This window comes from Paraburkholderia diazotrophica (assembly GCF_900108945.1).
Taxonomy (GTDB): Bacteria; Pseudomonadota; Gammaproteobacteria; order Burkholderiales; family Burkholderiaceae; genus Paraburkholderia; species Paraburkholderia diazotrophica.
Window position 1 is genome coordinate 1 of the sequence record NZ_FNYE01000044.1, and the last position, 57,671, is coordinate 57,671.

Sequence of the window (57,671 nt, forward strand, 5' to 3'; positions counted from 1 at the left end):
CCGTGGCCCGCTCGCCCAGACACGCGAGCACGTCATCGGGAAGATAATCGAGCGTGCACAGTTCCTTCGCGCGCATGCCGACCTTGCGATCTGTTTCAACGAAATGAACCGCATAGATGTAAAACCGCTGCAGGAACATGTCGATCCGGGTGACATAGCCTGCGTCGCCCTTGTTCACGAGAAGCTCGCCCATATTCTTGCCGGTGTAGGTGCCATCGTTGCGAATTACCGAGCGCGCGATCACACGCTCGCCAATGCTGAACGATGGCGCACACGCGACCTCGATGGCGTCCTCGTTTTGGAAGTCACCCATCATTTGCTCCTGCGAAAGGCCAAGGTGTGCACTTCACGATGCTGGTGGCGGCAACAAGGGGCGCCCGTGTCCGATCGCACCCACTTCAATGCGCCTGACACCGGGTTCGCCTTCGCTGGCGGCAACACCAGGTCCCTGATTGTCCTTCATGAACGCGAAACCCGACCGATCAGGTGTGTCGACGAAGTCGATCGTCACACCGTCCAGCAGCAGGCGGCTTTCTGCGGGCAGGAAAAGACGCAGACCATTGATCTCCATCGCCTCGTCGCCTGGCTGCGCCCCGGTTACGGCACTGAATCCGGCATCGTATCCAGAGCAGCCGCCAGAGTTCACAAGCAGACGAAAACCCGCACCAGATGGCAAGCCGGAAAAGCGCACAATACGGCGCATGAACTTTTCGGCAGCGGGTGTCACGGTAAGGTTGGGCAGCATGGTGTCGGTCCTGTCAAAGTGAGCAGTCGTTAGACGCAAGTGGCGCGATGCGCGGGGAAACGGGGCTAGGCCGGAACGATGCATCCGTCCACGGGGCACACCGCCACGCATTGCGGAGTATCGAACTGGCCGTCGCACTCCATGCATTTCTTCGGATCGATTGCAAAGACACCGTTTTTCTCACTGATGGCGATATTGGCGCACTGCGGCTCGCAGGCCGAGCAGCCGGTACACGTTGACGCAATGATCTTCAGGGCCATGCGACACTCCTTGCAATGATGATCGGTGTAAGCCCGGTGAGACAGGCATGACTATCCTGCCTGCCGCTCAAGCAGCTGCATCCGCGGTCGCAGCCATCAACGCCCCCGGCGGGATTGTGGCCTCGCCACGTTGCGCATGCACGATCACGCCACCGGCTACACGGCTGCAATAGTCGGCGAACCACGCAAGCGCCGCCTTTTCGATAAATTCGCCCGCGTACTGGTCCACCGGCTCGACGCCCGCGCGCGATAGTTCCTTGCGCGGACACGCGCCGATCTTTGCAACCAAGACAGCATGACAATCGCTGATCGCGCGCGTGAGCTGCAGCAGGCCCTCGTCGTCGCCATAGCCGCCTTGGCAATAAAGGTCCACACGGCGGTGGCCGACGAAGAACGCTCCGGCAGCGCCAACCTCGAAAATCTGGAATTCGGAGACATGCCCGAAATGCGCGTTCACCCGGCCGCGCCCCTTCGTCGCGACGGCAATCAAAACCTTCATGTCGCCCTCCACCGCGCTCGCCTGCGCGAAGGCGAGCGCCTCTTGTTTCGCACCACGCTGCATATCGACTTCGGCTTCCAGGCGTCGCTGAAATTCGCGGCGACCGTCGAGGTCATAGTCGACTTCCATGTGGTCGATCCTGTCGAGCGTGAACTCCTCGCGGCGATCCTCGCCGAGAAGCCCCACCGCGTCGGCACGACACTGCCGGCAATGGCGCATCAGGTTCGTGCCGCCCATGCACGCCTCCTGCACGGCCTTAAGCTCACTCGCAGTCGGACCACGCTGTCCGCGCAGGCCGAAATACGTGCCATGCTCTGGCTGGGAGATCAGCGGCATGATGTTGTGCAGAAAGGCACCGCGCCTCTTTACCTCGCGATTTACCTCGATCAGGTGTTCGTCGTTGATGCCTGGAATCAACACCGAGTTGATCTTCGTAAGTACGCCACGCGCAGTCAGCATCTCGAGTCCTCGCATTTGCCGCTCGTGCAAGATGCGCGCGGCCTCTTTTCCCGTGAGTCGTCGGTGGCCCCAGAAAATCCACGGATATATCTTTTCGCCGATGACAGGATCGACCATGTTAATGGTGATGGTTACGTGGTCAATGTTGTGCTCGCAAATCTCGTCGACAAGGTCCGGCAACGCGAGTCCATTCGTCGACAAGCATAGCCTGATGTCCGGAGTCCGCTCGCGAAGCATACGGAAGGTGTCGAAAGTCTTTTTCGCATCAGCCAGCGAATCGCCGGGACCCGCAATGCCAAGCACGGTCAGCTGCGGGATCCGGCCGGCGACGGCCACTACCTTTTTTACCGCCTGCTCCGGCGTCAGCTTCTCCGACACGACACCAGGCCGGGACTCGTTCGAACAGTCATATTTGCGATTGCAGTAGTTGCACTGAATGTTGCACGCCGGGGCCACCGCCACATGCATCCGCGCATAATGACGATGCGCCTCTTCTGAATAACAGGGGTGATTCTTAATCTTTTCCCACACCTCTGTCGGCAGGTCATCGGGTATGCCTGACGAACCACGGCCAGACTGACCGTCGCCACCACTGCGTGGACAACAACCGCCGCCCGGGGGAGCGAGCGCTTCGACGGTGGACCCCAGGCGCGTTATCTGCCCGATGCCGATACAGGCAGTTGAGGGCAGCATGCTGTGGTTCGCGCTATCTTCCATGGATATCTCCTCGCAACCGACGGCGGTCGCGCGCTAATCCAGAGCGAAATCCGTGCCACTCGAACGCGATTCGCTTCGGGTCTCGTTCAATCTTGGAGTTGGTCGGACACCGGTGATAGGGCCGATCAGGTTTCTCGGGTTTGCGCCGGCATTCAAATTCGACAAACCCGACTAATCTGTCGCTTTTGCGACAGATATCACAATTGCGGTGTTTTGTTCGCAAACATTACTTCGCATACCAAATTATTATAATAACCGATGCGGCGCTCAATCCGCTCGTAGTCGCCTGATGAACGTCAGCACTGTCAGGAAAAGGACATAGGCGACACGAATAGCCGGTTGAAATGCCCCGCAAAGCACTCTGTCACCGGTGATGCTTGTCTGGCACGAGCCTTGCGAATCCATCGGCGACTATTCAATAGGCCGTAGACATGCTCAAACCGATAATCAACGACACGACACTCCGCGACGGGGAGCAGGCCGCCGGTGTCGCGTTTCGCCTCGAGGAAAAATGCGCGATCGCCGCATCACTTTCGCGCGCTGGTGTGGCCGAACTCGAAATCGGAATTCCGGCCATCGGCGAAGACGAAATCGCGTGCATCGAGGCCATTGTCGACCTTAAGCTCGACGCCAGTCTGATGGTTTGGGGCCGCCTCACCGATGGGGATCTCGCTGCGGCATTGCGCTGCCGTGCTGATATCGTTCATCTCTCGATTCCGGTTTCGGACATTCATTTGCAGTATAAGCTGCGTCAGTCGCGCGGCTGGGTACTAGCGCAGATAGCACGCGTCGTCGAGGAGGCAGCGAAAAATCACTCTAAGATTTCTCTTGGCATGGAGGACGCTTCGCGCGCGGACCCCTCGTTCCTCATAGAAGTCGCTCGCTGCGCGCAGCGATATGGAGCGCAGCGTGTGCGGTTTGCGGATACCGTGGGTGTGCTGGATCCCTTTAAGACCTTCCACGCCATTGCAGCGCTGCGCAGTGCTGTTGATCTTGAGATCGAAATTCATGCACACAACGACCTCGGGCTTGCCACAGCCAACACACTCGCCGCTCTTGGGGCCGGCGCCACGCACGCGAACACCACCGTCAACGGCTTGGGTGAGCGGGCCGGCAATGCGGCGCTGGAAGAAATCGTGATGGGCGTGCGGCACCTGCTGGGACGTGACACAGGCGTCGACACGCGAGCGCTGCTCGACATTTCCTCGTTGGTAGAACGGGCGTCAGGCCGTACCGTTTCGTTCAACAAGAGCATCGTCGGTCGAGGTGTCTTTACTCACGAATCGGGCATACACACCGACGGCATCGCCAAGCATCCCACCACCTACGAGGGATTCGACCCAGCTGAGCTCGGCCGGCAACGGTCGATGATTCTCGGGAAACATTCTGGATCTCAAAGTGTGCGCGACGCCTACGACGCTTTAGGCGTGAGGGTCGCTGAGCGACTCATCCCGCCGCTGCTTGCGCGCATTCGTTCTTTCGCCATGCAGCACAAACAGGCGCCCAGCGCAAGGGATCTGCATCGCATCCTGGCCCAAGCTCGCGGCACGCGAGTGGAGGCGTCATGAGTGTGCTCATCGCGGCCAAACCTGTCCAATAGGAGCAACGACATGCAAAGAGTTATCGAGCAACTGTATCACCTCTCATCGATCGAGGATTTCATGCGATTCTTCGAGATCGCATTTGATGAAAAGGTGGTGAACGTGAGCCGCCTGCACATCCTCAAGCGCTTCTTCCAGTACATCGAGCAACAGGAAGAACTGCCGCGGGACAACGCGACGGGCGTGCTCAACGTCTACCGAAGTCTGCTCCAGAAGGCTTACAACGACTTTGTTGTGTCCACGCCTGCGGAGCAGAAGGTATTCAAAGTTTTCCAGGAAGCGGATGGACGGAGGCTCGTCGCCCTTGACAAGGTGCGCGCGTCGTTGCCCACCCGCGGCGCCGCCTGACCCGGAGTTCCTCAATGCATATTGTCGTCTGCATCAAGCAGGTCCCGGATTCGGCGCAGATCCGGGTTCACCCAGTCAACAACACCATCATGCGCCAAGGCGTGCCGGCAATCGTGAACCCGTACGATCTGTTCTCGCTGGAAGAAGCGTTGCGGATAAAGGATCGCTTCGGCGGCGCAGTCACGATGCTCTGCATGGGACCACCACAGGCTGAGGAAGCGCTCCGTAAATGCATCAGCTACGGCGCCGACGACGCCGTGCTCGTCACCGATCGTGCGTTCGCTGGCGCCGATACGCTCGCAACATCGTATGCGCTTGCCGCCGCGATCAGGCGAATCGCAACAGAACAGGCGGTGGACATCGTCTTCACTGGCAAACAGACGATCGACGGCGACACCGCTCAGGTCGGCCCCGGCATTGCCAAGCGCCTCGGCGCCCAGTTACTCACCTATGTGTCCAGGATCGTCGAGATCGACGTCGACGCGCGCACGATCGTCGTCGAGCGTCGTGCCGAAGGCGGCGTGCAGGTACTCAAAACTGCATTGCCATGTCTTGTGACGATGCTTGAGAACACTAACGAACTGCGCTTCGCAACACTGCCCGCAATGATTCACGCGGCAGGCTTCCCCGTGCGCAAATGGAACCGCGAACAGGCCGGCATTGAGGACGCGAGCAAGATCGGGCTGAAAGGTTCACCGACCGTGGTCAGCAAAGTGTTCGGCCCGACGCCGCGCGCTGAAACGGCTGAAATGCTCGAACTCGGCGCGTCCAGCCTCCGCGATGTGTCGTTGAAACTGATGCATAAGATATTCACTCGCCATCCGACTCTGGAGGCGGACGTGCTGATGAAGAGGGACTCATGAACTCGCCCGCTGCCTCAAACAAGAAGCCGGCCGTGCCAGCCAAACCGGCCGGAGGCCGTAACCTCGATCTGCCCGAGCACCTAAAAGCCTATCAGGGTGTCTGGGTCTTTCTTGAGCACGATCGGGGTCACGTACATAGCGTGTCGTGGGAACTGCTCGGTGAGGCGCGCAAGCTCGCAGACAAACTCGGCAGCGACGTCGCCGTGGCGGCGCTCGGCGGTAAGGACGAGCCACTTGAACAGTTTGCCACCCAGGCGTTCAGTTTCGGCGCGGACAAGGCATACGTGATTCACGATCCGGTATTGCTCGGTTACCGCAACGAGCCGTTCACAAAAGGGCTGACCGATCTGGTCAACAAGTACCGCCCTGAAATCCTGCTGCTCGGTGCAACCTCAACGGGCCGAGATCTCGCCGGCTCTGTGGCAACGACGCTCTCGACCGGCCTCACCGCCGACTGCACCGAGTTAAACATTGATCCAGCCTCGCGCGCGCTGGCGGCCACACGGCCGACTTTCGGCGGCTCGCTACTTTGTACGATCATGACGCTCGCATACCGCCCGCAGATGGCGACGGTGCGCCCGCGGGTCATGGCGATGCCGCAGGCGCAAACGGGGCGCGGCGGCGAGATCGTGAAGGAGGCGCTTGGGATCGTTGAGGCCGACATTGTGACCAAATTGCTCGACTTCATCGCCGATGACAAAAGTAATCAGGTCAACCTGCCCTACGCGGACGTCATAGTTAGCGGCGGCAAGGGGCTAAAGAACCCGGAGAATTTCCGGCTCCTGTTCGATCTGGCACGCGTGCTCGGCGGCGAAGTTGGAGCAACCCGTCCGTGCGTGCAGGCGGGCTGGGTGGAGGCCGATCGGCAAGTCGGGCAGACAGGCAAAACTGTGCGGCCGAAACTTTACATCGCTGCGGGCATCTCGGGCGCGATCCAGCACCGCGTCGGCATGGAGAGTTCTGACGTCATCGTCGCGATCAACACCGACCCGAACGCTCCGATTTTCGACTACGCGCACTATGGCATCGTCGCGGACGCACTTCAACTGCTGCCGGCGCTGACGTACGCGTGCAATGACCATCTGGAACTGCAGCAGATGCGTAGCAAAAGGAGAGCATGATGAAAAAGACCTCACGATTCGATGCGATCGTCGTTGGTGCCGGACCGTCTGGCAACGCCGCAGCTTACGTGATGGCCAAGGGCGGACTGGAGGTGCTTCAGATCGAGCGCGGCGAATATCCTGGCAGCAAAAACGTTCAAGGCGCGATTCTCTACGCAAACGCGCTGGAACAGATCATTCCGGACTTTCGTGATCACGCTCCGCTCGAGCGCCACATCATCGAGCAGCGCATGTGGATGCTCGACGATACTTCCTTCGTGGGCACGCACGTGCGTAGCGACGACTACAACAAGCCACCGTACAACCGCTACACGATCATCCGTGCGCAGTTCGACAAGTGGTTCTCATCGAAGGTGCGCGAGGCCGGCGCATTGCTGATCTGCGAGACCACGGTGAATCACCTGATCATGGATGGAGACCAGGTGGTCGGCGTGCAATGCGATCGGGAGCAAGGCGAGGTCTACGCGGACATTGTGATTCTCGCGGACGGGGTCAACTCAACGCTCGCACGCAAGGCGGGCTTTCACGGCGAAATCGAGGCGAGCAACGTCGCGCTGGCTGTGAAGGAAATTCTCTTCATGCCAGAGGAGACCATTCGTCAGCGCTTTAACGTCGGCGATGAAGAAGGCGTCGTGATCGAGATGGTTGGCCGGATCACCGAAGGCATGGCGGGAACAGGGTTCCTCTACACAAACAAAGAGTCGCTGACCATTGGGGTCGGCTGCATGCTGAGTGACTTCAAAAAGAACTCGAACCGCATGAGCCCGTATGTGCTGCTCGAAAAAATGAAGCGTCATCCGTCAATCGTGCCGCTCATCGCAGGGGGCGAGATGAAGGAGTACTGCGCTCACCTGATTCCCGAAGGAGGCTTCGATGCGATACCGCAAGTGTACGGCAATGGCTGGATGATCGTCGGTGACTCAGGCGGCTTCGTCAATGCCGCGCATCGCGAAGGTTGCAATCTCGCCATGACAACAGGACGCCTCGCTGCCGAAACCGCCATCGCCGCAAAAGCGGTTGGCCGTGGCTACCGCGCTAACGCACTAGCCACGTATAAAGACGCGCTCGACGACAGCTTCGTGATGAAAGACTTATACAGATACCGCGACATGCCGAAAATCCTACACCGCAATCCACAGTTCTTTACGACATACCCTGATCTCGTCGCCAAGGCGGCCCGTACCATGATTACCGTGGATGGCGTCGACAAGAAGACCAAAAAGCACGAGGTTATGGCCAGTTTCCGCGAAAGCCGCTCGCTGACCGGGCTCGTCGGCGACGCGTACAAATTCTGGAGGGCCTTCCGATGAAAACGGTCGATGTCAATATCGAGGAAAAGCTGTTTCAGAACCGCTACCGCGTGGACGTAGGCCGGCCGCACGTCCATATCAAAAATGTTGACGTCTGCACCAACGACTGTGCCGACAAAAGCTGCACCTTCGTATGCCCTGCGTCCTGTTATCGGAAGGAGAACAACGGCTCGGTCACGCTGATTACCGACGGCTGCCTGGAATGCGGCAGTTGCCGCATTCTATGCACAGAACACCACAACCTCGAATGGGCGTACCCACGTGGCGGGCATGGCATCCTGTTCAAATTCGGGTAGAGAAACACATCTTAATCAAATCGGCTCCCGAACTTCACGAAAGGCGGGGGAGCACCATCATCGGAGCAAGTTAATGAACCTCATTACCGGTATCGAATCGACCGACCTCTTCGGCGGCAACGTCCCCGCAGCCGTGCTACAGCTGATCGATACGGCTCGCGGCGGCGACGATGAGGATGTGGCCGCCGCGCTATGGACCGCGGTTCTGACGTACCCGCGCTGCCTGCCCCCCTACTATCTCCTGTATAAGTTCCATGCGAACCGTGGTGAACTTGGCGAGGCGCAGGAGGTCGCGACCAAGGCTTTGGCGGTCGCCGCCCGACAAGCGTCGATCGACAGCAACTGGTGTGCGGTACAACCGGGCGATGCGGACTTCACCATTCCCGGTCCTAGCCGCTTCTGGCTATTCACGCTCAAGGCACTGGCGTTCATCAGCGTGCGGCGCGGCAACCGCGCCGTTGCACTGAAGCTGATCGCCAAGCTACGCAAGCTGGACCCTACCGATTGCGTCGGTTTCGATGTCGTGGAAGCTTTGCTGACACAGTCCGGATCGCGATAATTGCCTCTGACTGGTAGTACATGCTCGGCACGGCTACCGAGAAACTCCCTGCGAGTTTCTGGGGCGTTCGAGTGTCAGTGTCGGACCTGACAGTCATCGCGCACCTTCCCCGCAGGCGCATGCTCACTTGGGCAGCCAGAATCTTCATTCCGGTCCGAAGCAAGCCACGAAATCCGCGCAGTCGCCGCAGTACGGGGCCTTGCAGATAGACAATGCCTCTCGCTCGCACAGTTGCTTATGGAGGAATTTTTTCCACTTCATGCCGTGGACGTTTTTCTCAGCAAGCCGTGGAAACCAGTAGCCGAGCAGCGCCGACAATTCATGCCGCGAACGAAGGCGCAAGTCCTGCCAGAGGTGTTTGTCCCGCACACAGGCGCAGGCCAGGGCATGGGAAATACAATGGACTTCGCTGGTTGTCCCTGCGCGCGGATCAGCATGCGCCTTGAACAAGGTTATGAGGTCTTCAACCTCGTCGTATCGCGAGCCACGCTGCGGGGTGGTCACAGCCAATGCGCCCTGTGGCAGCGATAATGCACCGTCCGCGCCTGGGAACCACCGTGCAAGTAGCCAGCGGGTCTCGTCGGCATTGAGTCCGCAGATAGGCAGTATGCGCACGCCGGCTTCCTCGAACGCCGCTGAAAGCACTCCAGCGAGTGCAAGGACCGTGCAGTCGTTAGGGTTTATCGCGTGGCGCATCAGCGTCGCGTGGAAATCCATAGTCATACTCTCGCGCTCAAATCTGCGCCGGGACGTGCCTGTAGCACTTTTTCGGACAGATCTTCGCGCACGCCGTGCAGCCGATACACAACTGCGGGTGCGCAATTGTCATGACCTTCTTTTGGTACTCGTCTTCATCATCGTCATCGAGCGGAATGAGCGCGCCGTCCTCGCTTACACCAACGAGTTGAAGGACACCTCGAGAACAGACTCGAAAGCATCGCCCGCAGCCGATGCATTTTTGCTCGTCGAGCGAGGAGACAAATGCCGGAGTCCAGATTTTTCCACCGGGTAGCTTCACGCTGAAGATATCGTTCATGTCAGCCTCCGGGGCGATTCACCCGGAACCGCCGCTACGGTCTTGCGCGCGTCCATCAGCGCGGCGTGCGCGTCGTGACAGCGCTGGGCGACCATCAGGATCTGCTCCCAACCGGTCGGCAGTTCCTCCGACAGGTCATGCAGATCCATCTTGGCTTGCATTGCCAACGCATTGAGCTTTTTCAGGCGCGCCTTAAGTTCTTGCGGGTCATTCATCATGTCCTCCCCTGTCACACGACCCACTGCGGGCGTCGCGGGGCCGCCAGCGCGGCAATCGTGTCAGTGATTGAGTTAGCGATCAAATATCTCGTCATCCTCTGCAATATCGTATGATCTGCCAGCATTTTTGGTGAGCGCCTTGCGCAACCACGGTGGCGGCGAGCCCTTCAGGACGACCCTCAGCTTGATCAGGATGTCCTCGATCGACTCCGGCTGCGAAACTTTGACCGGATGGACTTTCAGCGCAACCACGCGTGCCGCGCCCGAACCGCCGATAGCCGCGACGTACAGGATCGCACAGCCCTGGATCACTTCAAGCTTCTGCGTGAGCTTGTCCTCGTCGCCGTCCTCGACCAGATTGTCACCAAAATAAAAGGCTTCCACGAACGTATGACTGTCGGCCGTTACATCGTACGTAACGATGTTCTTCGCCGACCCGAAGTGCGCGTCGACATGCACCTTATCCTGCGTGGCAAATGCAATTTTCATGCGATGGATTCCTAGTGATGTTCATGGTGCTGGCTGCAATCACCAGCACCGTCATTTCATAGCCGGGACTGCTGCGGCGACGGCGATGGCGGCAACACCCAGTCGGCTGGATGGCGGTGTACAATCTGTGCGATCAGCAGATTTGCGATTTCGAAGATAAGGTTCATCGTGCCTCGATAGCCGATCTGGCAACGATGTGCGTTACCGATGCGGTCAAACACGGGAAAGCCTACGCGCATGAGTGGCTTGTCCAGGCGTGCGGCCATCTGCCTGCCGTGCGAATGAGTAATGAGCAGATCGCAACCGGTCGCGGCTCGCTCCATGTCTTCCAGGTCACCCAGCACCACCCTCCTCGCCGGCAGTAGCGCATGCGACGCCGATGTGGTCGTGCTGACGCAGACCGACAGCTCCCCGCCCATTTCCTGTAGCAGCGAACCGATTGCGAGCAGCAAATCAGGTTCCGCACCCACGGCCACCTTGATACCGCCGGTGTAAAAATGGCCGTCGAGCATCGCATCGACCAGTTGGCTGCGCTGCCGGCGGTACTTTGGCGGAACGGCCTGCCCCGACAGTTGCGCGAGGCGCTGCAAGAACCGGTCATTGGGTTCGAGCCCGGTGAGCCGCTCGAAAATTTCGAACGGCGTCCCAGCTATCGACTCGAGCGTCTGCGCACCTTCACGGGTTTGCTCGCCAACTCCGATCGTAAAAGCCGAACCACCCGCCATCCGGATCTGATCGAGCGTAGTTCCGCCTAGCGTGGTACCGCGCCAGACAGGCGAAAGATGGCCGTCGAGCGAACGCGAGATGTCGGGGAGTATGATCGGGTCTAGCCCGAATGCGCTGACGATCTCTCGCAGTTCGTCAATATCGCCCGGCGATAGATGACTACCTGGTAGCAGATTCACCTGTCGGTGTACAGTAGGCAGCGGCTTGACCAGCGTCTTCAGGATTGCGGTAAGAGCATGCCTGTAGCCGTCCTCAAAGGCGCCAACATAATCCGGCGTCGAAACGTAGACGAGTTCGGTGTCGTTCAGTTCGGGCTTGCGTCTGCGCACCATCGCGAGATGGCCCACGATGTCTTCCCCGTTCGTCTCGGTGAGCCCCGTCGAGCAGAGCACGATGATTTTTGGCGCCGCGCGCCTACGGATGTTTAGCAGCGCTGTCTCGACGTTTTCATATCCGCCGAGAATAGTGGTAACTTCATTCATCGCTGTTGTCTGCAGCGGAATTGCCTCTCTGAAATGGCGCACCAGCAGCACGAGGCCGAACGACGTGCAGCCTTGCGAGCCGTGCATCACCGGCATGCACGCGTCGAGTCCCATGGCCGCATAGCTCGCGCCGAGCGGTTGGCTCGTTTTCAGCGGATTGACCGTGCAGGCTTTCTTTGACTCAACGACTATAGCCATGATGTTCGCTCCACGCTGCGCTCAGCCTGTGACGCCCGGACAAACCCCAGACGCGCAACCCTGCACGCTTGCACGCGACAACTCTGGCGTCCTGTCCTCCGCGAACTGCGGCAAACCAGCATTGACGTTCTCAGCCTCGTCATCCCACGGCGCCGGAATACGCACCAGATCCCAGACCGGGTTATGGATCGCGCGGTCGATTTCGCGCACTAGCGCGACGATGCCCTCATACCCGGCGTATGGATGATGGCGTTCCTGGTTGACGTCGAGCCATGGCGTGCGCGCCTTCAGCGCGACATACTGCGAGCGCCCACCAGACAGCATGATGTCGGCCTTCGCGTCGCAGAGCATCGCGTACATCTCGCGTGCCGTCATATTCTCGACCATGCGCGCGTCGTCTCCCATGATCTCTTTGATCCTGTCCTTGTCGCCCTCCGTGCTCTTCTTAACACTCGTGCCGACGATCTCAAGCCCCGCCTCCTGCAATGCCGCCACAACCGACCACGACTTCACACCGCCCGTGATCAGCAACACCCGCTTGCCATCGAGTTGCTCGCGGTACGGAGCAATGCGAGCCCAGGCACGTGCCTCTTCTGCCGCAATCAACCGCTCGGTACGCGCAAGCAGGTCCTCAGGTGCGCCCTGCTGCACCAGCAGCTTCGCGACCCGGCGTAGCGCATCGCTCATATCGCCGATTCCGTAGAACGAGCCCTCAAAGTACGGAATGCCGTAGCGCTGCCGCATCTTTGTCGCGACGTTGATCATCGACTTCGAGCACACCACCATATTGACCTTCGCGCGGTGCGCACTCGCTATCTCCCTGTACCGGCCGTCGCCGGAAATGCAGGACAATATACGGATACCGAGTGCATCGAAGAGCGGCTTCGTCTGCCACAATTCACCCGACAGGTTATATTCGCCGATGATATTAATGTCCCAAGGCGTCGTATACGCCGGTTCACGAGTGCCAATCACGTAATCGAGAAGCGCCTCGCCCCCAAGTTTGTTTCCCACGTTTTTCGATCCGGCGAAGCCGGGGGCATTCACCGGTATAACGGGCTTCCCGAATTTTTCGGATGCGTGTTTGCAAACCGCTTCTATGTCGTCGCCGATGAGCGCGGTCACGCACGTCTGATATACGAACACGGCGGGCGGATCGTACTTTTCTATGATCTCGCGCACACTACTGAAGAGCCGCCTCTCGCCACCATAGATCACATCGAGTTCATTGAGGTCAGTCGTGAAGCCTGTGCGGTAGAGCGTCGACCCGGAAGATGCCGCATGCCTGTTATCCCAGGAGTTCCCCTCGCATGCGATCGGGCCGTGAACGAGGTGAGCAACGTCAACAACCGGCTGCAGTGCGATCTTCGCGCCGTCGAACGCGCACCCGCCAGCCGCCGTCCCCGGCGAGACTTGTTTCGCGCAGCCCTGCTTGCGCTCCTTCTCGCTCTTGGCCTGGTTCTTCGCGCAACCTGGCTCGTCGAACACTTCGGCAGTGCTCGTCTTGAACAACATCGCGACTCCTGACAATCTGAGGTCCACGACGAAACGCAAGTTGCATACCATCGATGTAGAGCGCGTGCGACGCCATTGCGGCGCTGTGCAGGGGCAGGAATTGTCGTCATTGACATCATCCCGACAGAGTTGAAAGGATTGCGACATTGCACGACAATGCAGATGTACTCACGGGCCTTGTGTCTATCAGAAGCGACGTACCTCGATCTCGTGCTTGCGCAGCGCGTAGCCAATCTGCCGCGGCGTGATGCCGAGGAGCCGTGCTGCTTTCGCCTGCACCCAGCCACAACGCTCCATTGCCCAGACGAGCCGCTCACGCTCGCCCTCCGGCCTGCCGTCGCCGCCAGGGACATCGAACCGGCCGCCGTTAAGATCGGCGGCGTGGCCACTTGCCAGCGCGTTCGGCGCTTCGCTCGCAACAAGGTTCGACGAGGGACCGGGACGCACAGCATCTTCACGCTCGATGTGATGCAATACCTTCGTCAGGCACTGGTCGATCTCGCAGAGGAAGGAAAGGCGATCTATGATGTCATGGTGTGTCATCGTCGCAGTGCGCTCAACACAGTTCTCGAGTTCGCGCACGTTGCCGGGCCAGTAACAGTTCGACAGCACGCGCAATGCTTCGTCGCTGAAGCGCAGTAAGCGACCGTTGTCGCGGTTGAAACGATCGAGGAAATACTGTGCCATCGCCGGAATGTCTTCCCGACGCTCGCGCAGCGGCGGCAAAAGAATACTTACCACGTTGATGCGGTAATACAGATCCGCGCGGAACTCCCCGTCCCTCACCATTCGTTCCAGATTGCGATTCGTCGCAACAATCAGCCTTACGTCAACTCTTACCGGCGTCGCGCCACCTACCCGTTCGAACTCCCGCTCTTGCAAAACGCGCAAGAGCTTCGCCTGGAAGGACGAAGAGATATCGCCGATTTCGTCGAGGAAAAGTGTCCCACCGTGCGCTAGCTCGAAACGCCCCTTGCGTTGAGATTGCGCCCCAGTGAACGCGCCCTTCTCGTGGCCGAACAACTCGCTTTCGAGCAGCGTTTCCGTGAGCGCCGCACAATTCACCGCGATGAATGGCTGCTCCTTGCGCGGGGATAGACGACAGATTGAACGCGCGATCAATTCCTTGCCCGTACCGCTCTCGCCCCGCAACAGCACCGTCGTTCTCGCCGGCGCCACTTGATGGACCTGCGCGAATACCTGCTGCATCGCCGCCGACGCACCGATCGTGTTATCGAGCTGATATGCACGAATGGTTTCCTTACGCGGGCGCCTGACCGGCTCTGCGCCGTCGTGCATGGCCTTCTCGTCACGATGAAGCAGCAGCGCCTGTGCCATCGGCGCCGCTACAATCTTCATAAGCTGAAGGTCATCGCCGAAAGTGCGCTTGCCGTCCGGATTCTCGCAAAAAGCCACAAGCACGCCGAGCGGCCGCCCTTCGTGCCGGATCGGAGTCCCGAGCAGAGCGACATGTTCACCCTCGGATCCACCGACGGCTCCGATGTCGTCCGCGAAAAGCGGTTCTTCATTCAGCTCAGGCACAACCACTGCCGCGTCGCTCGAGTGCAACCGTCCTACGATCCCCTCTCCGGACAGGAAGCGCGCGCGGTCGCGCCAGCCCTCTGACAACCCAGTGCTGCACAAACTGCACAGATGTCCGTCCGGTTCCGTGACGGCGATGAACGCCGAGCGCCATCCGAGCGCATATGACAGATAACGCAGCGACTTGTCCAACGTCCGCTCGGCGTCACGGGACGAGACTAGCGTCTTTACTACTTCGTAGACTACATCGAAATCTGGAGGACTCTCGTTGAGATGAAAATGCGGCATGGATTTGAGCTCCGGCGCTAGCACGCCAAGCGCCCCGGAAACACGGCTCGACAAAAATGTCGATACTGTGCTCGCGTCGGCGATGACAAATTTGCACGCCACAACTAAGCGCGTGTCGACGACGCCGACAAAACGAACAAAGTCGCAACTGCGATATCGAATAGGTGCGACAACCACAACAACGTGCGCCTGTATGCGCGCCTAGGATACTAACGGAAAAAATTGGAGGTTTTACTACAAATTCTCGTCATCTTCAGCACCGGATAACTTATACGTTTTGCTTATTAACTTACACCGAAGCTCGATACAAACCAGACGTAGCGTGACAAGCGAGAGTGACACCATGCTATGAAACTACGCCTCGTTTTTGCATTGGTGACATCGCTCACCTTTTTTCCATCAGGTCATCTCTCAAGCACTGCACTGCCCAGGCAGTCGGCCTTGAGCGTAAGAATCGGGCAATCGAGTACTCGTTTACTGTTCGAATTCACGAATAACACAAACCGCCTGCATGAGAGAACGAAATCTGATTGCACCTTCGACGAGATTTCTCCTTGATATTTGTCAAGCTTCGCTCACCGGCTTGTTAGAATTTCGCCGTTGCGCTCAGCGATCTGCCCCGCATCCGGACGGTGACAGCCCGGCGCATTTGTCTCGCACATATATCGCGAGTTCGGATGCGTCGAAAGCTTGCCCCGTCCGATGCGGCCTGCCGGAAGACGCGGATAGCATGGAAACGCGTGTAGTGGCATGCCGGTACGCTCTTAGTTGAGAGCGCCGTCGTCTGTGGAACCCAATTGCAACGCGCGAAAGAGGAAGCGCTGCAGTGCCGTTGCTGCGGACGTGCTGTCGTGTGCATTCGCGGGACTAAACAGGCCGAACTCCGCGACGGGCGGTATAGGCAGCCCGGCAGAACACGGATCGATTGCCCGCATCGTATCGCGGCGCACATGCCAATCGAGTAGCACGGCAATTCCGAGCCCGGCCTCAACGGCCGACTGGATCGCGGACAAACTGGTGCTTGTGCAGGCGACGCGCCACGCGATGCCGGCCTCAAGCAATGTCGCAAAGAAGTTCTCCTGCCATCGACATGTTCCGCCAAATGCGACGATGGGCAGAGGTCCACCTCGCAGGTCAGCGTTTCTCGTGCGTGCGGCGGCCCAGCGAAGCGGATGCCGCCAAGTAACGAGCGGCTCGGCGTGAATCAGCGCTGGATCTCCAATCGCAAAATCCAGCGTGTTGGTTGCGAGCCGCTGGGATAACGCAGGGCTGGCGTCGACGACGATCTCCAGTGCGACGTCTGGAAACGATGCCGAGAACTGCCTGAGCGCATGGCGGAGGTGACTCATTGCGACGTCTTCCAGAATGCCAATCCTGACGGTACCTGAAACGTCGCCTGCATTGAGTGCGGAGCGGGCGGCAAGCCCAATTTCGAGCAACTTCTGCGCATATGGTAGCAGCACACTGCCCGCCGAAGTCGGCTTCACGCCACGCGGCGAACGTTCGAGCAGGCGTTGGCCGACTTCGTCTTCAAGACGACGAAGAGCCATGCTGACGGCAGCCTGGGTGCGATGAAGTGCCATTGCAGCGTTACTCACGCTGCCAGCCTCAACCACCGTCACGAACGTACGCAGCAGCGTGCTGTCGAGATCGCGAATCATCAATTTCCCTCATGCAGACATAAAGATTATCAGCTTATACCACGCATACACTTGGGGTTAGTATCCTTCCGTCACTCAAGCGGAGAACATGCGCGAGCGAGAATTTGAACGCAAAACAAGTCGAGAGCGACCACTTCGGTCTCGCGCCCAATTGCGCCATCGCGCCGATGTCCGCTGCCACGTCCGCCCGCAAGGGTTGGCCAAAGACTGCACCATTGCCATTCAAAAGGGCATACGGCACGATTCGCACAACTTGGCTGCGGGTACGCTCCGAGGCGTTAGCGCTGGTGCCATCATGCGGCCGCCAATCTAGAAGGAGTTCTGCGTGTGGCCGAGCTATTAGCAGGAAGACCCGGGCAAGTCGGTTCTAATCTAATCAAACATCATCGAGAAGCATTTGAAAGTCTTGCGTCTCACCACACAACGACTGCGGTCTGCCTAACTCCAGAGAACAAGTAGCCTCTTAAGTCCCGAGCTACATATTGCCTTGCTCAAAAATCACCCGGTGTCTTTTGGCTCTTTCAGCCAGTGAATAAAGAGTGGCCACAGCGCTGTTTTCTCCGTTCTTGTTTCTTCTATTTTACTTGGAGGGTTATATGTCAACAAGCAACGATCGCGTTCATCTAGAGCAAGTCGCTGAGCAGGCGATGAAGCGGATTTTTGCCACTTCGCCGGAAACAGCTGCGTTCCATCGTGGAGATTGGATCGACAGTGAATACTATCGCCGGCATCTCGTCGAAACCGTGTTGCGAATCCGGCTCAACAACGAAGTCGACGCATTCGCACTTTACAAAATCAGCTACAAGGACAACGTGCTCGCGCAGTTTCTCGCGCGATACCTCGCAGAAGAATACGGGCACGATGGGCTATTCTTGCGTGACATCGAGAAATTCGGCCTCTCCGCAACCGACGTCGACCGCACCGCGCCCTTTCACAGCACCGACAAATTAATTGGCTACCTCTATCTGAGCATCGGCCGCGACGGGCCACTGCCGACGATGGTGTGGAATTGGTTTGTCGAATGGTATTCGGATCGCTACAACAAGGTCATCACTGAAGCTGCGGCGCGCGCGTTCGGACACGATTATGTGAGGGGTTCGCTCGGCCACATTCACTACGACGAATCGCGCGATCACAATGAGCGGATGTGGGTCGCCCTGCAGCGGGCAATCGACAACTGGGGCGGAACGGAAAAAGCGGAGACCTATCTGTGCCACTTCGTCGAGCTGATCCACGAATACTTCGACGAATTACTGGTGACAACAGTGCCTCAAGCCGAACCGGTTGCCAAATAAGGAGCATCCGTATGACCGCCGTCATCGTAATTGAACCGGCGTCGTCGGGCGCGTCGCTTATCGCCGCTGCTGCGCGCCTCGGTGTCGCCGCACATGTGTTTTCTGCCAATCGTGACGAGCGCGTCGTTCTGCCTGCACTTCGCAACGCCGCCGCATCGTTCACCGTGGTGGACACCGCTTCCCCAGACGCGGTCGCCGCAACTGCGCGCGCCATGCGCGTCGACGCAATCGTGCCCGGGTTCGAATATACAGTCGGCGTAGCCGCGCAAGCGGCGGCCCGGCTCGGTCTTCCCCATTTGCCGCCTGAAGCGGCAGCGCTAACTCAAGACAAGTACCACAGCCGCTTGCACTTCGCAACTATGGGACTGGCGGTGCCACAGTTCGCTCAAATCGCAGATCCCCGCGACATCCTGACGGCCGCGTCGCAGGTCGGCTTCCCAGCCGTTCTCAAGCCTGTGGACGGCTGCGGTAGCCAACTGGTGACGCGCGTCAACTCGCTTGCCGAGCTGCAGTTCGCGGTCGAGCGCGCCATGCACCAAGGTGTTGTAGACATGGGCCGCAAGATTGGCAACGTTTTGCTGCTTGAGCAATATCTCGAGGGTCCGGAGTATAGCATTGAAGGTTACATCGACGGGCGCGGGCCGCGTGTTGTCGCTGTAACCGAAAAGCTGCTGAGCGCCGAGCCGTATTTCGTCGAGATGGGACACACAGTTGAAGCGGCGCTGACGCCAGAGCACCGAGCGGCACTGGTCGCATACATCGAAAAAATCACAGCACGAATCGGCCTTACACTCGGCGTCTTCCATGCGGAGGCCCGCATCACACGTGACGGTCCGGTGCTAATCGAGATCGCCGCGCGGCTCGGAGGAGACCGCATCTACCGTCTAGTTGAACTCAGCAAGTCACTCTCGTTGCCGGAAGTGATGATACGCAGCCATCTCGGCGACGCCAATCCGGCGCCCGGCTATGACACAGAGGTCACGACGTGCGCGAGCGGTGTGCGGTTCCTCGCGCCTGTAACGGGCCGCTTCGCCAGCGCCGCCGCGGTCGAACGCGTGCGCGCAATGCCCGGCTTCGAGGAGATCGAGGTCCATTCGCACATCGGCGGTGCCGTGCCACACCCGACGGATTTTCGTGGCCGCGCCGGACATCTGCTGTTTACCGCTGCCGATCGCCCGACGCTTGATTTGCGTCTCGCCGAGGCGCAAAGCGCTCTCAGATTTAATCGCACCCTTGACGATATCTGAAAATTTCTCGACATGACAATCAGCCTGTCTTCCAAGAGTAGACGCATCGTTGTTCTTAATCGTTGGTCCGACGACTTCGCCGCCTACCATCGCTATATCGACCATGCTGTGCACGACGTGGCATACGTCTGCACGCCACACGCTGCGGCAGCACTGCGCGCGTCGCGCATCATTCACATTGAACAGCTACCCGATTTCGGCGATGAAGATGCGCTGCACGCGGCCGTGCGCGCCTGCAGCTCAGCACTGGGCGGCATCGACAGGCTCGTCGCGCTGTCCGAATTCGACCTGATGGCGGCCGCGCGGCTCCGCAATTCCTTCAGTATCCCTGGTGACCTGCCTGACGCAGTCGTCCGGTTTCGCGACAAGGCGGTCATGAAGTACGCCGTCGTGACAGCCGGCCTGCGTGCGCCGCGCTTCGCAGCGCTGGAAAATCCGACCTCTCCCGATGCGGACCCGATCGATACAATGCGTTTTCCGCTCATCGTAAAGCCGCGCACCGGTGCCGCAAGCGTAGGTGTACGGCGCGTCGACACGGAGGCGCAGTTCAATGCACTGTTGCCGACTCTACCGCTCGTTGAGTACGAATGCGAGGAGTACATCGAAGGAACGATCTATCACGTTGACGGCTTCGTTGTTGACGGTGCATTTGTGATCGCGCGCGCGTCCCGCTATATCAACACTTGCCTCGAGTTCGCGCAGGGCAAACCACTCGGCTCCGTAATGCTTGATCCCGGGCCGCTGAATGATGCGCTGCTCGCGTTTGCAGATGCCAGCCTGCGTGCGCTCGCGTTGGTCAATGGACCATTCCATCTTGAGATCATTCGAGGCCCCGACGCCCTGTACTTCCTCGAGATCGGTGCGCGCGTGGGCGGGGGGGAGATCCCTTTCCTGTTTCGCGATCTGTACGGTATTGACCTGTTCGCCTTGTGGGTCGCGCAGCAGTCAGGTGACGAGGCATGTTTCGCGGAGCAAACGCGAGCCGCGTTCGCCGCATCGACGTTGCGCGCGCGCGGCGGATTCCTGATGCTGCCGGAGCCAGTCGGCAAGGTGTTCGTCGGTGCGCAATTGCCGCAAGGAATCGCGGCGCTCTATGAAACCATCTTGCCAAAACAACATCATGTCTTCGACGGCGCTGGCGGCTACGATACGATCCTCGCGCGCTTTCGCTACCGGGGTGCATCAGAACACGAAATCGCCGTGGCAATTTACGCGACGTTGCGGGATTTTCGCTTCACACTCGCGGAGGTCGCGACACTCGCGACCTTTGAAAAAGGAACTCGGCACGACCCGAATTAACCGTGAAGCCATCGATACTAGCCAGCCACGAGGCTTTGCGCCTCCTGCAATAACAGCTCGCGCATCCAGATGCTTGCAGGGTCACCGTTATGCAGCGCGGGCCATTGGATCGTTTCAGTGAACGAGGAAAGGGGCAGTGGTACCTGGACGATCCGCAGCGGAACCACTTCGGCGAAATGCCTTGCCAGCCTCATAGGGATCGTTGCTATACGGTTCGTACGCGATAGCATGGATGGAACCAGATCAAAGGTCGGCACGACAACCTCTTCGCGCCTCTTTAGACCGAGATCGAGTAAGAAAAACTCCTCGATCGAGGGCCTGCGCGCCCGTCCGAACCTCACTGTCACGTGTCCCATCGACATGTACTTCTCCAACGGGAGCCGCCGCGACAACTGTTTGTTTGTTGGACATCCGACACATACGAGCTTCTCCTCGAAGAGCGCCGCTTTGGGGTGAGAATCTGCCAGCAACAGCTCCGGCAAAATCAGAAAATCGGCGTCACCTCGACGAAGCAACTCGCCGGGTTCGTCGTCAGGAAAAAGCAATTCAAAACTCACTGAGGGAGCTTCGCGTGCGACACGTTTTACGACATTCTGGAAATAAACAAGTGTCATGAAATCAGAAAGGCAGACCCTAAAGCGGCGATTCGATTTGGCCGGTTGGAAGACGTCGCGCGAAATGATCGAAAGCTGGATGTGCGACAGAGCTTCCCGAACCGGGCCTGCGAGTTCCATTGCCCGAGCTGTCGGGACAAACTCGCGACCCCTCATCACGAACAGGTCATCACAAAAATAGTCTCGTAACCGGCCGACTGCTGCACTCATGGCAGGTTGACTCAAATTGATGTTCCGCGCCGCGACCGTCAGATTGCGTTGCGTCATCAGCGCATCCAGCGCAACAAGAAGATTGAGATCGAGGCCTTTGAAGCGCATGTTCAGGTATTCGCTGTGTGGATGCAACGTATCGAAACAATCGATTGTACAAATTAATTGTCGTCGCGCAAAGTTACGCCTACCAATACTAAAGGCGCAAGAGGTCGCACGAAGATTTTATTCGAATTACTGACCGACCGTTTTCGCAAAGTCCCAAATTGTGAGTTATAGACAGATTTTCACCTCCTCAAAAGGGGCGTTTTCTGCACACCACCATGAATAGTCGATGGCTTATGAGATGAAGGATGACACACCACAACGAGACGAGACGAGTGCGAACCGGTTCGATTGCCTGTCCGATGTGCCGGACAACTTTGACCGCCAACACCAATCCCGTCAGGTTTACCTTACCTTCGATGACGGTCCAGATCTAGTATGGACGCCCAAGATACTTGACGTATTGGCGCAGCACCAAGTGCCGGCAACGTTCTGCGTCCTTGGCGCTTACGCGGCAAGTCATCCGCAGTTGATAGAACGGATCATCGCTGAAGGTCACGAGATCGCCAATCACACGATGACGCATCGGGATCTTTCAAAATGCGAACAGGAACAGACACGGCGTGAGATATTGGAAGCGAACGCGATAGTCAAGCGGACATGCCCTGCCGCAACAGTGCGGTATATGCGCGCGCCATACGGAATATGGACGAAAGAAGTAATTGCCGAATCGACAAAGGCAGGATTGACGGCACTTCACTGGTCGATAGACCCGCGAGATTGGTCTCGCCCCGGTGTCGACGCGATTGTGCACGCTGTGCTGGCGTCCGCGCAGCCAGGCTCTATTGTTCTTTTACACGATGGGAGCCCTCCTGGAGAGTGGGATCCGAATGCTCGCACCACATCGCGCGATCAGACCGTCACGGCGCTGTCGCGCCTGATTCCAGCATTGAAGGAACGCAGGTTTGTAATCAGTTCACTGCCCTGATGTGGACAAACTGAACCGATGAGCACTCCTGCACACATCTGCATTAAGGCTCGTTTATCTCATTAAAGAGGTTACTCCAACCATGAGCAGCAGCTTGTAAACGGCTTTGAAACGGATTAGTAATATCACCGGCGTCAGGAAATCCTGACGCAATAAAGAGGAAGCACTGACAGAGCTTTCTGCATCGGCCGATGGATATATTATTTGCCAGCTCGCTATCATGGGCGTGCACTAGTTGAGGATCCGAGCGACGAGAGAGCGCAAGATTCCGCAGTCTCGCCAAGATATAGCGAGACATCCACGGATGCAGGCGGATTAGAGACACCCTTGCCCACTACCGACAGGAACTTCGCGAGCAAATCTTTAGCATTTTCCACCTGTTCCTTCTCTGGATCACGGCAGGCCTGTAGTCAGATCATTTCTTAACGCCACTTAGCAAACTGACCTCGATGAACATCCCTGCCACAATCAACACGACCTCCGTTCTGTTGTACGCATTGCTTTCGACCATTTATAAAAGCGCGCAGGTTCTGCACGCCATGCCGTCTAGCGGGCCGCCTGCGAGCAGCAAATCGACCAACTCCAACTCCCTGCCCGACGTCGACGTTATTGTGCCGTGCTTCAACGAAAACCCGGACACACTGCGGGCGTGCCTCGCTTCAATCGCGACTCAGGAGTATGCCGGCCCCTTTAAAGTCCACGTCGTCGATGACGGTTCAGCCAATCGTGACGCGTTGAGAATGGTGTACCACGAGTATGAGCACGATCCGAGATTCAATTTTGTTCTCCTTCCCCGGAACGTAGGAAAACGCAAGGCACAAATCGCTGCGATCCGTTCCTCGTCTGCGGAACTGATACTTAACGTCGACTCAGATACGACCCTAGCGCCCGATGTCGTGAAGAAACTCGTACTAACAATGAGTGACCCGGCGATCGGGGCCGCCATGGGTCAATTGACAGCAAGCAATCGCCGCGACACATGGTTGACCCGTCTGATTGATATGGAATACTGGCTCGCCTGCAACGAAGAGCGTGCCGCTCAAGCCCGTTTCGGTGCCGTTATGTGCTGCTGCGGTCCATGCGCCATCTATCGACGATCCGCGCTTCTTTTGCTGCTGAACCAGTACGAGACTCAGACGTTCCGCGGAAAACGCAGTGACTTTGGCGAAGATCGCCATTTGACAATTCTTATGCTGGCAGCTGGTTACCGAACGGAGTATGTTCCAGACGCGATCGCAGCTACCGTTGTACCAGACAAGCTGTGGCCATATCTGCGTCAACAACTACGTTGGGCACGCAGCACTTATCGCGACACGCTGCTTGCGCTGCGCCTCCTGCCTCGTCTCGATCGTTACCTTACGCTGGACGTGATCGGGCAAAACGTAGGGTCGCTTTTACTTGCCGTGTCAATGCTCGCCGGGCTCCTGCAGATCGTTCTGACAGCCTCGGCACCGTGGCAGGCATGCTTTCTGATCGCCTCAATGACTATGATCCGCTGTTCCGTGGCCGCAGTTCGGTCTCGAGAACTTCGATTTCTCGGATTTTCCGCGCACACATTTATCAACCTTTTGTTATTGCTTCCTGTAAAGGCCTACGCATTGTGTACGTTGAGTAACAGCAACTGGCTTTCCCGAGGCTCGGCCGCCGACTGTTTCGAACACGTCGATCCGCCTGGACACGCTGTGACAACAGACGCTGCTGCATCGACGGGTACGGATGCGCAGTGTGACCGGCAGTGCAGGACACCGTCATTCGGAACGTCCGACAATGTAGTCCGTAGTGAGTGATACGTAAGATCTCGCGCGCAAAACGGGATCTTCTTTTAATGAAGCCACATCTCGACCTCTCGTTCAATGGCTGCTGCAGCGATAACGTTTACTAGCGTCAGGAAGTTATATAACGGCAAACAGGTCGTTAACGGACTTTCATTTCGCGTCGAGCACGGCGAATGCTTTGGCCTACTGGGACCTAACGGCGCAGGCAAGAGCACGACCGCGCGCATGGTCCTCGGTATGGCCTCGCCTGACGCAGGTACGATCACTGTTCTTGGAGAGCCCGTGCCCGTACGCGCGCGCCTGGCACGGCGGCGTATCGGCGTAGTTCCGCAATTTGACAACCTTGAACCCGGGTTCACGGTGCGCGAGAACCTGCAGATATTCGGGCGCTACTTTGGCATGAGCGCCGACGAGGTCGAAGCGGTGATTCCGTCCCTGCTTGAATTCGCGCACCTGGAGAGCAAGGCTCACGCGCGCGTCGCAGAATTATCCGGCGGCATGAAGCGTCGGTTAACCATCGCCCGGGCGCTTATCAACGACCCACAACTGCTGATAATGGACGAGCCTGCGACCGGTCTTGATCCACATGCGCGCCGCCTCGTCTGGGACCGCTTGCGCTCTCTACTTGCGCGCGGCAAGACGATCCTTCTAACTACTCACTTCATGGAAGAGGCTGAGCGATTGTGCGATCGACTCTGCGTGATTGACAAAGGACGCAGCATTGCGGAAGGTGCCCCTCATGCGCTAATCCATGAACAGATTGGAAGCCACGTGCTGGAGATATACGGCGGCGATTCGCACGAACTGCGTGCATTGCTTGAGCCCTACGCGCAGCGCATGGAGGTGAGCGGCGAGACGCTGTTTTGCTATGCAGCCGACTTGGAACAGGTGCGCATGCAGTTGTGCAAGCGAACGGGTCTGCGCGTTCTGCAACGCCCCGCAAACCTGGAAGACGTGTTTCTTCGGTTGACTGGACGGGATATGAAGGACTAAATGATGCGCGAAGTTTTCGTGATGGCTATGCCCACCAACACTTGGAACTGGCGCATGGTATGGCGCCGCAATTATCTAGCGTGGCGAAAAACTGCACTCGTTTCGCTTATCGGTAACCTTGCGGACCCGATGATGTATCTGTTCGGATTAGGTTTCGGCGTGGGAATAATGATAGGCCGCATCGAAGGCACTTCCTACGTAGCCTTTTTGGCGGCTGGAATGGTTGCGACAAGCGCAATGACTTCGGCGACGTTCGAAACGATTTATGCGACTTTCGCTCGCATGCACATCCAGCGCATGTGGGAAGCAGTCCTGTGTACCCAACTCACGATCGGCGACGTCGTTCTCGGTGAATTGGCGTGGGCAGCAACGAAAGCCCTTTTGGCCGGGACGGCTGTTACGTTGGTTGCCACGACGCTCGGCTATGCGGCGTTTCCGAGCATTCTTTACGTCATTCCCGTCGTTATCTTAACTGGCCTCGCCTTCGCGAGTATTGCGATGGTGCTCATCGCGATCGCGCCGAGTTATGATTACTTTATCTTCTATCAAACACTTGTTCTGACGCCCATGCTTTTTTTGAGCGGTGTCGTCTTTCCGGTCGCCCATCTTCCAGGTGCATTTCGCCAGCTTGCGCGATTCTTGCCGCTCACACATTCCGTTGAACTCATCCGCCCAGCGATGCTTGCACGCCCAGCCGCCGGAATCGGTCTGCATGTGATTGCGCTCTGCGTCTACACAGTCTTGCCATTCTTTCTGTCGGCAGCACTGTTTCGCCGACGTCTCTTATCTTGACGCAGATGATTGGAAACCGAGCAGGATCCTCATAATGACTTAGTCAGAAATCAGATTTCGAATCATCGCTTTCGATTCCGTTAAAGATACGCTATGACCCAATCCATGCCGACAATTGAGCCATTTGTAATCCTCGGGATGCCCAGGACGGGCACCCATTATCTTGAAGAATTGCTAAACGAGCATCCCAACGTATCAAGCAATGGCGAGTTGCTCAATCCTTACGACGCGATCTGGGACAATCGCAAGCGCCTGCTACTTAGCGATCGCGAACTGCTCGAAGTGGCCTACCTGCACTACCCCTCCAGAACCGGAAAGAACGCGATCACACACGTCGGTTGCAAGATCAACCAACCTCAGTTTCAGGAGCGCCCGGGATTCTTTGACGAGTTAGCTAGATGGCCACGCCTCAAGGTGATGCTTGTAATCCGCAGAAATACGTTGGAATCGCTGCGATCGTTGGTGCAGGCAAGGCAAAGTGGTCAATGGTTAAAGTTTGGCGCAGGCAACGACTCCGGTCCGCCTCCTCAGGTAACCTTAAAAATTGAAGACTGCGAGGACTATCTCGAAGCTGCTGACGATTTCCACCGACTGGTGATGGGCTCATTCTCGCCAACGAACATTCTTACCGTCGAGTATGAAAGTCTGTTGGGCAATCCCGCATCATGCCTGCATGCCGTTTGGGCTTTCCTCGAAATTCCAGTGCGTCCATGCTCTGGCAGCACGGTCCTTCAACGTCAGGAAGTGCGGCCACTGGAACAAACGGTACTCAATTTTGAGGAGTTGAAGCGTCACTTCACAGGCGGGCAGTACGAGAGCTTCTTTGAAGCTGGGAAGATTGGTTTTTCACCACCCCCTACGGATAATCCGCTCGTATAAGCCACCTATTGATAGATCATTTTGCAAGTGTCGTCGTGTCTCTAAGCGCGATCTGTTTAGCTAACGAATGACCGGTTTGATTAATCCTTGCGTTCCCTTATAGCCCTAGAAAGCTGATGTGCACCATCGGTATGTCTGGCCGCTCGCGCGGCAGGCAATGAACGCGTCAAAATGAGGTGACTGTGCATGTCCTCAAAAGTGCAGTGGAGATTGTGCTGGGAAAATGAGCTGGATCTAAGCGATCACGTCGAATTGGCCCGATTTTTCCGTACGACGTATGGGCCTACCGGGGCTTTCAACGCAAAACCGTTCGAGGGTGGTCGAAGTTGGGCCGGTGCGCGGCCCGAACTCCGCGCCATCGCCTACGATTCGAAAGGTGTTGCGGCTCACATGGGATCGCTTCGTCGTTTCATCAAGGTAGGCTCGGTCGATGTGCTTGTAGCCGAATTGGGACTGTATGGGGTGCGTCCGGATCTCGAAGGGTTCGGAATCGGTCATTCAATCCGCGCGATGTATCCAGTGCTGCAAGAACTCCGCGTCCCATTCGCGTTTGGCACAGTCCGGCATGCCTTAAAAAATCACTTTGCCAGATTGTTTCGGAATGGAATGGGGACGATCTTGCATGGGGTGCACGTGCGATCAACGCTCCCAAACGTTCACCTTGACTTACCTCCTACGCGCATTGAAGACGTGCTGGCTGTGATTTTGCCGATCGGCAGCCCGCTGAGCGAGTGGCCGGACGGCGCCGCCATCGAGCGCAACGGACCCGAGCTGTGACGCACGCAGGTTCTGTCCGGAATGCGACGCGTCCCACATTGCGCGTCGTACAACGATGTTGAAATGGACTACTAGTAAGGTAGACCAAATTGAGAAATGTAACGAATTTCGAATTACTCCGTCGAGAATTGGACGCGGACGACCCGTGGCAACTGGACAGTAATCCCTTCGAACTCCAACGCCATGAGCAAATGCTCCGAATGTCACTCGTCGACGGATCTGTCTCCAACGCGTTAGAAGTCGGATGCGCGGGAGGAGCGTTTACGGAAAGATTGGCACCTCACTGCCAACGGCTCACCATTATCGACGTCATGCCACAAGCGGTCTCGAAAACACGCGAACGTCTGAAGGAGCCACCGAACACGGTCTGGATTGTTTCAGACGTACAGCATTTTTCGACCCACGACAAGTTCGATCTGATCGTAGTGGCGGAAGTTCTCTATTACCTCGGCAACATCGCGGAGGTGCGCGCCGCTATCCGCAATCTGGTACAGATGCTTGTACCTGCTGGTCGGTTGATATTCGGGTCGGCGCGTGACGCCAGTTGCCGGCGGTGGGGACACCTTGCCGGTGCAGAAACGGTCTTGGAAATTCTGAAAGAAGAACTGACCGAAGTCGAGCGTGTGGAGTGCGTCGGTGAGTCGCCCAATGAAGACTGTCTGCTCGCGCGCTTCCGGAACCGGGCTTTCCTTTCACCTCAACCCAATTACCCTGTTTGAGTAGGGGATACTATGCGCATTTGTGGCCTCAAGTTGACACACGACGGGGCAATCGCCGTTGTCGAGGATGGAAAACTGGTTTTTTGCATCGAACAGGAGAAGCGGGAAAACAATCCGCGATATCAGGAAATCGAGAACCTGGACGCAGTTGCGGCCGCATTGAGCGAAGGCGGCTTGCGTATCGAAGATATAGACCAGTTTGTTGTCGACGGCTGGGACGGCGAAGTGGAGTCACAGTTTCGGATGGTCAGTGGCTCCACGCTGGTCAGCCTAAATGGTGCTCCCTATACCGAACGCAAAGCGGACCATCTTCTCGCTTCGGTCGAGGGCACCGGTCTGCTGGTCGGCGGAGAGTCACGTACATATAAGAGCTATCCTCATGTGTCAGGCCATGTTGCCTCCGCGTACTGCACCAGCCCGTTCGCCCGAAGCGAGCAGCCCGCGTTCTGCTTGGTCTGGGATGGTGGAATGGTGCCGAGGCTATACCACGTACAACGCCACGGAGCACGCCTCGTTGACTGCCTGTTTCCGGTCATCGGCCAAATATACGCTGCGGCTGGTCATCATTTTGGGCCCTATAAGAAGGCGGGAGGCGCGGAGTGGGATCTGGGCGTGGCCGGCAAGCTAATGGCATATATCGCGCTCGGGTCCCTCGATGAAGACATCGTCGCTGAGTTTCGTCGGCTTTACCAGGAACGCTTTGCCGGCGATACGGAACTTGCGCGAAATTACCGCCAAAATGTCCATATTCCGGAAACATCGCTCGCAGCTGTACGTGACTTCTTCGAAGCAAGCCTGCCACAACTAGAGACCAAGCCTCACGAAGACGTACTCGTCTCCTTTCATACATTCCTTGAGCGTCTTCTCGTTCACGAAATGGGAATGGCGCTCCTGCGACATTCGATTCCGGGGCCGCGAAATTTGTGTATCTCTGGCGGATGCGCACTCAACATCAAATGGAATAGCGCATTACGTGCGAGTGGCTTGTTCGACGCAATCTGGGTCCCGCCCTTTCCGAACGATAGTGGATCGGCGATTGGCGCCGCTTGTTGCGCGATGGCAGCGGACAAAGGCTTTGTACCGTTGGAATGGTCGGTCTATAGCGGACCAGCCGTGAAAACTGGCGATGTGCCGGCCGGATGGACGGCGTCACCTTGTTCCATTGCGGAACTCGCCCGGATACTCGCGGATAATGAACCCGTCGTTTTTCTTGCCGGCCGCGCCGAGTTGGGGCCTCGAGCATTGGGTGCCAGAAGCATCCTGGCCGCTGCGACTTCGCCCGCAATGAAGACTATTCTCAACGATATCAAGCATCGAGAGCATTTCCGCCCCGTGGCACCAATATGTCTCGAAGACCGTGCTCCTACCGTATTTTGCCCCGGTACTCCAGATCCCTACATGCTGTTCGATCATCACACGCGCGCGGAATGGCAGGACAAGGTTCCTGCCGTTGTGCACCTCGACGGGTCGGCTCGATTGCAGACTATCGCAAGAACTTCCGAGCATCCGGTAGCCCAACTGCTGATCGAATACGAAAAGCTCACAGGTCTTCCATTGCTCTGCAATACCAGCGCCAATCATCACGGGCGAGGCTTCTTCCCGGACGCTGCTTCAGCCTGTAAATGGGGACGCGTCGAACATGTATGGTGCGACGGTCTTCTATTGAGCAAGGCATGCGGCACCGGCCTGCCATCGTCAACCGACGAACCCGCCTGCTATGCACCAGTATGAGTGGGAAACGACTTCGCCGCTCGGCATATTCCAATTCGCTGCGCTGGGACCTTGACTGATAGGCGGCAACCTGCCGCGTCGACAGAAGATCCGTGGGATGTTCATTTCCTGATCTTCCACGCTTACAGTAACTGGCGTCACGCTGCTGCAATGCTTGAGCGCGCGTACCCGAATTCCAGCAACCATCCCCAACCCGCTTACGTAGGCGTGTATGACGAACGAGGCATCGACTTCACATCTTTACGCACACGACTTTCGCATTGATCCTGAGTCGAGACGACGGTTGCTGCGACAAACGCCCGCCATTCTGTGGTTCACCGGTCTATCCGGGTCTGGAAAATCGGCTATCGCCGATGGGGTTGAGGCACGTCTTCATGTGTCCGGCCGCCTCACCTACACTCTCGATGGCGACTCCGTCAGGCTTGGTCTTTGCAAGGACCTCGGCTTTAGCGATGATGATCGACACGAGAACGTACGGCGCGTTTCGGAAGTTGCAAAATTGATGGCTGACGCCGGCCTCGTTGTGCTGGTGTGTCTCATCTCACCCTTCCGCTCGGACCGCGAACTCGCCAAGTCCATCGCAGGGAAGCATAACTTTGCTGAAATTCATGTCCACGCATCTTTGGCCGTAGCCGAGGCTCGCGATCCCAAAGGCCTTTATCGGCTCGCGAGACGTGGCGCAATCCAGCATTTCACCGGCGTCGACTCGCCATATGAACAGCCGACGGCACCAGACGTCTTCATCGACACTTGTTTGCTGTCGATTAATGAGGGCGTCGAAATTGTGTTGAACTGGCTTGACAGGCATTGACCATGCGCGAAGGATGTTCGCAACCTGTTATAAGATCCGCGCGCCCGAAGTTCCGCTGCGGAAGCGAGCCAAATATCGCTTCAAATCATTCATACCTTACATTGGCCTCCTTGCAGGAAGACCGGCGCAGCGGGGACGGGTAAGTTCTGCATCCGCAATTTTGATAACACGCCGCTCACGCGAACTAAGGTGGAAGGTGGATAGGTGTTCGATGACGTCAACCGCAGTTGGTCGCAGCCGTTTGCATCGGCAGCTTAGTAGTGCATTTCGGCGCCGTATAGCGCTTCACGTTTGCGCGCGCATCGCACTGGTTACAGTCCTGCTTTCACAGTTTTGTTTGCTGTCGGGTTGCGCGGTGGGCCCCGATTACCGCACGCCCCCCCCGCCCGCCACAGAGACGTACACGCCCACGCCGCTGCCCGACCAAACGGCGTCGTCGCCGGGCGCATCGGGCGTCCCCCAACAGTTCGTCGCCCGCCAGGACATTCCCGCGCAGTGGTGGACGCTCTTTCATTGCGAGCCGCTCGATGCGCTGATTCGCGAAGCGCTCGCCAACAGTCCCAACGTCGCTGCGGCGCAAGCGGCGCTCAGGCAGGCCGGCGAGAACCTGCGCGCGCAGATGGGCACCACGCTGTATCCGTCCGTCGATGCAAAGGCTAACGCGACACGCGAGAAATTCAATGGCGTCACGTTCGGCCAGCCCGGTCTACATAGAATATTGAATCTGTACAACGCGTCGGTAAACGTGTCGTATAACCTCGATGTGTTCGGCCGCGCGAGGCGCGAACTCGAATCGCTACGCTCGCAGGTCGATTACGAGGGCTTCCAGTTGCAAGCTGCGTATCTCGCGTTGTCGGCAAACATCGTGACGGCGGCTGCCAAGGAAGCGTCGCTGCGCGAGCAGATCGAAGCGATCGAACGCATCGCCACCGACGAGGACGCGCAGCTCGGCGTGTTGCGCAAGCAGTTCGAGCTTGGCGGCGTGAACCGCACCGCGGTGCTCTCGCAGGAAACGCTCGTCGCGCAGACGCGCGCGACGTTGCCGCCGCTGCGTCAGTCGCTCGATCAGACGCGTCATCAGCTAGCCGTGCTCGCGGGCAAGCCGCCAAGCGACACGGGCGTGCCCGAGTTCAAGCTGTCGATGTTCACGCTGCCGCAGAGCTTGCCCGTCAGCGTGCCGTCGTCGCTCGTGCGGCAGCGGCCCGACATCCTCGCCGCCGACGCCACGCTGCATCAGGCGAGCGCGCAGGTCGGAGTCGCGACGGCGAACATGTATCCGCAGCTCACGCTGTCGGCGGGCTACGGCCCGCAGGCACTAACGCCCGCGGGCCTGCTCAAGTACGCCGACATGATCTGGAGCATCGGCGCGGGCGTCACGCAGCCGATCTTTCGCGGCGGCCAGCTGAGCGCGCAAAAGCGCGCAGCCGATGCCGCCTTCGATCAGGCCAACGCACAATACCGGCAGACGGTGTTGCTGGCGTTCCAGAACGTCGCCGATACGTTGCGCGCGCTCGAACACGATGCCACCGGCCTGCGCGCGCAGACGGAAGCATGGCGCGCAGCGCGCGATTCGCTGGATCTGACGCGCGGCCAGTTTCGCATTGGCGGCGTCAGCTATCTGGCGTTGCTCGATGCGCAGCGCCAGTACCAGCAGACCGTCGTGAATCTCGCACAGGCGCAGGGCGCGCGCTATGCGGACACGGCGGCGCTGTTCCAGGCGCTCGGCGGCGGCTGGTGGAACGACACGGCGACGAGCCAGGCAGCCCAAGCCACGTCGGCACCGGCCCCGGCGTCTGCGGGGCCGCAATGAATCCTTTCTCAACCGCCGCGCGTCGCATGCGGTCAGAGGGCTGCGTCGAAGGACGAGTTTGTGTCTTATCAGTTTGCGGTGCAAGGAAAAGACGACGATGACAACGAAGAGACCCATGACCAGGCGGATGATCATCATGCTGATCTTCGTGTGCTTGCTGCTCAGTGCGCTGGTCGGCTTCAATCTGTTCAGGGCGCACATGATCAAAAAGTTCATGGCGAGCAATGCCGTGCCGCCCGCGACCGTCACGGCCGCTGTCGCAGGCTATCAGACGTGGCAGCCGCAGCTTGCCGCCGTGGGCAGCCTGCGCGCGGTGCGCGGCGTCGACGTGACGACGGAAGTGGCGGGGCTCGTGCGCGAAATCGCATTCAGCTCGGGCCAGGAAGTGAAGGCAGGCCAGGTGCTCGTGCGCCTGAACGACGATTCGGACCGCGCGCAGCTCGCGTCGCTGCAAGCCGCTGCGGAACTCGCGCAAACCGTCTATAAGCGCGACAAGGCTCAGTTCGACATTCAGGCGATTGCGAAGGCGCAACTCGACGCCGATGCCGCCGACCTGAAGAGCAAGAAAGCCCAGGTCGACCAGCAGGCCGCGCTCGTCGAAAAGAAAACGATACGCGCGCCCTTCGCGGGACGCGTCGGCATCACGACGGTCAACCCGGGCCAGTACATCAATCCGGGCGATGCGATCGTCACGCTGCAAGCCATCGATCCGATCTACGCCGACTTCTATCTGCCGCAACAGCAGCTCGGGCAATTGCAGGTCGGCCAGGCGATCGTCGTCGATACGAATGCGTTCAGCAACCGCACGTTCGACGGCAAGATCCGCTCGATCAATCCGCGCGTGGACAGCACAACGCGCAACGTGCAGATCGAAGCGACCGTCGACAACCGCGAGCGCAAGCTGCTGCCCGGCATGTACGCGAACGTGAAGATCGACGCGGGCACGGTGCAGCGCTATCTGACCTTGCCACAAACGGCGATCACCTATAACCCGTACGGCGCGACCGTGTTCGTCGTGAAGCCCGGCGCGCAAAAGAATGCGCAAAACAAGATCATGCCCGTCGCGCAGCAGGTGTTCGTGACGCCGGGGCCGACGCGCGGCGATCAGGTCGCGATTCTCAAGGGCATCGGCGAAGGCGCGCAGGTCGTGACGAGCGGCCAGCTGAAACTGAAGAACGGCACGCCGCTCGTGATCGACAACCGCGTGCTGCCCGCGGACAACCCGAATCCGACGCCTCAGGAACAATAAGAGGCCGCGCGATGAAATTCACCGACATCTTCATTGAACGCCCGGTGCTCGCATCGGTGGTGAGTCTGCTGATCCTCGTGCTCGGCTTGCGTTCGCTCTCCGTGCTGAAGGTCGGCGAATATCCGCAGACCGAAAACGGCGTGGTGACGATCACCACGTCGTACTACGGCGCGAGCGCCGACACGATGGCCGGCTTCATCACGCAGCCGCTCGAATCCGCGATTGCGCAGGCCCAGGGCATCGACTACATGTCGTCGACGAGCAGCACGGGCGTCTCGACGATCACCGCGACGCTGCGCCTGAACTACGACTCGAATCGCGCGCTGACGGAGATCAACACGCAGATCGCGTCAGTGCGCAACCAGTTGCCGCCGCAAGCGCAGCAGCCGGTGCTGACCGTGCAGGTGGGCCAGACCACCGACGCCATGTACATGGGCTTCTACAGCGACGTGCTGCCGAGCAACAACGTCACCGACTATCTGCTGCGCGTCGTGAAGCCGAAGCTCGATTCGATCCAGGGCGTGCAGACAGCGGAGATTCTCGGCGGCCGTCAGTTCGCACTGCGCGCCTGGCTCGATTCGAACCGGCTCGCCGCGCACAACGTCACGGCCGCCGACGTCTCCACTGCCCTCGGCAACAACAACTATCTGGCGACGCTCGGCACGACCAAAGGCCAGATGATCAGCGTCGATCTGAATGCGGGCACGGACCTGCATTCCGTCGACGACTTCAAGAAGCTCGTCGTCAAGCAGAAGAACGGCGCGATCGTGCGCCTCGAAGATGTCGCGAACGTCGTGCTCGGCGCGGACAACTACAACTTCAATGTCGCGTTCAGCGGCAAGCGTTCGGTGTTCATCGGCATCAAGGTGGCGCCGGATGCGAACGTGCTCGACGTCGCGAAGCGCGTGAAAACGATCTTCCCGGACCTGCAGAAGCAGTTTCCGACAGGCATGACGGGCGACATCGTCTACGACGCGACCGACTTCATCAACACGGCGATCGACGAAGTGGTTAAGACGCTCGTCGAAGCGCTGCTGATCGTGACGGTCGTGATCTTCCTGTTCCTCGGCAGTTTCCGTGCGGTGATCGTGCCCGTGATCGCGATGCCGCTCTCGCTGATCGGCACGTTCTTCGTGATGCAGCTGTTCGGCTATTCGATCAATCTGCTGACACTGCTTGCGCTCGTGCTCGCGATCGGGCTCGTCGTCGACGATGCCATCATCGTGGTCGAGAACGTCGACCGTCATATGAAGGAGGAAGGCAAGCAGCCCCTCGAAGCCGCGCTGATCGCCGCGCGCGAACTCGGCGGACCGATTCTCGCGATGACGGTCGTGCTGGTTGCCGTGTACCTGCCGATCGGTTTCCAGGGCGGACTGACGGGCGCGCTCTTCACCGAATTCGCGTTCACGCTGGCGGGCGCCGTGACCGTATCGGGTGTGATCGCGCTATCGCTATCGCCGATGATGTGCTCGCGCTTTTTCCGCACGGACCAGGAGTCGGGCCGTTTCGCGCGCTTCGTCGACCGGCAGTTCGAGCGCGTGCATCGCGGCTATGGGCGTCTGTTGCATGCGATGCTCGACACGTGGCCTGTGTTCATCGTGATGGGCGCGCTGCTGTTGTGCGGCACCGTGTATCTCTTCACGACGTCGAAATCGGAGCTTGCGCCACAGGAGGATCAGGGCATCGTGCTGTCGCAGATCCAGGGGCCGCCGAACGCGACGATCCAGCAGATGCAGACTTACGCGGACCAGGTATTCGACATCTCGAAGCAGTTGCCGGAGTACTCGCAGATGTTCCAGCTGACGGGCGCGCCGACGCTGAACCAGGGCTATGGCGGCGTGCTCTTCAAGACGTGGGACAAACGCAAGAGAGGCGCGACACAATTGCAGAAGGAGCTTCAGCAGAAGTGGGACGGCATTGCGGGCGCACGCGTCGCCGCGTTCCAGTTTCCGCCGCTGCCGGGCGCGCAGGGCTTGCCCGTGCAGTTCGTCATCAGCACGACGGAGCCGTTCGAGAACCTCAATGAAGTATCGCAGGCCGTGCTGAACAAGGCACGCGAAAGCGGCATGTTCCTTTTCGTCGACAGCAACCTGAAAATCGACAAGCCCGAAAGCGTGCTGCTCGTGGACCACGACAAGGTCGCTTCGCTCGGGCTCTCGCAAAGCGATGTCGGGCACACGCTGGGCGCGGCGCTCGGCGGCAACTACGTCAACTACTTTTCGATCGCGGGCCGCTCGTACAAGGTGATTCCGCAGGTGCTGCAAACGGACCGGCTGAACCCGTCACAAGTGCTCGACTACTATTTGCGCACGCCCGATGGCAGCGTGATTCCCGCATCGACGGTCACGCATCTGAAGCAGACCATCGTGCCCGAGTCGATCAATCACTTCCAGCAGCTCAATTCGGCGACGATTTCCGGCGTGCTCGCACCAGGCATCTCGCAGGGCGAAGTGCTTGACTTCCTGCGCAAGGCCACCACCGACGTCGCGCCGACGGGCTACACGGCCGACTACTCGGGCCTGTCGCGGCAGTTCGTGCAGGAGTCCGGCGGCTTCGTGATCACGCTGCTGTTCGCGACGATCATCGTGTTTCTCGCGCTTGCTGCGCAGTTCGAGAGCTTCCGCGATCCTGTCGTGATCCTCGTGTCGGTGCCGATGGCGCTGTTCGGTGCGCTCATCTTCATCAACGTGGGACTCTCGACGCTCAACATCTACACGCAGGTCGGTCTCGTCACGCTGATGGGCCTCGTCAGCAAGCACGGCATCCTGATCGTGCAGTTCGCCAACGAGCTGCAACGCGCGGGACGCGGCAAGCGCGAGGCGCTCGAAGAAGCGGCCGGCGTGCGCTTGCGGCCGATCCTGATGACGACGGCGGCAATGGTGCTGGGCGTGCTGCCGCTCGTGATCGCGTCGGGCGCGGGCGCGGCGGGCCGCAATGCGATGGGGCTCGTCATCTTCTCGGGGCTGTCGATCGGCACGCTGTTCACGCTCTTCGTCGTGCCCGCAATGTATATGTTGTTGGGTGCAGACCATCACCTGAAGTCGAATCAAACGGGTGCAGTTTGATCCGACGATCTGCACAGGTGGGAACGATTCACACACAATCGGATGCTGGACACCGATCCTTACTGGTACGAGCCGCTCGATACAGATGTATTGCAGAACTAGGCCTTCCGCACCTCCCCAGTCTTCAGCTCCGAACGGCGACGGCTGGCACATGATGTTCATCACACGAGAGCCCGTGGGCCCAGCGATCGGACGCGGCGTGCTTGGGCATGCGGTGTCGCGCGATCTCGAACACAGATCGCTGCGCACGCCGCTGTTCCGCTCGAAGCTATTCGGGCAACTGGAAGTACCGCAGGTCTTCGAGCATCAGGGCCGCTGGTACTGCCTGTTCTGCACCGCGAAGGACCATATCGAGCCGATGTATTGCCGCAAGCGCATGTTCGCGTCCATGAAGGGCACGCACTATCTGATTGCCGATCATCCGCGAGGCAAATGGAAGCTGGTCGCGGAAGAAGACTTTCCAGTCGGCAATGCAGCGGATCGCTCTATTCCTGCCAGATCGGAGGGATCTCTGATCCGATGCCCGTCCATGTACTTGATGATGGCAGGGTTGCAGGTTGACGCGTCGCGTCGCGCTACGGGGTCGGTGGCCCCGACAGGTTGGGCGGGACAGCGGCAAGACCGGGACACGCGATGAAACTCAAAGATCTTGCGCACAAGCTTGGAATGTCGCGAACCACGGTCAGCCGTGCGCTCAACGGCCACCCGGAAGTGAGTGAGCGCACCCGTGAGCGAGTCATTGCGGTTGCGGCGAGCGTCGGCTACCGCCCCAATACGATGGCGCGGCACCTGGCAACCGGGCGCGCCGATGCTATCGGCATCATCTGTCCGCCCACGGCGCATGATCTAGGAGATCCATACTTCCTCGAAGTCGTGTCCGGCATGACTAAGGCCATCGAGTGCACCAACAAGGATCTAATCATTGCATCGGCCTCTAACGTCGACGAACTTCGTACCTACGAGCGGATGGCTGAAGGACGCCGCGTCGACGGCATGATCGTCACGCGTACCAAACTGAATGATCGCCGGCTGCAGTATCTTGTGAAAAAGGGCATCCCGTTCGTTGCGTACGGCCGCAGCATCCTTCCAGGTCCGTACTCCTGGTTTGATTTCGACACCGAGGCCGGAGTACGCCAGGCAGTCGAGCGGCTTGTGAACCTTGGCCACCGCCGGATCGCGTTGCTCAACGGACCATTGGAGTTGCATTTCACAACACAGGCGCGTAAAGGCTACATTGACGCCATGGCCGCCGCCGGTCTGCCCGTAAACGCGCGCTACATGATCGAAGGTACGCTCAGCCGCGCCAGCAGCTACGAAGCAATGACGCGTATTCTTTCATGCAATCCCAGACCGTCTGCCGTGATCGTGGACAACCCTCCATGCGGCGCCGGTGCCGTGCGTGCGCTTGTTGACGCCGGGGTTATGCTCGGAAGCGAAATGTCGATCATCGTCAATGGTGGCCTCCCTCCAGACACGCTCATGGGCTACAACTTCACAATCCTACAATGGGCCGTTCCGCATGATGTCGGTGTGACGATCGTTGAGTTAATGCTTGCAGTGCTCAACGGCAAGCCACCCGAGAAGCTGCACGTTCTTTGGCAGCCTAGCCTCGAGATCGGCAATTCGGACGGGCCCTGCATCGACTAGATATAGGTATTCACAAGGTTAGGGACACACTATAGGTATTCACAAGGTTAGGGACACACAGAAATTACCTTGATTCGTGTATTATCTAATGCTCGAAGTGATTCCGTAGCATTTGCCCGAGAATGGGTCCGCTACTGCAACAATCTTCCTTACCTCGCTCAACGTCACGAACGATATTCCCGCATCGCCGGACACGTTCGGCACGGCGATGGCCCACGGACCGGAACGAGAAAAACAATTCAATTTTGCTGTGCGGCAAGCGTTGGTCGCGGTCGCGTTGCACGGCTTCCTGAGTGACGGCCTCGCAAGCTCCGGCGATCGTCCTCGCGGACAATTGCCGTGCCGGCGGCCGGTGTCTGCTCCCGCAGTACGGTGGATTCACAGAATGCTGTCATCCACGACTTTACTTTCCAACAATCTATCTGCATTTCGAAGGATTTGGCTGCACGCGGCCATTCATTGTCATCCGCTTGACGAGCGCGTCGTCGGTGCAGCTCTGGAATGTTACCGGGGCGGTTTGGAGGTTTCGGTCATCCCGTACGCGAACGTCACGTCGCGGAAATTGCATCTGCGACACGACGCGCTTCATTGTCTCGACCGGGCATAGTTCGAAGCCCAGCGGGCCATGAGGCACCGTCGGAAATCCCGCCCCCAACCACGGCGACATCGTGTCGCAAATAGATGTTTTTTGGTCGCGATTATGATTCATATTCACAATTTGTTTTAGGGTGATTCTGAATGTGTCATAAAGATATGCATGCCGCGGCCATATTTATATCATTTGATGCCGTCGCCGTATCAGGCATCACAGTTGAGGCGTCAAAAATGGCCAAAATTCTTGCGCGGAATCAGATCAAGTCTTATCTCGACCTGGGTTACGATATAAAGGTCGATAAAGGAAAATTCGGCAAGCCTTACGACTACGAAAAAGAGATTTATAGGGGTATATTCGATCTGGTTCGTATTGACGATATCGATTCTATTCCCCACTACAGCGTTGATTTCCTAACGCACTCGCACAATGTTCTGATGGGCCGAGTTCCACCGGCTTCTTCCAAAGAGCAGGAAGAACTCCTGCTTGCAATAAGCGACTCTTCTCTGCGACTGGCACATCGAATCCTTCAGCTATGGGAAGAGCTGAGCATCAGTTATGTGATTGTCGAGAATGGTACGCTTCCGGAAAATATTATCTATACCAAGGCGCTGTATATGGCGATTGAAGATTACGGGGAACGTTATTGTTTAGAGAATTTCGTCGTCTGGCGCGATCACGATCTAATGTGGAACAGTGAAAAAAATGCGATGAAATACGGCGCAGCGCCTTATCCTCATGCCATTAAGCCTGTTAAATCCAAGTATATAACATACGTCACACTCAATAATCACCTGAAAAATAAATTAGAAGAGTGGTGTGATTACGAAGTGAACGTCAAGGTTAAAAAAAATACCTATAATTTCACCGGACACGGTAAACATACTAATATCAGGGAGAATTTCTTTATCCGCGATAGCGACATTTTGATCGCCCGCACCACTCGCATTATTCCGCAAAAGCGTTTAGACCGCGATGTTTATCTGGTCCATCGACTAAACCAGCTTTTCAGTCGGAACGATATCGACCGGAAAGTTTTTTTGGTTGTGTCAGGCGATCCCAATGAAAACCATCCTTACCATCATGAACTGAATGCATTAGCCAAAAAATTAGATGTTGAGACATTTATCAAATTTATTGGTCCACTTCGGCACAAATACATGCCTTCACTGGAAGAGGCCACTACTATCGAGGATTTATATTACTCCTGCGATCTGGTCTCTTTTCTTACTTCGTGGGATTACGACAGCTACGGGAATCCTGTTGGAGAAGCGATTAGCAACCAACGCTGCTACAGCACTACCAGCTATGAATATTATTGGGAAGTCTATGGTCAGTATGGATTTGAAGCGCCGGTTCTGAAGATATCACAAGAGCGGGATGGCTTGCCTGATGAGGTATTTGTTAGGGACGTGTATCTGCTGCTCAATAATAAGCAGTTAATGAATGACGTTGCCCGGAGGAATTTTTCTATTGGCAAGCGGTTACTTTCTGATAACGCAAGTTGCATCCTAGACTTGAATTGCTCTGCAGGAAAAATGCGCGATACAGTTTTTGTATCAGTTGTGCTGCCAGTTTATAACGAAAGCGATCGAATCTGCGAGGTATTGCGTTCCCTATTTCACCAAAAAACACATGACAGCTTGATTACTCACGACGGCTATGAACTGATTTTTGTGGACAATAATTCGACGGACGACTCCGTCGAAAAAATTAACACTTTCAAAGCTCAAAACCCATCCATGGATATTTATACTCTTCATGAGCCCATTCAGGGCGTCTCGTCCGCCAGAAAACGCGGCATGGATTACGCTTCCGTGCGTTCAAAAGCGCGTGACAGCCGTCTTGGAGTTCAGAAAAAACACTATCTTGTTTCCGCCGATGCGGACTGCACCGTAGACTCTTACTGGTTGCACGCGCTGATCAAAAAAATGGTGGAGGCAAATGGGGATATTGGCACCTGCAATTACTACTACAACGAAGAAGCATTCCTCGATCGCCCCAACCTTTTCCGGGAAATCCAAAAAACCCTGCGCTGCCGTGATGTGTCGTTTTCGCTCTTCGGCGGCTTTCCGGACGGCAAAGGTTTTGCCGTTGAGCGCACTCTGTACGACAAAGTGGGAGGTATCGAAATTTTCTACCAGCTGAACAATGGTCGCTTTGTCGAACACCTCTCCGACGACTGGGACTTTGGGATCCGGGTAATCGCGGGGGGTGGCAAGCCGGTTTACGCCCGGGATTCACGTGTGGAAATTAACAGCCGTCGCGTAGATACCATCATAGAGGAAGTGATCAGCGGTACTGCCTATGGACAGGACGGCATCATCATTATGAAAGACGTACGTCCGGATGAGGAAAAGCAACGGCCAACGCTGTACGACACGACTCCCGCACAGTCACAGCAGGCCTGGTGCTACTCCATTAAAGACTACGTTCCCAAAAACATTGTGTTGCCCGCGCTGCTCAACCCGCAGATTTTGCTGGAGAACGTCGCCGTGCGTGAATTTTTTACCAGGCCAGTGGCTGACCGTCTATATCAGCGCATCCATGAAATTAAGTACGATTCAAGAATTATCGACTTCAAACGGATCCATGCTTACAAAACCCCGGCCTATCGGCTCTATTTCGAGTTCCGTGATGAAATTTTCAGTGCCATGCGCCGCGCCGTTGGTGACGATATCGGTTTTCCGCCGCCGTTGCCGGAGTGTTTCGATGTGGTGAAACCGGAAGATTTCGAGCGTTTTGTCTACTATTTCTGTGAAGATCGTGAGTCCGGCGAAGCGCATAACTACTTCGCTAACGGCGGGGTATTCTGATGAATAGCGAAACCCTGAATTCACTAAACGATATCGATACGAATTATCCGGTTCCGCGAGTACATGATTTTCTCGCCCACCCGGAGAACTTCGCATTTCTGGAGTATGTTCTTAAAGATCCGTTCGGTTGCCACGTTTTCCCTGGCGATATCTGTGGTTATCCACTCGCCGCTTTCCTTGATGACATGGAGCGGGATATCAAACAGGCAAAACAGATTCATCTTTGGTCATATATCCCCACCTGCCGCTACCGCTGCCATTTCTGCCAGTACCCGACGCTTATCCTGAATCCACAGGCCACTTCCTCACAGGCAGTGTTCCGGGATCTGGTGGATTACAACATCAAAGAGGCCACTATGTGGCTTCAGAACGTTCCGTGTCTCGCACAGGCCGAAGTCGGCGAGTTCAACATTTTTGGCGGTACACCATCGCTGCTTCCTGAGCCTGAGTTGCGGCGTCTAATGGATTTTTATCAGGGCCATTTTAACCTTTCTGTTGCTACCATGCGCTTTGAAGGCGAGCCGGGTACCCTGACCAAACAATACCTGCGACTGTTAAAAGAGTTGGGCTTTACCAAAATCAGCTTCGGTGCCCAAGCTTTCAACGACCGCATTATCTCAGCCTGCGGACGTATGCACTCCGCCGAACAGTGCCTGGATGCAATTTTTAACGCGCGCGAAATCGGCTTCGACTGGGTCAGCGTCGACCTTATCTACGGCATGCTCGGCCAGAGCGTGGACGATGTGAAATATGACATCGAGAAAACCCTCGAACTGGAACTTTCTCACGTGGTCTGCACCAAGATACACATGGAAAACTTTCTGAAAAAGCGTACCAGTGTTTCCGGAGAGCGAGAAAGTCTGTGGCAGAAAAAAGGGCTTATTAACATTCATAACATGAACTTCCCGGGGCTGGGTAAGCAGTATCAGATGCGCGATCTAATCGAACAGTACCTCTCGTCCGGATATGTCGAACATCCGACTACGTACTTTCACCAGAACCATCAGCATCCGGAGAAATGGAAAGGGCTAGTGACCGACCTCGATAAGCAGTACCCGGAAGTGGCGATCGGTCTCGGCGGCAGCTCGAAATGTACCCGGGCCGAGGCCATCAACGTCACTGGCTACAGAAAATACAAGGCAGCTCTGGATGAAAACCGTCTGCCCATTGAGGAAAGCCGAGGAGTCTCCCCACTTCAGCGCGAAGTGAACGCTTTCAAAATGGCTCTCTCCACACTGGTTCCGGTGAATGACAACGTGTTCGGGCGGCGTTTTGATGGCAGAAGCTTCTTCGACAATCCGATTATCCGCCCCACGCTCAGAACGCTGGTTGATAAAGCGCTGGTCATAATCGATAGCGATGTGGTAACCCTTACCCCCAACGGAGTTACGCTGGTCGAAGCCGTGATTAACACCCAATTCGTGACACCCGAAGTCTGAAGAGCGCACTGGGATCGCCACTGTGGTACCGGACACTGCCTACACCAAGGTTGATGAATCGGTCCTGCACCGGAACTTGCGCGGCGATCGGTATTTCCAGGCACCGTGCGGATACTCGCTGCAATTTGTCAAAACGCGTTGGCCGGGTTTTGCGCAACCACGCAGAATTCAACGTCTCGCGCTGTGTGATCTAACCCGGCAAGCTATGTCCACTGTATTCGGAATGCCCCCTCTTCGGTATAGATACTTTTATCGGTACCGGGTGGTCCCGGCAATCGGACGCGCAATTATCCGGGAGATCGGCCACCACATCGAAGCGCCTATAGCCGCAAAGCCGCGAACAGGCCGTCCGCAGCGGGCGAGCTCCGCCTTCCAATACCACAGTGTATTGATCTGTGTCAGTCCTTCTTGGCGTGCGCCTGGTAACATTTCGATTGTACCGGTCGCGCTACGCTGCGGCACTATCGATCACGCCGACAAGGACTGCATTCACCGTTTGGTTCAGGCAGTCTGTACCTGACCATTCCCACGGAGCATGTCATGCCGGACTCACTTTCTGTATGGCACACCGAGCACGTTAGTTTTGCCCGGCTACTCGATGTTCTCGAAGAACAGGTAGCTGTGCTCCATCGGGGCGAGAGTCCGAATTACGGACTTATGAACGACATCCTTTACTACATGCGGAATTTTTCGGATCGTGTTCATCATCCGCGCGAGGATGTCGCGTACGCTCGGCTTGCCAAACGCGATCCCGGGATTCAAGTCGTCGTGAACCGAGTTCTGCAGGAGCATCGCGTGATTGCCGCAGCCGGCGATGAACTCCTGCATCGCATCAATGAAGCCGCTGGAGATGTCATCGTCTCTCGCACGGCTCTGGAGGCGGCCACGGCCACGTACCTTGTGTACTATCGTCACCACCTTTCTACTGAGGAGCGAGATTTGATGCCTCGCGCCGCGCAGGCGTTGACGGAAGAGGACTGGGCAGCGGTCGATGCCGTCGTTTCTGCTAGCCCCGATCCGTGTTTCGGAGAAAAGGTGCTTGAGCGTTTCGAGGCGCTTCGCAAACAGATCGCAGTAGATGCGCGGATGCAATGCACATGAGCCGGCCGCCGGTCGCTCCTTGCGCAACTAGTACTGCAGGCAACCGGTCAATGGCTCTCTGCGCGGCGACAATCATCTTGGCCGGTATAGCGACAGAGGTTTTGGCCGTTGGGGAGAGGTCGGAGGCGGCGTAGCCGCCGGAGAGCTCTCCCCAACGGCGGCGCCGAGTCGGCTGGGTTCTACGATGGCTGATCAAATCAAGAAGAAGCGATCAGCCGCATGTCCGGAACCCGTATTACCGACCAACAGGTTCGCCTCTACATGTCCAAACGCAAACATCACTCTCAGGAGATCGCCGCCGCGAAGGCCGGCATCAGCGTGCGCAGCGCGCGCCGCATAGAACGAGACGCCTTACTGCCATCCCAGAAACCTCGTCGTTACTGGCGTTCCCGTCCCGACCCCTTCGCTGACGTCTGGGATACTGAAGTCGTTCCGATGCTCGCGAACGCGCCGGAACTTCAGGCGGTCACGATCCTGCGCAAGCTTCAGGATGATCATCCCGGGGAATATCCCGACAGCACACGCCGCACACTCGAGCGACGCGTGCGGCACTGGAGGGCGATGTCGGGCCCACCGAAGGAAGTCTTCTTCCCGCAGCTGCACGAGCCCGGCGCACGCGGCCTGTCCGACTTTACCGACATGGCCGAACTGCGAGTGACGATCGCTGGTGTGCCATTCGAACACCGGCTGTACCACTTCGTGCTCGCGTTCTCGCGCTGGGAATACGCCAATGTCGTTGAAGGCGGTGAGAGCTTCGAAGCACTGTCCATGGGATTGCAGAACGCACTTTGGCAGGCCGGAGGATGTCCGCGCGAGCATCGCACTGACAGTCTGTCAGCGGCGTTCAGAAACCTCGCGGACGAAGACGACTTCACGGTGCGCTATGCGGCGCTGCTCGAGCACTATGGCATGAACGGGACGCGCAACAATCGCGGCCTGGGTCACGAGTATGGTGCGGTAAAAAATATGTGCTGCTCGATAACGAACTAGGCCAAGGCAGTACCTTTGTGGAAAGCGAACAGCACATATTATTCGGTTACAAGGTGCGGAGGAAGGTCATCAGGTCGGGCTGATCCCGCCATTGCTTTTGTCCTTCGGCACCGCCTTCCACTTCGCATGTCGCCAGCGCCCGTGCCTTTGTTTCCAGATTGATCTCGGCGTAGATATTGGTCGTCTCCAACGAAACGTGCCCAAGCCAGCCGCGTATCGTATTGATGTCGACACCAGCCTGGAGTAGTAGCGAGGCGGTCGTATGCCGAATCACATGTGGGTGCACATTCTTGCCGGCAAGCGACGGCGCGTTGGCTGCAGCACGGATAGCGCAGCGCTTGACCAATGCATGAATGCCGGAGCGCGTCATCGTCTGGTGGAATCGATTGAGGAACACCGGCGCGTCTGCGGCCAACAAAGGTAGAAAAACCCCTCAATTCCATATAATCACCGCCAACCAGCCGTTCTCGGGCTGGAATGACGTGTTTCCGGATCCCGGCATGACCGTCGCTGCAATCGACCGGCTCGTCCATCATTCGACGATCTTCGAGATGAATGTCGAAAGCTACCGTCGTCGCACGGCCAGCGACAAACAGAACAGCCGGCGCCGACAATCATCCGGCGACAATCAACAACAAGGAGCGACAACCATGACCGGATAACTACCGACAACCATCCCGGTCGACCGGCCAAGATGATTGTCGGTAAACCGGCCATGCTGCTTGACGCTATCTAGCTCTCCTTTCGCACATTCTGCCGTCGTGGGACGGTCACGCATACGTGATGGCCGATCTATGATCGGCGGGAGCACATCCATTCTGACATGAAGGCCGTCGCGAAGGCTTGACGAATGATTCGCCTGCCGAAGATCGAGAGTCGAGACGAGACCTCGTCGCCCGACATCACTTGCCGCACACGATATTGTTACGTGCGGCGGGCTGGAAACGTTGCAATGCTGACTTGGGTCGCGAACCCAGCGAGCCGGGCACGGACCAGTAACCCCTAATGCTCGGGTGTAGTCGTGCAGAAGTCAAATGCACCGGCACCCAACTCCGTCGGAATCAGGCAAAGACGATTGCCTCCATTGACACACAGGCCCCGGCAGCCTGAAAACCAACTGGCTCTTTCGCGATAAGAAAATCGAGATGAGAAAGCTCCGAGACTCTGGCGATATCATTGTCTTGCACTGCCCCCTTGCGGACCTAAGAACGATGCGCTCACACTTATGCATCAGTTCCATGCCGATATTATGTCGGCGTGGTAACCCAGCGGTGCACGCTTGAATGATCGACCTCGAAACTCTGCAGCGCTCACGATAGATACTGCGCCGCCCAGGCTCACGGTGTTGCACGAAATGCGAGACGGTATATCTCTGTCGCAGTTCCACGGAATAACCCCTCGCGTTCCTGCACGCTCGCCTGCGCAGTCAAGAGCTTGAAAGCATTCCAGCCATTGTTGTAAGGATACGAGCCTTTGTCGACTGGGAAATTGCTTTCGAACATACAACGGTCTGCGCCGAAGGCCTCGATACACGTATACATCCACGGTTTCCATGTCTCGGCGAGTTGAGCAGATGAAGGCGGCCGCTCGCCTCTCTCAAAGTGAAACGCGTTGATGCGCATGCCCAGGCCGCCAACCTTCACATACACATTGGGCAACCGCGCCAGTTCGCGCATCGAGCGCGACCATGCGTCGAACACTTCCTTGCCTTTGTCTGCGTAGCTGGCGATGCGCACGACACCGCCACAATGGTTAATGATGAACGGGATGTCGGGATAAGTCTTCGCCAGATCTAACAGCTCGGGTAATTGAGGGAAGAAAAGCCACGCATCATACGAGAGACCCAGTGCCCCGAGTTGCGCAACGCCCGCGCGGTAGTCCGGATCGAGTAGCAGTCCGTGCGGCGCGGCCGACAATGGATTCACGAGCGTTGCGTCTGGGTCCCACGTAACAAGGTGTCGCACGCCCCGCAAGCGACCACCGCCGGCCTGAAGCTCCGCTTCAAGAACCTCGCGTACCTCGGCACCACGACGAAGGTCCGCGAATCCTACAATGCCCTTCGCGACCTGCGGCTTGCCCCTCTGCAACCGGTCCGTCACCTGAGTCACATATTCGATTTCGCCAACCGGGCGCAATTGGTCGGGGCCGGATTTCCGGTAACGTGTCAGTGCTTGCATGTACACCGACGCGGTGATGTTGTGCCCTGAGTTCGCATCCTCGAGATATTCATCGAGCAGGTACGTCCATCCCGCGCGCTCATAGAGATGATGATGCGCGTCGATGATTGGCATGTCCGCTTCGAGCGCGGCTTCGGTCCCCGAGGCGAGCCACGCCGCCCGAACAGGAAGGTAGTTGCTTGCCGTGCTCATGCTGCGCGTTTCCTCTTTGGTGAATTCCTGCCGCGCAGTGGCCGCTGGAATTATGATCGATGCCGCCGCCCCGAGGAGTCGGCGACGCAGAGGCGAGCGAAGCTGTGCCATCTTCACTTCTCCGTATTGAAGGCATAGAGCGAGAAGCCCAGAAAGGACGTGACCAGCAGTACGACCGACAGACCGATCATCCCGGCCGTGAACGTACCGAAGCTGTCCTTGAGATAGCCCACGAGATACGGTCCCGCAAAACCGCCAAGCGCGCCAACCGAATTGATCAGCGCAAGGCCGCCGGCAGCGGCCTCTCCCGAGAGAAACCTGGCAGGCAACGTATAGAAAATCGTGCGGCCCGCAATCGTTCCGATGAGTGCCAGTGTGATACCCGTCATGGCGGGCACCAGTTGATGGAAGTGGGTCGATACGCCGAGCGCCACCGCCCCAATGAAAAGACCCGCGGTCAGGTTCGCGACATGTCCGCCACGTCGATCAACACGGTTGGCCCACCAGAGTAGCGCAATGGTTGCAAAGAAATAAGGTACCGCCGAAACCCACCCTGTTCGCGTCACGCTCATGCCATGAGCTTTGAGCATCTGCGGCAGCCAGATGCCGATACCGTAGGAGCCCATCGTGAAGCCGAACGAGATTGTCGCGAGGAGATACGTACGCACATCCTTCAACGCGGCGGCGAAACCCTTTTTCTTCTGACTGGCTGTGCCTTCGCGGTCGAAAGCGCTCTGCAGCGCTTGCCGTTCCTGCAACGATAGCCACTGGGCATCGGCAGGCTTGTCCGCGAGCATCTTCAGCACGAGGAAGCCGAGCACGCACACCGGCAAACCCTCCACGATGAACATCCATTTCCAGCCAGCCAGCCCAAGGAAGCCGTCCATATCGAGCAGCCAGGTGGAAAGCGGACCGCCGACGAGCGACGAGAGCGGCGTCGAGACGGTGAACCACGCGAGCACGCGAGTCCGGTAGCTTGCCGGAAACCAGACTGCGAGAAAGAAGACCACGCCAGGGAAGAAGCCCGCTTCGCCCATGCCCAGCAAAAGACGGATCGCGTAGAAGCTGATCGGACCCACGGCAAGCGCCGTGGCTGCAGCGAAAATGCCCCACGTAATCATGATGCGCGCCAGCCAGCGCCGCGCCCCAAAGCGATACAGCACGAGATTGCTCGGCACTTCGCAGAGGCAGTAGCTCGCGAACATGATGCCGGCACCCCAGCCAAACTGGGTGGCGGTTAGACCAAGGTCGCGATTCATTGTCAGCGCAGCGAAGCCAACGCTGGTGCGATCCAGGTAATTGAAGAAGTATGCGAGCGCGAGAAGAGGAATAAAGCGCCACGCGGCCTTTTTCACCGCCTGCTGTTCAAGCGTGGAGGCGGCAGGACTGTCGGTTGCAAGATTCGAGGAAATGGATGCCATGTATCGTCTCCTGCGGAATCACTGGCCGGGTGAACCATGCCGCCCACGCGCGGCACAGTGATTCTTTGGGTGCTGTTCGAATGTCAGGCGCTGGCGAGTTCGTTAGCCGACGGGCTCGCCGCATCGCCAGGCTGCCGGTCCCGACACTTGACGATGCCCGCGTCGGTCAGCTGCCTGAGGTCCTCTAACGTGTAACCGAGTTGCATGAGAAGCGCTCGCGTGTCCTGGCCGAGCGAAGGTGGCGCTTCACGCAGTTGCAGCCGTGCTCCGCCAAGCATCAAAGGCAGCAATGCTGTCCTGGTCGACACGGGTTGGCCGGCACCACTGGCGTCGGACGGCAACGTCACATCGGCAAGTCCCCCGGTTGCAAGCAGATGGGGATCATCAAACAAATCTTGAGGCCTGGTAACCGGTGCGTACGGCAATCCGCAGCGTTCGAAAATCGCGCTGATCTCGGCTGCAGTGAATGCTTCCATATGCTTGCGAAGCCGCGGCAATAGCCAGTCGCGCGCCTGAACGCGCCGGTTGTTGGTCGCGACGCGCTCGTCCGCCTTCAGTTCCGATAGACCAAACGCCTCACAGAAGGTCGCCCACTGTGTATCGGACACGACAGCGAGGAAGATCTGTTCGCCATTCGTGACTGAGAACACGTCGTAGACGGCCCAGGCGGAGATTCGGCTCGGCATCGGTGCAGCAGCCTTCCCGGTCACGGCGAATTGCATCATGTGCTGCGCAACGAGAAACACGTTGTTTTCGAACAGGGCGCTCTGCACTTCCTGGCCTTTGCCGGTGCGCTCGCGCTGGGCGAGCGCAGCCATCGCGCCGATCGCCCCGAACATGCCGCCCATGATGTCGTTAACGCTCGTGCCCGCTCGCAGCGGTCGTCCTTCGGGGCCGGTCATGTAGGCAAGGCCGCCCATCATCTGTGCAACTTCATCCAGGGCGGTCCGATGGTCGTAAGGACCGGGCAGGAACCCTTTGTGAGAGACATAGACGAGCCGCGGATTGATCTTCGACAGAGCCCCATATCCCAGGCCGAGCTTGTCCATCGAGCCGCTCTTGAAGTTCTCGCTGAAAATGTCTGCGCCCGCGAGCAGCTTGTACACGACCTCGATTCCGCGCGGGTCCTTGACGTCGACGGCAATGCTCTTCTTGTTCCGGTTGAATGTGCCGAAAAAGCCCGCGCCCGATCCACACAGGGAGCGCGTGCTGTCTCCTGCGATCGGCTCGATCTTGATGACCTCGGCACCGAGGTCCGCCAGCACCATGCCGCAGGTCGGCCCCATCACCATGTGCGACATCTCGACAACACGCACGCCGTTGTACGGCAAAGAATGATTCGCTGGCGCTTCACTCATTGCGCAACTCCCAACAAACAGCCGTCCGGTTGCGGCGCGCTCGGCACGCGCCCATCTGAATACCTGAATCCCTTAGGCAATCCCGCCTCGTGCACATGCCCGTATAACGCTTCACCCGGCAGCGCTTCGGCCAGAATCGCGCGCGCAGCTTCTCGATGTCCACGCCCGTGTCATAGCCCATGGCTTCCAGCAAGAAAGCAAGGTCCTCCGTGACGATGTTTCCGGTACCGCCCGGCGCATACGGACAGCCGCCAAGGCCGGCTTGGCTCGAATCGATCGTTGTGACGCCCACGTCAAGCGCGGCGATCACATTGGCGAGTCCCTGACCGCGTGTGTTATGAAAGTGCGCCCCACCCGCCTTGTCCCCGAGTTCCGACTGCAGTCGACGGAACAGGCGACGAACCTGCGCAGGGTTGGCGTACCCGCTAGTATCAGAAAGACCAATCTCGTCCACGCCACACTCAGCCATCGCGATGCACATACGCATCGTTTCGTCGTCGGTGACCGTGCCGGTAATCGTGCAGCCAAACGCAACCGACATACCCGCTTCGATCTGCACGCGAGGAAACAGCTCATTGCGCAATGCGACGATGTTGCGAACCTCTTCGACCATCTCCGCCGTCGTCTTGCGGATATTGGCCATCGAATGCTCGTTGGTCACCGAGACAGGCAACGTTACCTTGTGTACACCGGCCTCAAACGCTCCGTGCGAACCACGCAGATTTGGCGCGAGGACCGCCACATGCACGCCAGGAATGGACAGGGCATGAGTCACGACGTCGCGGATGTCGGCCATTTGCGGCAGCAGCTTCGGGGGTACAAACGAGCCCACTTCAATCTCCTTCAACCCAGCGGCGGCCAACGCGGAGATCCATCGCAGCCGAGCCGCTGTCGGCATGAGGCTCTTGATGCTTTGCAGGCCATCGCGCGGCCCGACTTCGCTGATCAACACCTTCGAATTGGGGGAAGTCACCGTCAGCTCCTTTGTTCTATCTGACAGATCTTTGTTCTGTCTAGTAAAACTGTACGCGCGTATCTTTGGTTGGTTAAGGCGGGTAAACCCTTAGGTTTTCACAAGTAACCGAACTTGAGTTCTGTCAGGCGGAACTATAAAGTGACGGCTAGAGTGAGGAGAAAAACGTGTCTATCACGACAACACAGCCGTCAGTCGACGCGTCCGAAACGTCGAGTGGCGTTGCGGTCCTCGATCGAGCGTTTGCAATTCTTAACGCCTTTGGACCGACTGATGAGCAGTTAACGCTAACCGAACTTGCGCGCCGAACCGGCTTGTACAAGAGCACGGTTTTGCGACTGCTCGGTGCACTGGAGCACGGCGGATTCATACGGAAACTGAGTGACGGGCACTACGCAATCGGACATCAACCACTGCGCCTCGCAACGCTCTATCAGCGGTCATTTCAAATCGGTCCTGTTGTCGAACCCATCCTTCAGCAGTTGAGTCGAGACCTCGGCGAGACGGCATCTTTTTACGTGAGGCAGGGTGACCATCGGTTAGTGCTGTATCGCGTAGAGCCGTCAAGAAGCGTAAGGGTCTCGATATGCGTTGGTGAGGAATTTCCGATCGACAAAGGCTCGTCCGGCAAAGTGTTACTCGCATTCACTGAATCTCTGGACCCCCGCTGGAATGTCGTGCGCGAACGACTCTGGGCGGTGTCATACGGCGAACGCGATCCTGAGACAGTATCAGCATCCGTGCCGGTGTTCGATTCGACAGGCGAATTGTTGGGCGCTCTGACTCTATCCGGACCGAAAGGCAGATTCGACGCTCCATCCACCATCAACGTTGCGCTGAAAGTTTTGCTTGACAGTGCCAAGCGTGCGACGGTCAGTCTGGGAGGAGCCGGAGCGAGATACGATGCGAGCATTGCCAGGTCCGCTCATGAGGTTTTGTCGCGATAACGACGGTGGGCCAAACATGGCTGCACTTATATAGCATTGCTTACATTACCAGCGCGTAGAACGCTCGGCAACGGTTCGGTCGAGACCGTCGTCTTCCATCTGCCCCTTGCGGATCATATGCATTACTTCGATGCCCGAGAGAATGATGCGCGCACACCGAAAATTCTTGAAGCCCCATCATCGGTTTGATGATGCGTTTGATCGCTCGATGGTCCTGCTCGACGATGTTGTTCAGGTATTTGATCTGCCGGATCCTGATCGGTGTTTCCCAGTCTGCGTTAATGGCTTCGAGTGCCGCCAGATTCGCGCCGCTCTTGTCCACGGTAATTGTTTCGGGCGCACCGTTTTGATCAATTGCCTTCTCGAAGTAGCGGCACGCGGCGACCTTGTCACGCAAACAGCGGCACGAGCTTGATGACCCAACGGTGTAGGCTCGAAAGATTGACCTCGATACCGCGCTCCGCCATCATTCCCTCGAGATTTCGCAGGCTCAACGAGCAAGCCACATATCAGCGTACGCACGGCAGGATCACGTCCAGCGGATAGTGCAGTCGCTTGAGAACCTTGCCGATCCCGGCGGCAAAGCCTTGCGCGGTGTCTTCGTCTTACCCATGCCGCTCGTCATTCATGATCGAACGCCAATTTTAACCCGGGCGCGTTAGTGCGACGCGAACGTCCCCTCGACGAACGCGCGCAACTGCGAGAGATCCGTTTTCGCGTACGCAGCGGTTGTCTGCACCGACGCATGGCCGAGCAGCGCCTGCGCCACCGGCAGCGGTACCTAGTGGTCGACGATCATCTGTCGCGCGTAGGCATGCCGCAGCCAGTGCGGCGACGCCTGTCGCAGGCGTGCGGCCCGCTCGGGGTCCGCGTTCGCAAGACGTTCCGCGGCCGCAACGAAGATCGCCTTGACCTCGTCGTACAGGCCCGACCCCTTCAGCGAGCCGCCCTAAGTCCATGGACCAACGCGGCGTGTTCAAGGAGCGGTGGTTGCGACGGCAGGCCGGGCAACTCACCGTAGATCCGCAACACGGACACGCAGACCGCCGGCAGGGGAATCGCGCGCGTCCTGCGGCCCTTGCCGAGCACCGTGAGCGTCCAGCTGCCATGCTCGTCAACCTCGACCTTCGGCAACTGCGCCTCGTCGGACCACAGGAGTTCGATCAGCCGCACGCCGGCATTGCGGTACAACGCCCAGATCGCACGGCGCGGCGCGGTGGCCAGGTGCGGCGAACGGCTCGCCCGGTCGCGCAGGAACAGCGCCGCCGCCTGGCATCGTCGCCGACGCCGAGCGTATTCGTTGCGCTCGCCCCCGCCGCGGGCGAGAAGCAGCGTATTCGCGGCCACCGCATCGAGCGGAAAGAACTGAATTCGGTTGCGCTGGTCTGTTACGCTCGAGTTTTTGACGAGTACGAGCCAACGCGTAAGCTGAAAGACATTGACGGATTGTTCAACGGGCGCCACTTCGATCGCGAAGTTATTGTCCTTTGCGTGCGCTGGTACCTGCGTTTCAAGCTCATCTTTCGAGATCTCGCTGAAATGATGGCCGAACGCGGTCTTTCGATGGCGCACAGGACGATCATGCGCCGGGTCCAGCGCTTTACGCCGGAGTTCGTCAAACGCTGGAATCGCCTGGCCACGAACGCAGGTCAGTCGTGGCGAGTCGACGAGACCTATGTGAAGATCCGTGGCAAATGGGTCTTTCTTACCGGGCAGTTGACCGGGCGGGAAACACGGTCGACTTGCGACTCAGCGCCAGGCGAAGTGTGGCTGCGGCAAAGGCGTTCTTTGCGAAGGCGATCGGAAGTCAGGGGCGCGCTCCGGCTACGATCACGCTGGACGGTTACGCGGCGTCTCACCGCGCGGTGCGCGAAATGAAGGCTGATGGGATCTTGCCCAAAGACACGACGTTGCGATCTCGAAATACTTGAACAACCTGATCGAGCAAGATCATCGCACATCAAGTCCAGGGTCAACGCGATGCTCGGCTTCAAATGTTTCAGAAACGCGACCGTCACGATCTCGGGCATCGAGTTGATGCATCGCATTCGCAAAGCGCAATTGGATCTCGCGAACCTACACCTCAAAGATACCAATGCACCCGCTATTTCGAGGGCAGTTCTTTCCGCTCAATGAGGTGGCCGCGAACACGCTGCTTCTCGCTCGCTATTGAAATTTGCACCAGAGCCCAATGCAGCAAGTGATCGACGAACAGCAAATTGATATGGTGATGATGGGCCGCGGGAGTCGTGTCTACCACATCAGTCTTTTTGCACGTTTTGTTTGATATAGAACCGTCGTATGTCTCGAACGCGACCAAGCGAACAGAGATCGCAAGAGCCGCTTCGACATAGATCTCCGTACTTTTCACAGATTCATGCCCGAGCCATAACGCGATGACCGAGCGACGAACGCCTTGTTGCAGAAGGTCCATGGCCATGGCGTGTCTTAAACATTGGAACGCGACTCGTTTCTGCTTCAATGGCGGGCAAACTTCATACGCCGTCTTGCGGTGATTGTTTAGCAGGTACTGCACGCCAACCCCGGTACTTCAAGGTGCCTAACATCGTCTAAGCAGGGATGAAGTAATTTGTTGCGGCAGAAATTGGCAGAATTATCTGGTTTGTCTGTTAGTGCTATTAGTGAATTGGCTCAAATGGCCGTTTTCTGGTTTCTATTGGCGTTGGCTTACTGGCATGGATTTCGCGTAAAGGTATGACACATAGATCAATCTTATCGGAGTAGCGTTATGCGGAAAATTATGAAATCGATGCTCGCAGGCTCAGCCGTCATCATGATGGGCTTGGCCCAGCCAATCTCGGCTGCTGAGCCTGTATGTGAGCCCAATGGGTGGCACGGTTGGTGCTGCTACGTCGAAGGGCAGCCTCCGGTTTGTTCCTAGCAGGCTGCTGAAATACAGCCCAACGGAAGCGGCCTTATTTCGCCTACGTGGTCCTGCCGCAAAATTTTTCAGACAGAGATCATTGAAAAAGACCATCCGGTGGTTGCCGAAAGCTCCGTCAGGCGACGCCGCACTGGATGCGACATACTCATGCAACCCATGCGCTTGCCACGGGCGTCGAACTGAACGCGGTGCGGGACAACCTGCGGCACGCGTCAACATCCCCACGGCATCTATCCGCATACCCGACGACTGTCAAGCGGGCACGGCAGTTCGGGGCGGGTTTCACGGCTGAATGCTTTATGTCGTCATTGAATAAGTGACGACGATTCCATAACCGCTGGGCTTATGGTAGCAATTCGACCGGATCTTGGCCGGCCCTCTGACAGGTATACCTGCTTCGCCGCGCAGGGACATTCACTTAACTTCAGGTGTCGCGTTACATCAATCCATCCTGCAAAATACAGAAGTGACTGGAGAAAAGCATGCAGCAAATCGCGGATTCAATTCGACGTTCTATAAGAAGCAATCACTTAAAGTCGTATGTATATAGTTACCCCTCGAAACGATCGTATAAACATCTACATAATATCGGCATTACGGAAGTATGGCACACCGGTGATCGCGGGCCAGTTTCAATATATATTCATATACCATTTTGCAGATACAGATGTAGCTATTGTACGCTATTTCTAACGACCCAACATACAGAGGACATAATACAAAATTATGTTGATAAGATATGTGATCAAATCACATTTTATGCGAAGTATACCGGAACGAAGACTGTTGTATCTGTGTATTTTGGTGGCGGAACCCCGACTATTCTAAACGAAAAACAATTCGGACAGATTTTTTCATCGATTCAAGATGGATTCCTGAATATTGCGTCCTCTGCTGAGCTATGTGTCGAAGGTTCTCCCGACTCGATGTCCGAGGAACTGCTCGAATTCTTGAAAAGCCAAGGCGTGAACCGAATCAGTATGGGTATCCAAACTATGGACTCCGCTGAGCTGAAGGCCAGCGGTCGCCCATACCCGGTTTCGACAACAATCTCTGCGGTAGAAAATATCCGAAAGCGTTTCGAAAATTTCAATCTGGATCTGATCTACGGCATTTCAGGCCAGACCTACGAAAGCTGGGGAAATTCGCTCCGCCACATCATCTCATCAGGTCCATTGACTATCTCACTGTATCCCGCAGTTAGCCGACCTCTCACAGCGATTCATAAGCAGCAGCGATTGCATCCGGAGCGATACCTCGACGACGAAAACAAATATGCGATTTACGATAGCAATGTCGAGCTCATGCAAATGAATGGATACCGACAAGAGTCCTTCACTAGGTTCACCCGTCTGCCGGAGAATACCAGCGCGTACGCCCAAGAGACTTCCGACTTTCTCGGCGTTCCGATGATCGGAATTGGAGCAGGCGCGAGAAGCCACAACGGAAAATACCACTACAGCTTCGACTATGCGGTCGACCTCAAGGAGGTCGGCAAGGCCATTGAAGATTATTTGAACCTCGAAATCACCGAATATAGCATGGTGAGGTACGGAATTGTTCTGGATGCTTACGAAGAGCGCTTGAGATATTTCATTCTCAGTCTTACGTTAAACCAACTTTCTGGGACATACTATTCATCACTGTTTGGCCGGAATCTGTATTCTGATTTTTTGGAGGTAATTGATGCACTCGAGGCTGAGGGGTGCATCGAGCCACCGTCCAATGACAAAATTCGATTGACCAAGAAGGGTTACAAATACAGTAATTTAGTCGCGCACCATCTTTTCTCGAACCATGTGAAAACCTTGGAGGAGAGGTATGTGCCACGATGAGCAACAGTCAGCGATTTTGGGAGAAAGGTTATTCGGACGCGAAAGT

General features: G+C 57.5%; 49 protein-coding genes and 6 pseudogenes (1 of these 55 running past the window's edge). 34 read left to right on the forward strand and 21 right to left on the reverse strand.

Features of this window, described 5'->3' with window-relative positions; genetic code table 11:
* The 4 genes from BMW76_RS33930 to nifB form a co-directional block, all read right to left on the reverse strand.
* Positions 1–316 (reverse strand): nitrogen fixation protein NifZ (locus BMW76_RS33930; protein ID WP_090873261.1); only part of this gene is annotated, 316 nt, incomplete at its 3' end.
* 30 nt (positions 317–346) lie between these two features.
* Positions 347–745, reverse strand: coding sequence for a HesB/IscA family protein (locus BMW76_RS33935; protein ID WP_012406772.1), 399 nt, complete (start codon positions 743–745; stop codon positions 347–349).
* Between the two features lie 65 nt (positions 746–810).
* On the reverse strand, positions 811–1,005 hold the full coding sequence (locus BMW76_RS33940; protein WP_012406771.1) for a 4Fe-4S dicluster domain-containing protein: 195 nt from the start codon (positions 1,003–1,005) through the stop codon (positions 811–813).
* A gap of 67 nt (positions 1,006–1,072) precedes the next feature.
* A complete protein-coding gene (gene nifB / locus BMW76_RS33945; protein ID WP_090873231.1) occupies positions 1,073–2,680 on the reverse strand; it encodes a nitrogenase cofactor biosynthesis protein NifB in 1,608 nt (535 codons plus the stop codon).
* 431 nt (positions 2,681–3,111) lie between these two features.
* Here nifB and nifV point away from each other — a divergent pair, with 431 nt between their 5' ends.
* From nifV to BMW76_RS33980, 7 genes are all read left to right on the forward strand, one after another.
* On the forward strand, positions 3,112–4,248 hold the full coding sequence (gene nifV, locus BMW76_RS33950; protein WP_062827041.1) for a homocitrate synthase: 1,137 nt from the start codon (positions 3,112–3,114) through the stop codon (positions 4,246–4,248).
* Between the two features lie 42 nt (positions 4,249–4,290).
* Entirely contained in the window at positions 4,291–4,629 is a 339-nt protein-coding gene (nifW, locus tag BMW76_RS33955) for a nitrogenase stabilizing/protective protein NifW (RefSeq protein WP_090873232.1), read from the forward strand.
* 14 nt (positions 4,630–4,643) lie between these two features.
* The gene (locus BMW76_RS33960) at positions 4,644–5,492 is read left to right on the forward strand and encodes an electron transfer flavoprotein subunit beta/FixA family protein (RefSeq protein ID WP_090873233.1); all 849 of its coding nucleotides are present in this window, start codon (positions 4,644–4,646) and stop codon (positions 5,490–5,492) included.
* Positions 5,489–6,613 (forward strand): electron transfer flavoprotein subunit alpha/FixB family protein, encoded by a 1,125-nt coding sequence (locus BMW76_RS33965; RefSeq protein WP_012406766.1) that lies wholly within the window; start codon positions 5,489–5,491, stop codon positions 6,611–6,613. Before BMW76_RS33960 ends, BMW76_RS33965 begins: the two co-directional genes overlap by 4 nt.
* Positions 6,613–7,923 (forward strand): FAD-dependent monooxygenase, encoded by a 1,311-nt coding sequence (locus BMW76_RS33970; RefSeq protein ID WP_012406765.1) that lies wholly within the window; start codon positions 6,613–6,615, stop codon positions 7,921–7,923. Before BMW76_RS33965 ends, BMW76_RS33970 begins: the two co-directional genes overlap by 1 nt.
* The gene (locus BMW76_RS33975; protein WP_012406764.1) at positions 7,920–8,219 is read left to right on the forward strand and encodes a ferredoxin family protein; all 300 of its coding nucleotides are present in this window, start codon (positions 7,920–7,922) and stop codon (positions 8,217–8,219) included. Before BMW76_RS33970 ends, BMW76_RS33975 begins: the two co-directional genes overlap by 4 nt.
* Positions 8,220–8,292: 73 nt before the next feature.
* Positions 8,293–8,778, forward strand: a complete 486-nt coding sequence (locus BMW76_RS33980; RefSeq protein WP_012406763.1) for a hypothetical protein — start codon at positions 8,293–8,295, stop codon at positions 8,776–8,778.
* A gap of 144 nt (positions 8,779–8,922) precedes the next feature.
* Here the strand turns inward: BMW76_RS33980 and BMW76_RS33985 are convergent, their stop codons facing one another.
* The 8 genes from BMW76_RS33985 to BMW76_RS34020 all read right to left on the reverse strand — a co-directional run bounded on the left by BMW76_RS33985 (position 8,923) and on the right by BMW76_RS34020 (position 16,933).
* Positions 8,923–9,495 (reverse strand): nitrogen fixation protein NifQ, encoded by a 573-nt coding sequence (locus BMW76_RS33985; RefSeq protein ID WP_090873262.1) that lies wholly within the window; start codon positions 9,493–9,495, stop codon positions 8,923–8,925.
* A gap of 16 nt (positions 9,496–9,511) precedes the next feature.
* Positions 9,512–9,814: a ferredoxin III, nif-specific gene (fdxB, locus tag BMW76_RS33990; RefSeq protein ID WP_090873234.1), complete on the reverse strand. Its 303-nt coding sequence runs from the start codon at positions 9,812–9,814 to the stop codon at positions 9,512–9,514.
* Positions 9,811–10,032, reverse strand: a complete 222-nt coding sequence (locus BMW76_RS42185) for a CCE_0567 family metalloprotein (protein ID WP_090873235.1) — start codon at positions 10,030–10,032, stop codon at positions 9,811–9,813. The genes fdxB and BMW76_RS42185 overlap by 4 nt, the downstream gene beginning before the upstream one ends.
* Before the next feature lie 72 nt (positions 10,033–10,104).
* Positions 10,105–10,521, reverse strand: a complete 417-nt coding sequence (gene nifX, locus BMW76_RS42190) for a nitrogen fixation protein NifX (RefSeq protein ID WP_090873236.1) — start codon at positions 10,519–10,521, stop codon at positions 10,105–10,107.
* A 56-nt stretch (positions 10,522–10,577) separates the two neighbouring features.
* The gene (gene nifN / locus BMW76_RS34005; protein ID WP_090873237.1) at positions 10,578–11,927 is read right to left on the reverse strand and encodes a nitrogenase iron-molybdenum cofactor biosynthesis protein NifN; all 1,350 of its coding nucleotides are present in this window, start codon (positions 11,925–11,927) and stop codon (positions 10,578–10,580) included.
* A gap of 21 nt (positions 11,928–11,948) precedes the next feature.
* A complete protein-coding gene (gene nifE, locus BMW76_RS34010; protein ID WP_090873238.1) occupies positions 11,949–13,442 on the reverse strand; it encodes a nitrogenase iron-molybdenum cofactor biosynthesis protein NifE in 1,494 nt (497 codons plus the stop codon).
* Between the two features lie 186 nt (positions 13,443–13,628).
* On the reverse strand, positions 13,629–15,272 hold the full coding sequence (gene nifA, locus BMW76_RS34015) for a nif-specific transcriptional activator NifA (protein ID WP_090873239.1): 1,644 nt from the start codon (positions 15,270–15,272) through the stop codon (positions 13,629–13,631).
* A 764-nt stretch (positions 15,273–16,036) separates the two neighbouring features.
* Entirely contained in the window at positions 16,037–16,933 is an 897-nt protein-coding gene (locus BMW76_RS34020; RefSeq protein ID WP_015004754.1) for a LysR family transcriptional regulator, read from the reverse strand.
* 596 nt (positions 16,934–17,529) lie between these two features.
* Between BMW76_RS34020 and BMW76_RS34025 the strand changes: the two genes are divergently transcribed.
* From BMW76_RS34025 to BMW76_RS34035, 3 genes are read left to right on the forward strand one after another with little or no spacing between them, the layout of a single operon-like run.
* A complete protein-coding gene (locus BMW76_RS34025) occupies positions 17,530–18,228 on the forward strand; it encodes a hypothetical protein (protein ID WP_015004753.1) in 699 nt (232 codons plus the stop codon).
* A gap of 11 nt (positions 18,229–18,239) precedes the next feature.
* Positions 18,240–19,475, forward strand: a complete 1,236-nt coding sequence (locus BMW76_RS34030; RefSeq protein WP_090873240.1) for an ATP-grasp domain-containing protein — start codon at positions 18,240–18,242, stop codon at positions 19,473–19,475.
* A gap of 12 nt (positions 19,476–19,487) precedes the next feature.
* On the forward strand, positions 19,488–20,774 hold the full coding sequence (locus BMW76_RS34035; protein ID WP_090873241.1) for an ATP-grasp domain-containing protein: 1,287 nt from the start codon (positions 19,488–19,490) through the stop codon (positions 20,772–20,774).
* Between the two features lie 17 nt (positions 20,775–20,791).
* Here the strand turns inward: BMW76_RS34035 and BMW76_RS34040 are convergent, their stop codons facing one another.
* Positions 20,792–21,706 carry a LysR family transcriptional regulator gene (locus BMW76_RS34040; protein ID WP_015004751.1) on the reverse strand — a complete coding sequence of 305 codons (915 nt, stop codon included), beginning with the start codon at positions 21,704–21,706 and terminating at the stop codon, positions 20,792–20,794.
* Positions 21,707–21,932: 226 nt separating this feature from the next.
* On the opposite strand from BMW76_RS34040, the gene nodB reads away from it, so the two are divergent.
* From nodB to istA, 18 genes and pseudogenes are all read left to right on the forward strand, one after another.
* Positions 21,933–22,631: a chitooligosaccharide deacetylase NodB gene (gene nodB / locus BMW76_RS34045; RefSeq protein WP_090873242.1), complete on the forward strand. Its 699-nt coding sequence runs from the start codon at positions 21,933–21,935 to the stop codon at positions 22,629–22,631.
* 449 nt (positions 22,632–23,080) lie between these two features.
* Positions 23,081–24,418 (forward strand): chitooligosaccharide synthase NodC, encoded by a 1,338-nt coding sequence (gene nodC / locus BMW76_RS34050; RefSeq protein WP_090873243.1) that lies wholly within the window; start codon positions 23,081–23,083, stop codon positions 24,416–24,418.
* Between the two features lie 48 nt (positions 24,419–24,466).
* Positions 24,467–25,399: a nodulation factor ABC transporter ATP-binding protein NodI gene (gene nodI, locus BMW76_RS34055; protein ID WP_281248580.1), complete on the forward strand. Its 933-nt coding sequence runs from the start codon at positions 24,467–24,469 to the stop codon at positions 25,397–25,399.
* The gene (locus BMW76_RS34060) at positions 25,400–26,191 is read left to right on the forward strand and encodes an ABC transporter permease (protein WP_015004747.1); all 792 of its coding nucleotides are present in this window, start codon (positions 25,400–25,402) and stop codon (positions 26,189–26,191) included.
* A gap of 93 nt (positions 26,192–26,284) precedes the next feature.
* A complete protein-coding gene (locus BMW76_RS34065) occupies positions 26,285–27,070 on the forward strand; it encodes a sulfotransferase (RefSeq protein WP_090873244.1) in 786 nt (261 codons plus the stop codon).
* 186 nt (positions 27,071–27,256) lie between these two features.
* Positions 27,257–27,847 carry a NodA family N-acyltransferase gene (locus BMW76_RS34070; protein WP_015004745.1) on the forward strand — a complete coding sequence of 197 codons (591 nt, stop codon included), beginning with the start codon at positions 27,257–27,259 and terminating at the stop codon, positions 27,845–27,847.
* A gap of 89 nt (positions 27,848–27,936) precedes the next feature.
* Positions 27,937–28,566: a nodulation methyltransferase NodS gene (gene nodS, locus BMW76_RS34075; protein WP_015004744.1), complete on the forward strand. Its 630-nt coding sequence runs from the start codon at positions 27,937–27,939 to the stop codon at positions 28,564–28,566.
* Between the two features lie 12 nt (positions 28,567–28,578).
* On the forward strand, positions 28,579–30,297 hold the full coding sequence (nodU, locus tag BMW76_RS34080; RefSeq protein WP_090873245.1) for a nodulation protein NodU: 1,719 nt from the start codon (positions 28,579–28,581) through the stop codon (positions 30,295–30,297).
* Positions 30,298–30,508: 211 nt separating this feature from the next.
* Positions 30,509–31,108 carry an adenylyl-sulfate kinase gene (gene cysC, locus BMW76_RS34085; protein ID WP_012406742.1) on the forward strand — a complete coding sequence of 200 codons (600 nt, stop codon included), beginning with the start codon at positions 30,509–30,511 and terminating at the stop codon, positions 31,106–31,108.
* A 211-nt stretch (positions 31,109–31,319) separates the two neighbouring features.
* On the forward strand, positions 31,320–32,918 hold the full coding sequence (locus BMW76_RS34090) for an efflux transporter outer membrane subunit (RefSeq protein WP_090873246.1): 1,599 nt from the start codon (positions 31,320–31,322) through the stop codon (positions 32,916–32,918).
* Positions 32,919–33,015: 97 nt separating this feature from the next.
* Positions 33,016–34,167 carry an efflux RND transporter periplasmic adaptor subunit gene (locus BMW76_RS34095; protein ID WP_090873247.1) on the forward strand — a complete coding sequence of 384 codons (1,152 nt, stop codon included), beginning with the start codon at positions 33,016–33,018 and terminating at the stop codon, positions 34,165–34,167.
* A gap of 11 nt (positions 34,168–34,178) precedes the next feature.
* On the forward strand, positions 34,179–37,232 hold the full coding sequence (locus tag BMW76_RS34100; RefSeq protein WP_090873248.1) for an efflux RND transporter permease subunit: 3,054 nt from the start codon (positions 34,179–34,181) through the stop codon (positions 37,230–37,232).
* Positions 37,233–37,407: 175 nt separating this feature from the next.
* Positions 37,408–37,869, forward strand: a complete 462-nt coding sequence (locus BMW76_RS34105; protein WP_245763500.1) for a glycoside hydrolase family protein — start codon at positions 37,408–37,410, stop codon at positions 37,867–37,869.
* Positions 37,866–38,879, forward strand: coding sequence for a substrate-binding domain-containing protein (locus tag BMW76_RS34110; RefSeq protein WP_012406737.1), 1,014 nt, complete (start codon positions 37,866–37,868; stop codon positions 38,877–38,879). The genes BMW76_RS34105 and BMW76_RS34110 overlap by 4 nt, the downstream gene beginning before the upstream one ends.
* A 738-nt stretch (positions 38,880–39,617) precedes the next feature.
* On the forward strand, positions 39,618–42,287 hold the full coding sequence (locus BMW76_RS34115; RefSeq protein WP_090873250.1) for a glycosyltransferase: 2,670 nt from the start codon (positions 39,618–39,620) through the stop codon (positions 42,285–42,287).
* Complete coding sequence (locus BMW76_RS34120) at positions 42,287–43,726, forward strand: radical SAM protein (RefSeq protein ID WP_090873251.1); 1,440 nt, start codon at positions 42,287–42,289, stop codon at positions 43,724–43,726. Before BMW76_RS34115 ends, BMW76_RS34120 begins: the two co-directional genes overlap by 1 nt.
* A gap of 540 nt (positions 43,727–44,266) precedes the next feature.
* Positions 44,267–44,827 carry a hemerythrin domain-containing protein gene (locus tag BMW76_RS34125; RefSeq protein WP_090873252.1) on the forward strand — a complete coding sequence of 187 codons (561 nt, stop codon included), beginning with the start codon at positions 44,267–44,269 and terminating at the stop codon, positions 44,825–44,827.
* Between the two features lie 219 nt (positions 44,828–45,046).
* Positions 45,047–45,793, forward strand: a pseudogene (gene istA / locus BMW76_RS34135) (IS21 family transposase); the annotation flags it as partial.
* A 70-nt stretch (positions 45,794–45,863) separates the two neighbouring features.
* Here the strand turns inward: istA and BMW76_RS34140 are convergent.
* Positions 45,864–46,187 carry a tyrosine-type recombinase/integrase gene (locus BMW76_RS34140; protein WP_090873253.1) on the reverse strand — a complete coding sequence of 108 codons (324 nt, stop codon included), beginning with the start codon at positions 46,185–46,187 and terminating at the stop codon, positions 45,864–45,866.
* A gap of 73 nt (positions 46,188–46,260) precedes the next feature.
* Here BMW76_RS34140 and BMW76_RS34145 point away from each other — a divergent pair.
* Positions 46,261–46,479: pseudogene (locus tag BMW76_RS34145) on the forward strand (ATP-binding protein); the annotation flags it as partial.
* A 675-nt stretch (positions 46,480–47,154) separates the two neighbouring features.
* Here the strand turns inward: BMW76_RS34145 and BMW76_RS34150 are convergent.
* The 4 genes and pseudogenes from BMW76_RS34150 to BMW76_RS34165 form a co-directional block, all read right to left on the reverse strand.
* A complete protein-coding gene (locus BMW76_RS34150) occupies positions 47,155–48,297 on the reverse strand; it encodes an amidohydrolase family protein (protein WP_090873254.1) in 1,143 nt (380 codons plus the stop codon).
* Between the two features lie 2 nt (positions 48,298–48,299).
* Positions 48,300–49,607: an MFS transporter gene (locus BMW76_RS34155; protein ID WP_090873255.1), complete on the reverse strand. Its 1,308-nt coding sequence runs from the start codon at positions 49,605–49,607 to the stop codon at positions 48,300–48,302.
* A gap of 83 nt (positions 49,608–49,690) precedes the next feature.
* Positions 49,691–50,965, reverse strand: coding sequence for a CaiB/BaiF CoA transferase family protein (locus BMW76_RS34160; RefSeq protein ID WP_015004731.1), 1,275 nt, complete (start codon positions 50,963–50,965; stop codon positions 49,691–49,693).
* Positions 50,962–51,863 (reverse strand): annotated as a pseudogene (locus tag BMW76_RS34165) (hydroxymethylglutaryl-CoA lyase). Before BMW76_RS34165 ends, BMW76_RS34160 begins: the two are co-directional and overlap by 4 nt.
* 242 nt (positions 51,864–52,105) lie before the next feature.
* Between BMW76_RS34165 and BMW76_RS34170 the strand changes: the two are divergent.
* Positions 52,106–52,885, forward strand: a complete 780-nt coding sequence (locus BMW76_RS34170) for an IclR family transcriptional regulator (protein WP_090873256.1) — start codon at positions 52,106–52,108, stop codon at positions 52,883–52,885.
* 40 nt (positions 52,886–52,925) lie between these two features.
* Here BMW76_RS34170 and BMW76_RS34175 read toward each other — a convergent pair.
* Both BMW76_RS34175 and BMW76_RS42900 read right to left on the reverse strand, forming a co-directional pair.
* A pseudogene (locus BMW76_RS34175) lies at positions 52,926–53,498 on the reverse strand (IS6 family transposase).
* A gap of 323 nt (positions 53,499–53,821) precedes the next feature.
* Positions 53,822–54,457 (reverse strand): site-specific integrase, encoded by a 636-nt coding sequence (locus BMW76_RS42900; RefSeq protein WP_407669062.1) that lies wholly within the window; start codon positions 54,455–54,457, stop codon positions 53,822–53,824.
* Here BMW76_RS42900 and BMW76_RS34185 point away from each other — a divergent pair.
* Positions 54,365–55,021 (forward strand): annotated as a pseudogene (locus tag BMW76_RS34185) (IS6 family transposase). The gene BMW76_RS42900 and the pseudogene BMW76_RS34185 sit on opposite strands and share 93 nt — an antisense overlap.
* Here BMW76_RS34185 and BMW76_RS34190 read toward each other — a convergent pair.
* Positions 54,990–55,421, reverse strand: coding sequence for a tyrosine-type recombinase/integrase (locus BMW76_RS34190; RefSeq protein ID WP_090873257.1), 432 nt, complete (start codon positions 55,419–55,421; stop codon positions 54,990–54,992). The pseudogene BMW76_RS34185 and the gene BMW76_RS34190 sit on opposite strands and share 32 nt — an antisense overlap.
* A gap of 441 nt (positions 55,422–55,862) precedes the next feature.
* Between BMW76_RS34190 and BMW76_RS42990 the strand changes: the two are divergent.
* The 3 genes and pseudogenes from BMW76_RS42990 to BMW76_RS34200 form a co-directional block, all read left to right on the forward strand.
* Positions 55,863–56,110 (forward strand): annotated as a pseudogene (locus BMW76_RS42990) (integrase); the annotation flags it as partial.
* A 162-nt stretch (positions 56,111–56,272) separates the two neighbouring features.
* Positions 56,273–57,625, forward strand: a complete 1,353-nt coding sequence (locus tag BMW76_RS34195) for an STM4012 family radical SAM protein (RefSeq protein WP_090873258.1) — start codon at positions 56,273–56,275, stop codon at positions 57,623–57,625.
* Positions 57,622–57,671, forward strand: partial view of a class I SAM-dependent methyltransferase gene (locus BMW76_RS34200; protein WP_090873259.1) — the beginning only. 880 nt of this gene lie beyond the right edge of the window; 50 of the gene's 930 nt are visible here — the first part of the coding sequence; the start codon lies at positions 57,622–57,624; its stop codon lies off the right edge, out of view. The genes BMW76_RS34195 and BMW76_RS34200 overlap by 4 nt, the downstream gene beginning before the upstream one ends.

What these genes read in the sequence shown, in the direction of transcription:
- BMW76_RS33970 (WP_012406765.1), top strand. Translation starts at nt 6,613, where the DNA reads ATGAAAAAGACCTCACGATTCGATGCGATCGTCGTTGGTGCCGGACCG.
- nifE (WP_090873238.1), bottom strand. Translation starts at nt 13,442, where the DNA reads ATGTTGTTCAAGACGAGCACTGCCGAAGTGTTCGACGAGCCAGGTTGC.
- nodB (WP_090873242.1), top strand. Translation starts at nt 21,933, where the DNA reads ATGGCTTATGAGATGAAGGATGACACACCACAACGAGACGAGACGAGT.
- nifN (WP_090873237.1), bottom strand. Translation starts at nt 11,927, where the DNA reads ATGGCTATAGTCGTTGAGTCAAAGAAAGCCTGCACGGTCAATCCGCTG.
- BMW76_RS34025 (WP_015004753.1), top strand. Translation starts at nt 17,530, where the DNA reads ATGTCAACAAGCAACGATCGCGTTCATCTAGAGCAAGTCGCTGAGCAG.
- BMW76_RS33985 (WP_090873262.1), bottom strand. Translation starts at nt 9,495, where the DNA reads ATGGATTTCCACGCGACGCTGATGCGCCACGCGATAAACCCTAACGAC.
- nifW (WP_090873232.1), top strand. Translation starts at nt 4,291, where the DNA reads ATGCAAAGAGTTATCGAGCAACTGTATCACCTCTCATCGATCGAGGAT.
- BMW76_RS34065 (WP_090873244.1), top strand. Translation starts at nt 26,285, where the DNA reads ATGACCCAATCCATGCCGACAATTGAGCCATTTGTAATCCTCGGGATG.
- BMW76_RS34100 (WP_090873248.1), top strand. Translation starts at nt 34,179, where the DNA reads ATGAAATTCACCGACATCTTCATTGAACGCCCGGTGCTCGCATCGGTG.
- BMW76_RS34030 (WP_090873240.1), top strand. Translation starts at nt 18,240, where the DNA reads ATGACCGCCGTCATCGTAATTGAACCGGCGTCGTCGGGCGCGTCGCTT.
- BMW76_RS33975 (WP_012406764.1), top strand. Translation starts at nt 7,920, where the DNA reads ATGAAAACGGTCGATGTCAATATCGAGGAAAAGCTGTTTCAGAACCGC.
- BMW76_RS33960 (WP_090873233.1), top strand. Translation starts at nt 4,644, where the DNA reads ATGCATATTGTCGTCTGCATCAAGCAGGTCCCGGATTCGGCGCAGATC.
- fdxB (WP_090873234.1), bottom strand. Translation starts at nt 9,814, where the DNA reads ATGAACGATATCTTCAGCGTGAAGCTACCCGGTGGAAAAATCTGGACT.
- BMW76_RS34140 (WP_090873253.1), bottom strand. Translation starts at nt 46,187, where the DNA reads ATGACGCGCTCCGGCATTCATGCATTGGTCAAGCGCTGCGCTATCCGT.
- BMW76_RS34020 (WP_015004754.1), bottom strand. Translation starts at nt 16,933, where the DNA reads ATGATTCGCGATCTCGACAGCACGCTGCTGCGTACGTTCGTGACGGTG.
- BMW76_RS33935 (WP_012406772.1), bottom strand. Translation starts at nt 745, where the DNA reads ATGCTGCCCAACCTTACCGTGACACCCGCTGCCGAAAAGTTCATGCGC.
- BMW76_RS34195 (WP_090873258.1), top strand. Translation starts at nt 56,273, where the DNA reads ATGCAGCAAATCGCGGATTCAATTCGACGTTCTATAAGAAGCAATCAC.
- BMW76_RS33965 (WP_012406766.1), top strand. Translation starts at nt 5,489, where the DNA reads ATGAACTCGCCCGCTGCCTCAAACAAGAAGCCGGCCGTGCCAGCCAAA.
- BMW76_RS34040 (WP_015004751.1), bottom strand. Translation starts at nt 21,706, where the DNA reads ATGCGCTTCAAAGGCCTCGATCTCAATCTTCTTGTTGCGCTGGATGCG.
- BMW76_RS34125 (WP_090873252.1), top strand. Translation starts at nt 44,267, where the DNA reads ATGCCGGACTCACTTTCTGTATGGCACACCGAGCACGTTAGTTTTGCC.
- nifA (WP_090873239.1), bottom strand. Translation starts at nt 15,272, where the DNA reads ATGCCGCATTTTCATCTCAACGAGAGTCCTCCAGATTTCGATGTAGTC.
- nodU (WP_090873245.1), top strand. Translation starts at nt 28,579, where the DNA reads ATGCGCATTTGTGGCCTCAAGTTGACACACGACGGGGCAATCGCCGTT.
- BMW76_RS34155 (WP_090873255.1), bottom strand. Translation starts at nt 49,607, where the DNA reads ATGGCATCCATTTCCTCGAATCTTGCAACCGACAGTCCTGCCGCCTCC.
- BMW76_RS33980 (WP_012406763.1), top strand. Translation starts at nt 8,293, where the DNA reads ATGAACCTCATTACCGGTATCGAATCGACCGACCTCTTCGGCGGCAAC.
- nifV (WP_062827041.1), top strand. Translation starts at nt 3,112, where the DNA reads ATGCTCAAACCGATAATCAACGACACGACACTCCGCGACGGGGAGCAG.
- cysC (WP_012406742.1), top strand. Translation starts at nt 30,509, where the DNA reads ATGACGAACGAGGCATCGACTTCACATCTTTACGCACACGACTTTCGC.
- BMW76_RS34090 (WP_090873246.1), top strand. Translation starts at nt 31,320, where the DNA reads ATGACGTCAACCGCAGTTGGTCGCAGCCGTTTGCATCGGCAGCTTAGT.
- BMW76_RS42185 (WP_090873235.1), bottom strand. Translation starts at nt 10,032, where the DNA reads ATGATGAATGACCCGCAAGAACTTAAGGCGCGCCTGAAAAAGCTCAAT.
- BMW76_RS34115 (WP_090873250.1), top strand. Translation starts at nt 39,618, where the DNA reads ATGTGTCATAAAGATATGCATGCCGCGGCCATATTTATATCATTTGAT.
- BMW76_RS34150 (WP_090873254.1), bottom strand. Translation starts at nt 48,297, where the DNA reads ATGGCACAGCTTCGCTCGCCTCTGCGTCGCCGACTCCTCGGGGCGGCG.
- BMW76_RS34070 (WP_015004745.1), top strand. Translation starts at nt 27,257, where the DNA reads ATGTCCTCAAAAGTGCAGTGGAGATTGTGCTGGGAAAATGAGCTGGAT.
- nifB (WP_090873231.1), bottom strand. Translation starts at nt 2,680, where the DNA reads ATGGAAGATAGCGCGAACCACAGCATGCTGCCCTCAACTGCCTGTATC.
- BMW76_RS34110 (WP_012406737.1), top strand. Translation starts at nt 37,866, where the DNA reads ATGAAACTCAAAGATCTTGCGCACAAGCTTGGAATGTCGCGAACCACG.
- BMW76_RS34120 (WP_090873251.1), top strand. Translation starts at nt 42,287, where the DNA reads ATGAATAGCGAAACCCTGAATTCACTAAACGATATCGATACGAATTAT.
- nifX (WP_090873236.1), bottom strand. Translation starts at nt 10,521, where the DNA reads ATGAAAATTGCATTTGCCACGCAGGATAAGGTGCATGTCGACGCGCAC.
- nodC (WP_090873243.1), top strand. Translation starts at nt 23,081, where the DNA reads ATGAACATCCCTGCCACAATCAACACGACCTCCGTTCTGTTGTACGCA.
- BMW76_RS34060 (WP_015004747.1), top strand. Translation starts at nt 25,400, where the DNA reads ATGATGCGCGAAGTTTTCGTGATGGCTATGCCCACCAACACTTGGAAC.
- BMW76_RS33940 (WP_012406771.1), bottom strand. Translation starts at nt 1,005, where the DNA reads ATGGCCCTGAAGATCATTGCGTCAACGTGTACCGGCTGCTCGGCCTGC.
- BMW76_RS34035 (WP_090873241.1), top strand. Translation starts at nt 19,488, where the DNA reads ATGACAATCAGCCTGTCTTCCAAGAGTAGACGCATCGTTGTTCTTAAT.
- BMW76_RS34095 (WP_090873247.1), top strand. Translation starts at nt 33,016, where the DNA reads ATGACAACGAAGAGACCCATGACCAGGCGGATGATCATCATGCTGATC.
- BMW76_RS34160 (WP_015004731.1), bottom strand. Translation starts at nt 50,965, where the DNA reads ATGAGTGAAGCGCCAGCGAATCATTCTTTGCCGTACAACGGCGTGCGT.